The organism is Bacillus sp. J33 (assembly GCF_000518885.1).
GTDB lineage: Bacteria > Bacillota > Bacilli > Bacillales > Cytobacillaceae > Cytobacillus.
In genome coordinates, this window is sequence record NZ_JAEL01000022.1 from 1 (window position 1) to 57,671 (window position 57,671).

The following is a 57,671-nucleotide window of genomic DNA, read 5'->3' on the forward strand; positions in this document are numbered from 1 at the left end:
CATGCGAATTTAAAGTATAACCACGGAAGCCGCACATTTTGGGCTAAGGGATATTACGTGAGTACGGTGGGACTCAACCAGAAAACAGTAGCAAAATATATCCGCGAGCAGGAAGCTGAGGATAAATTACGCGACCATATGACAAAGAGGGAATACGTCGATCCATTTAAAGATAAGTGACAGGAGTGAACGGTTGACGGTCAATTTAGAGTCCCCTTTAGGGGATTGTCAGTAAAGTGCCCTTATAGGGCGAAATTAAAACCGCCCGTTTTACGGGCGGATACTTACTTTGGCATAGAAGTTTTCTGTGTAGTATGGCTGTGATTGGGCATTAAAGGCGACTCCCACTCCCAGGTATTCATAATCCGGGCGAAGAATATTTTTTCTATGTCCAATTGAGTTCATTAATCCTTCATGGGCAAAAATGCTGCTGAATTGTCCGGACGCAAGGTTTTCTCCGGCAACCATGAAAGCAACCTCATCTGCCTGCATGCGATCAAAAGGGGAGAGGCCCTGCAGGTTGGTATGATCAAAATAATTGTTCTCTGCCATATCGAGACTATGTTTGCGGGCTGTTTCCCTTACATGATCATCCCAGGTCAAAATCGAGACTCCATGATTAACTCTGTCTGCATTCGTCAAATCAAACAGCTGATATTCAAAGCCCTCCTTCAGAGTGCTGCTGGCCTCTGCATAAAACGATTGTTTCTGCTTCTCCAGAGATTTGCTGATAATTTGAATAGATGTAACTGTGTTATCCCTGTGCTTATCATAAAAAACCGTTACGAAATTCCCATCCAAATCAAATAAATCATAATCTCTCTTTTCTTCAAGCTGATAAAGGGTAAAACCTTTGCGCATTTTATCCAATGGCTGGCCCAGCTGCTCATTAACCGCTTCCTTTGGAGTGCCATATGCAATTTCCTTTGTTGAGGATATGAGATCCTGATTTGTATAGATCCCTGCAGCTTTATTGTTTTGATCATAGGCGACCATTACAAAGTTTTGATAATTCTCATGATAGGCATGCCATTCAGTGCCATATTCATTTAGTGTGGATCTTTTTGGTGCCCCCAGATGGCTTTCAACCTCAGCTTTGTCATCTCCAATTTCAATATTATGAACGGAGAATACTTGTTCATCAGGTGATTCCAAGACAGGCTTTTCTGCTTCTGCCGGTTTTTGATTTTCCTCGCCAGTAAGCTGTTCTAACTGCTGGGTAAGTGTATTTGCCCAGATATTTATTTTATTAAAAAATTCACTTAATGCTGCTGACACTTCAGGATTTTCCTTAAATGTCTGCCACTCTGTTTTAATACTATCTATAACAGTACCTGAATTCGAATTTTCCGCCATTTTTTCATCAGGCTGAGAAAAAGCGAATCCGAAAACTAACAGGATAAAAATGAACAAAAACTTCCTCAATTGTCACCATCCTCTCAAATATACCTTTTATTCAGATATCAAAGGTATACCCATTCATTATAAGTTTTAAAAATCCTCCTAGGCAAAAAATGTGGACTTTCCTTTTTTTACTACCCTCATCTGTCCGTTGCATAACCCTATGTTCACATCCGATTTCGACATTATCCGTTTTTAAAAGAAAAGTTTGGGTAACATAATATAAAAATGAAGAGATGCTGAGTTGATCTAAAGGGGGAAGAAAGTTGAAATTAACACCAGAACAGCGAATTGAGCTTCATGGTTTTAATAATCTGACCAAATCTCTAAGTTTTAATATGTATGATATTTGCTATACAAAAACAAGAGAAGAACGTGAAGCATACATTGATTATATCGATGAGCAATATAGTGCGGAGAGATTGACAAACATTTTAAAAAACGTATCGGATATCATTGGCGCACATGTTTTAAACGTAGCACAGCAGGACTATGTGCCTCAAGGAGCAAGTGTAACAGTGCTTGTTTCAGAAGGGCCGGTAGTGGAAGTGCCGGATGAATCCTATGATGAATCTCCGGGACCCCTGCCGGGAAATGTTGTTATGCAGCTGGATAAGAGCCACATTACCGTTCACACTTATCCGGAGTATCACCCTGATGAAGGCATAAGCACTTTCAGGGCAGATATCGATGTGTCAACATGCGGAGAAATTTCACCTCTGAAAGCTCTTAATTATTTGATCCATTCTTTTGATACGGACATCATGACCATTGATTACAGAGTTCGTGGATTTACAAGAGATAAAGATGGGAAAAAACTTTATATTGATCACGACATAAGCTCGATTCAGAATTATATTCCGGAGGAAGTGAAAGAGGATTTTGACATGATTGATGTAAATATTTATCAGGCACATACCTTCCACACAAAATGCAAAATCCGGGAATTTGATTTGGATAATTATTTATTCGGATATACCAAAGACAAGCTTGATCCGGAAGAAGCTGACGAAATTACCGAAAGGCTTACGACTGAAATGGATGAAATTTTTTACGGTAAGAATATTAATCCAGGTTCAATGTCAGAGTAGGAAAGCCCCCAAAATGGGGCTGTTTTCTTTTTGGTAGAATTAATGATAAAAGTTCCAGACAGATTATAAAATGATAAAAACCATTAAGGCGGTTTTAAAAGCAAACCGCAATTAAAATCTTCCATTTATCCATTTATATTGCCAAAAAGCAAAACTAAAACCAGGAAAGAGCACCTGGTTTTTTGTCATTATAGGAGGGGAGGGGAAGCAGTCTTAAACACGGTACCCTGATGGAAAGCATGTGCGTCTGCCGAATTCCTCCATCAGAATCGTTTTCATAATTACTTCATGATGACCTTTTTCATTTCATTCGCCCCCAAAACGTCTTCATAAACAATCAATACCTGTACAAAAACTAATCGGCGCCGTTATCGGGCTCTCAAATAAAAGCCAATATTCGCCTCAATATTTTGTTACTTCCAAAACTCCCACCATTTCTTAGCTGGTTCTTGTGAAGCAGCTGCATTCCGGAAAGACACAATCATATCCTGGAAGACTTCTTCTCTTTGTTTGACTTCATGCCAATATTGTTCCCGTTCTTTGTTGATTGTTTCGATGTAGATTTCGCGGTCTGTATTTAAGGTCTCAATTAAGGAGCTGATTTCAGTACTCGTTACCTCCGCAGAAGATGAAATGTAATGGATCATCGTTTTGAATTCTTCGGAAGAGGCCTCCGAGGATTCTGTCAGCTTGTTTGTTAATTGATGGATTTGGTCGGAAGTGCGTTTCGAACTCTTCGCAACCCTCTTGGAAAGGGTTCCGACCGCTTCGGAAGTATCTTCCGAAGCTTGCCGGATCTTCGAAGAAAGATCTTCAATTTCCGATTTGGTCTTTTCACTTGATTTATAAATCGAGTCTGATAGGCTTTTAACGGTATGCAGCGATCCTTTTGAAATCTCTTTTTTCACTTCTTCTAAAACTTCCTTTCGAATTCCATTGCGGATTTCATTTCTGACATCAGTGATCAAGCTATCCTTAAAAGTATCCATCAAGGCCATGAATTGCTCTGCATTCATGCCCGAGTGCTGTTCAGTATGTATTCCGGCATCCTGCTGGACTGGCGCCAGTGAGGATTCGGCTGGTTCGGAACCAGCTTCCGAAGAAATGTCCATATGTTTTTGCAATAAATCCCGAATCATTTCTTTGCTTAAATTTTTATCGCGCATTTGTTTTACTTTTTCAAGTAAATTTATTTCATGGTCTGTATAAAACCTTGCACCTTGTTTTGACCTTGGTATTAACAATATCCCATTTAAGTCTTTTTCCCATTGCCGCAGCGTCCCAGGCGGAACATTCAGCATTTTTGAAACCTCTTTAATTGTGTAAGCTTTCATATATTGAGTATCCATTTTACTCAGCCCTTTCATCTATTTGTTGTGTTCTGAATGTTTCGGAAGGTTGTTCCGAATCTAGCTAGTAAACGTATTCAGCAAGGGCTCCCCCTTTTTCCTGCCTCATGACAAAAGCTCTCAAAAGAAGATATTTTTCATCAGAAATAAACAAACCGGGTGTATTCTGACAAATTTCATTAAAGGTTCTTGCCTAATGGCCGCCTAATTTGTCATATCTATTAGGGTATGGCACAATGTATCTTGTAGTTTAGTAAACTAATAAAGTATTAAAAGCATGGAAAAAGGGAGTATGTAAATTGGGTAATAGGATTATTGCTGTATCTGTCGCAGCCGGGATTGGTTTGTCGCTGACTTTGGGAAGCATTCAACTTGGGAATGGCGAAGGATCGAAGGAAAGGGAGATACAATATACAGCAGTACCTCATGCTGAAGCAAAACATCTGCCGTTCAAAAAAGAAGAAATGAAACAGTCCGTTCTTCTTGATGTCCCTTTGTTTAATCAAATGGATAGTCCTCGCTTATATAATGGATGTGAGGTTACTAGCCTTGCAATGGTTATGAATTATGAAGGCATTGATGTAACGAAAAATGATTTGGCGAATGAAATAAGCCGTGTTCCGCTTCGATACAGCAGCGGAGGATACGGTAATCCGAATAAAGGATTTGTTGGAAACATGGAGGATGGTCCTGGATTGGGTGTTTACCAGGGGCCAATATTTGAACTCGCAAAAAAATATTTTCCTGAACGCGCAGAAAATCTGACCGGTAAACCATTTAACGTGCTTCTTCAAAAGGTGGCAAACGGGTCACCGGTATGGATCATCACAACAGCCAGTTTGTCGCCGGCAGCTTCTTTTGAAACCTGGAACACTCCAAACGGTCCTGTTGATGTCACGTTTCAAATGCATAGTGTAGCCATTACTGGCTATGATGAGAATAATGTTTATGTAAACGATCCGTACGGAACCAAAAATAAAAAGGTGCCTATGGAGCCTTTTATTAAAGCGTGGGAACTAATGGGCTCTCAGGCAGTTGTCATTAATTAAAATGCTCGAAATACCCTCTGTTTATTTTTTTAAACTAAATTCACAAAAGAGTTGTCTTTTTTTAATATGAAAATGATTAAATTATTATAAGGCAGCTCTTCTGTGCCAAAATGCAAGTATGAAATGACTGTGTATTCATTGTGTTTTTGATTAAATTCAATTGCCTTTTTGATTTAATAAAGCAATTATTTTAATCTTTTTCTTATTTAACAACAAAGCATAACTATTGGTAGGTCTTTCTCTGGTTTTAAGAATAATAGAGATACAAGTTTCTGCAGCTTCGCTTTTAATCCAAATCTAAAGCAGAGGGGCCTTTTATTTAGAATGATATTCTTTATACCAATCTACAAATCTAGATAGCCCCTTTTCGATTGAGGTGCTCGGATAAAACCCTGTATTTTTTTGAAGGTCGGTAATATCAGCATAGGTTTCTTTAACGTCTCCTGGCTGCATTGGAGCAAATTCTATTTTAGCTTTTTTCCCGATTAATGTTTCCAGTGTATGAATAAAATCCAATAATTTTACAGGCTTATTATTGCCAATATTATAAATTTTAAATGGGGCATAGCTTGAGCTTGGAACAGGATTTTCCCGATCCCATCTCCCATTATGTTTTGGCGGATGGTCAAGCAGCCTGACTATTCCATCTGTAATATCGTCTATATAAGTAAAATCCCTTCGCATATCCCCTTTATTAAATACCCTTATTGTTTTCTCTTCCATAATGTTCTTTGTAAAAGAGTAATAAGCCATATCAGGCCTTCCCCATGGACCGTATACTGTAAAGAATCTCAGCCCGGTGGTTGGAATATTAAAAAGATGGCTATACGTATGTGCCATTAATTCATTAGCCTTTTTACTGGCAGCATATAAACTGACAGGATGGTCAGTAGAATCATCAGCAGAGAATGGAATTTTGGCATTTGCTCCATAAACAGAACTCGATGAAGCATAAATCAAATGCTCTACACCAAAATGTCTGCATACTTCCAAAATGGTCATAAAGCCGACTATGTTTGATTCTGCATATGCATGTGGGTTTTGAAGGCTATACCGAACCCCTGCCTGAGCAGCTAAGTTTATGACAATTTTAATATTACAGCTCTTGAAAATTTCCATCAGACCTTCTCTATTTGTTAAATCCATTTTATAGAATTGAAAATGAGGTTTATTCTCCAGCAGCTTAAGTCGTTCATGTTTTAAACGGACATCATAATACTCATTCAGGTTATCCACACCAATCACACGATAACCCATGGCTAATAAACGCTTTGACAAATGAAAACCAATAAAGCCAGCCGCCCCCGTAACTAAAATGGTCATTTAAGTTCATCATCCTATCTTTTTTCAAAATTGTTCATCTGAATATGAACGGTCATGAAACGAAAATCCAGGCATCTATTAGATTGGATTTACAAAAATCCATCGGAAACCGATGCATGCCTTTGTATATGTATAATCGGAACGAATCAAGAGGTAAGTGCAAGAGCCTATAAATTATATACATAAATAGCCATTTTTCTCACAGCAATAAGGATTCACGATTTTAGGCCAGGTGCCAGGGATGGATATGGGAAATTTACCATTCGCCCAAGCTACTCAGGACAATTGCGCATATTTTATATGGGAAGGACCAGAGATTCTTCTGATTTTAATTGAAAGGAGAGATTTATTTGCCCATTGCCCTGCATTTAAATCTAAGAGTGGATCCAACTCAGTATATTCCTCAAATTAGGCAAGTTCCTGGATATGATTACATTCATTTGATCCGAAAGCCTCAATATATGGTTGATCGTTCTCTTTTAAACGAGAAGGTTCACTATTTAAATAAAATTTGTACTCCAAGTGACTATGCGGAAAAATACAAGATTTCCCTCATGCATGCTCATCACGCCCAGTTAGGGATATTGCTGCTTCCCTTCAAAGAGGATACAAATCTTCCGCTCGTAACCAGCATTCGCGGACGAGACGCAACATTGGCTAATCAGCCTGATGATTATTTGGATAATATTAAAATCCTTTTCGATCGGGGAGAGCTATTTTTACCTGTCTGTCATTACTTAGGGGAGAGAATAAGCTCATGGGGCTGCCCCGCAGAGAAGATCAAAGTGTTGTATGGAGGTGTTGATCTAGATCAATTCAAATACCGTTCACCTAATATGGAAGGCTCTCAAAACATTTTATCAATGGGAAGGTTTGTAGAGAAAAAAGGACATCATGTCTTAATGCAGGCCTTTCAAAAAATAAAAGACAAATTTCCGCAGGCTACACTAACTATCGTTGGAAGAGGGGAGCTTGAAGGACATCTTAATTCATTGGCGAACCAGCTGAATTTGGGAGACTCATTCCGGCTATTAAACTACCTCTATAAAGATAAAGTCCGGGATCAAATGGCAAGTGCAGATCTCTTTTGTGCAGCAAGCCTGCAAGCTTCAAATGGTGATGTGGAAGGAATTCCCAATACAATAAAAGAGGCGATGGCTACGGGTGTACCAGTCATCTCTACCTTTCATGCGGGAATTCCCGAATTAATTACACACAATGAAGATGGATTTCTCGTAAAGGAAAATAATGTTAACGAACTTGCAGAGGGACTTGAATTTATGCTGACTAATAGACATCTGTGGGAACGATTTACAATGGCAGCACGTAAAAAAATTGAGCAAAAATTTGATCAAAATCGTCAGCTTCGTCAGCAGGCTGAATTTTATGATGAGCTGTTTCATGGATGAATATCGTTTCCTGTGCAACAGCAGTAAAAGCAATTGAATGGCAGGCTGAATGACGCTTTAAAGGAAATGCAATCGTACTCGCCCTTATTGGATACAAGAGATAAACTTTTTAGGTCATCTATTCCTTCAAACCGTCATTCAGCTGCACAATATCTAGTACTCCTATTTTCTTATATTTTTTCACCATCTGTTCATATCCGAATATGAGTTAATAAATCAGAACCATGCAGAGCCTGTAATCAAGGCAATCTCTTGGTTTTTTTTATTCTATAGGACAAACAACCAAAGTATGGGTATACTGGTGAATTTGTCCTATACAAAGTGTCTAGTGGAACATAATTTATAAAGAGTGATGATTCTTTTAGGAGGAGTAATATGGAAAATAAAAATATTATCCCATGGGAAGTCGATGAGCTAGCTCACGAATTTTTTATACCTGACTATATAGGCGCTCTAGCTGAAGAAGTTCTTCGGTATTACGACTTTTCCGTTCAGAGTATGGAGGTAGTCACCACGAAGCCAGATAAAGGCGGAGCTATCTGGAAACTTGAAACAAGCTCTGGGCCAAAAAGTTTGAAATTACTGCATCGAAGGCCTAGCAGAAGCCTCTTTAGCCTTGGTGCCCAGGAATATCTAGTCAATGTGCAAAAGGCAAGGGTACCGCCAATAATCAGAACAAAGAACGGAGAGCAATATGTTGAGGCAGGAGGCAAGTTATGGTTCGTAGCGGAGTGGATAGAACCATTGGCACCGGTCACAAAAGACTTGGAAGGGGCTAAACAGCTGTGTAACGCTCTTGGAGAATTTCACCGCTTAAGCAAAGGATATACACCGCCGCCGAACGCTGAAATCGCTTCAAGGGTGTACAAATGGCCAAAAAGCTATGAAAAAGTGATAACCAAAATGGACTGGTTCAGAAACATTGCTAAAGCGTACGAAGAAATGCCAGCAAGTTCACATTTGCTGAATGTTGTGGATACATTTGAACAGCAGGCAAAAAAGAGTCTCGAAAGGTTAAATCAATCAAGCTATTGGGAACTTGCCAAAAGAGGAAATGAGCATTGGGGATTGGTTCATCAGGACTACGGGTGGTCAAATGGCCAAATGGGAGCCGATGGCATGTGGATTATTGATCTGGATGGTGTAGCATATGACCTGCCAATTCGTGATTTGAGAAAGCTGATCACCGGAACAATGGCAGATTTATATAGATGGGATGCTGCCTGGGTGAGAGAAATGATTATGGCTTATCACGAGGCAAATCCGATTTCGCAGGAACTATATGAAATCCTCATGATTGATTTATCTCTCCCAAATGAATTCTACAAGAATATTAAAGAGGTTGTGTATGAGCCTGAGATTTTTCTGGATGATACAACAACATCCTTAATCCAGACCATTGTGGATACCGACCAGTCAAAGTGGCCCGTGCTGGAAGAAATCCAAAATGATTGGAAGGGAGTCGAGTAAATTTGAAAGTGTTAATGATTTGTACAGAAAAGCTTCCGGTTCCGCCTGTGTTAGGTGGGGCCATTCAAACCTATATTTCCGGCAGTTTGCCTTATCTAAGCAAAGCGCATGACGTTACAGTTTTAGGAGTCAGTGATCCATCGCTTCCAGAGGAGGAAACAATTGACGGTACCCATTATGTCCGTATCCCGGGAAAAGTATTTGAAATATACCGGGATGAAGTGGTGCGTTATCTTCAATCCAACCAATTCGACCTAATTCATATCTTTAATCGACCACGATTAGTTTTACCCGTCAGACAGGCATCTCCTAATTCAAAAATTACATTGAGCATGCATAACGATATGTTTAAACCAGAAAAGATCGACCCAAATGAGGCAAAAGCTGCAGTGGAGGAAGTCTCAAAAATAGTAACCGTCAGTGATTATATCGGCAGTATCATCAGAAGCGAGTATCCTCAAGCCTCATCAAAAATTCGCACCATTTATTCAGGAGTTGATACGCACCGTTTTTTACCGGGGCATCACCCAAGGATGCAGAAAATCAGGAATGATATTCGCAGAGAGCACGGCTTAGAGAACAAGACAGTCATTTTATTTGCCGGCAGACTTTCAAACAACAAAGGAGTCGATCGGTTAATTAGGGCAATACCGGGACTTGCCAAAAAATTTAATAATATAGCTGTGGTTATCGTTGGAAGTAAATGGTTTAGCCAAAATGATATCTCCGATTATATAGCCTATGTAAGAGCTTTGGCGAACAGACTGCCAGTACCAGTGGTAACAACAGGGTTTGTTTCTCCGAGTGAGATTCAAAACTGGTTTGCCGCAGCTGATCTTTTTGTTTGTACTTCGATATGGCAGGAACCTTTGGCTCGGGTACATTATGAAGCAATGGCTGCTGGCCTGCCAATCGTGACTACCGCAAGAGGCGGAAATCCTGAGGTCATTATTCCGGGAGAAAACGGTTTAGTTGTTAATAACCCGGAAGATCCCGCAAACTTTGAAGAAAAGATTACAGCAATACTAGCAAATAAGTCATTAATGAGAAGAATGGGTGAAAAAGGACGAGAGCTCGCTGTTTCCATTTATCAGTATAATCGGGTAGCTTCCGAGATATTGGAAGTTTGGGAGCAAGCAAGCCAAATGTCAATCGATGCGGGTATTTTTGACGAGACAGAGGCTTCCTTGGCTACAGAGGTTTTACAGGAGCAAATAACTGGTGACCAACAAAGCATGGAGCCTGCTGAGAAACCATCTGATTACCCTCCATATTCCATTCATATATTCCCCCGTCGAAGATCACAAAGCCATATCCGCGGGAAAGCAATACGGCACAGAGACGATGAATGCTATTCTGTGATGAGAGGCCCGATTTGTCAGGATGACATGCCGACTTTGAATAGAAAGCGGCACAGTGAAGAGGAAACCTACTCCGTTATGAAAGGCCCATATGATTCAGATGAATTTTCAAGAATGAATCGAAAGCGGAGCAGGGGAGAGGAAGCATACTCCGTGATGAGAGGCCCATTTAGTCCAGACGACATACCTGCCATGAATAAAAAACGAAGGCGAGAAGAGGAAACCTACTCCGTAATGAGCGGCTCGATTTTGACCGGATGATGATATGCCTGACGAAAATAAAAATCGGAGCAAAGAAAAAGAGATCTATTCTGAGATGAGGGGCACATTTGGTTAAATTATGCTTCTAAATAAAAACCAGCACAGCGGCGGAGAAAACTATTCAAAGAAGAGACGCCCTGCTCTAATAATTGAATGCGAGCAACAGCACGGAATTAAAAAAATAACATAAGGGCTGCAAACCGTAATGTTTTTTCACGGTAAAAGTGCTGCATCAATAGATAAAAACCCCAGTTGAGGGGTTTTTGTCTTTTGATTTGAAAGATATTACAGACAAATAACACAAAAAGAACTCTTTTTAACAAGATAAATAGGCTTTTAACGTGACCAGCATTTGTCCCATCGCATAGATAAATATAAGGATAAAATAGGAGGCACACTATGAAAATTCGAAAGGCTATTATTCCTGCTGCAGGCCTGGGAACCCGCTTTCTGCCTGCCACTAAGGCCCAGCCAAAAGAAATGCTGCCTATTGTTGATAAACCAACAATTCAATATGTGGTAGAAGAAGCAGCGGCATCTGGAATAGAAGACATTGTAATCATTATTGGCAGAGGAGAAAAATCAATTGAAGATCACTTTGATAAATCGTATGAACTTGAAGACGTTCTTTTAAGAAAGAAACAGTTTGCCTTATTAGAAGAAATCCAGAAAATATCCAACATCGCAAATATCTATTATGTCCGTCAGAAAAAGACGGGGGGCTTAGGACATGCGGTGCTATGCGCTAAAAGAATTATTGGAAATGAACCTTTTGCAGTCCTTTTAGGAGATGACATTGTCAAGTCTGAAACGCCGTGCTTAAAGCAAATTATCGATGCTTATAATTACAGCAACTCCTCGGTAATTGGTGTTCAGACCGTTTCGGACACAGAAGTAAGCAAGTATGGAATCATCAATCCAAAAGGAACTATTATGGAGGGGAATTTGCTTTGTATTGATTCTTTGATAGAGAAGCCCTCATTAGAAGAGGCTCCATCAAGATACGCCATCATGGGCCGTTATGTCTTAAGACCGGAAATATTTGATATTCTCGAGAGGCTTCCGGCAGGCCATGGGAATGAATTGCAGCTGACTGATGCAATAAATGAATTAAATAAACAACAGGCAGTATATGCATTCAATTTCAAAGGGACTCGTTACGATATTGGGGGAAAAATGGGGTTTATTAAAGCAACAATTGACTTTGCGCTGCAAAGAGAAGACATTAGGGAACATGTTCTGACACACATAAAGGAAATTGAAAAGAAGGAATATTTTCAAGTTGCAGAAAGAGAGTATGATTAAGATGAATGTAGCGGTTTTGGGTACAGGTTATGTTGGACTGTCAACAGGTGTTTGTTTGTCAAAAATAGGCCATCATGTTGTGTGCATCGACACCGATGAACAAAAGATAAAGAATCTTACTAATGGAATATCACCAATTTATGAGCCTGGTCTGGAATCATTACTCAAGGAAAATATGAACGCTGGAAGATTGCAGTTTACAAGTTCTCACCAAGAAGGATTTGAGGATGCTGAGATCATAATAATTGCTGTTGGAACTCCGCAAAGGGACGATGGTGGAGCTGATTTAACCTACATTGAAAAAGCAGCAGAGGACATTTCATTCTATTTGCAAAAAGATGCTATTGTAGTGATAAAAAGCACCGTACCGGTGGGTACAAATGAATATGTGAAAAGCAGGATTTTAAATAAGTGCTGCAAGAGAGTTAATATTGATATTATTTCAAACCCTGAGTTTCTTAGGCAAGGATCCGCAATTGAAGATACATTGAAAGCAGACAGGATCATTATAGGCTATGAAAGCATGAGAGCGGCTAAAAAAGTCAAAGATATGTACAGTCCTTTAAATGTCCCTATTATACTTACAAGTATTAGAAGTGCGGAAATGATTAAATATGCCTCAAATTCCTTTTTGGCTACAAAAATCAGCTTTATTAATGAAATGGCAAATTTATGTGAAGCGGTGGGAGCGGATATTGAAGATGTGGCAATGGGGATGGGAAAAGATAAAAGGATTGGGGAATCCTTTCTTCGTCCCGGTATTGGATATGGAGGGTCTTGTTTTCCAAAAGATGTTAAAGCCTTGCTTCATACCGCTAACAAGAATGGAGTCCATTTTTCTTTGCTAAAGGAAACAATAGCTATTAATGATTCTCAAGCCTTATTACTCATAAAAAAAGCATTGAACCGTTTTGGGAATCTATCAGGAAAAAAGATTGCAATGTTAGGTTTGGCATTTAAGCCGGAGACAGATGACATGCGGGAAGCACCTTCTATTAAGATATCAAGCCTGCTAACAAAGCTTGGGGCAGAAGTAGCTGCCTTTGACCCTGCTGCAAATAATAATGCCAAAAAAGTATTGGGAGATATGATTACGTTTACAAGTTCAATTGATGAGACTGCAAGGAATGCAGATGCTGTCTTTATTGTTACAGAATGGAACGTGTTTAAAGAACTTGATGTCGCCAGCTTATTAAAAAAGATGAAGAATCCGATTATTTTCGATGGAAGAAACTGTTTAGATATAGATAGGATAAAAGAATGTCAGGTAATCGAATATTATCCAATTGGAAGACCCTCTATTTTAATTGGGAAAAATGAATAAACTGGTGTGCCTGATCCCCTTGTGTTGAATGGTTCAGGCACTTTTTGGCTGAATAAGCTTTCAGCATTGGGCAGGCTGCAACCAGCCGGCAACTACATAATCTTAACAGCCGTTATATAAGAGGATTAATAAATGCATGTATGGTATGATTCCCAAAAAATAATGTAACATTTGCAGAAAAAAATATGCATGAAATTTTTCTGCCAATTGCCTGGACAGACCCCCTTTTTATCCTGAAGTTTCCAAATTTCTAAACTTGTAAAATAGCCATTTTAAAAATGGGGGAACCACAAAAAAGATAAAAAACAATCGAAACAATTGATACCCTGTGACAATTGCTAAATTGGCATCAATTTCATGGGCGATAATCGCCATTTGATCCATTCCTCCAGGCGCGAGACTTAAAAAGCTAGTTGATGGAGAAAGATGGAAAAAATACATAATCAGCAAACTCAGCAAAAGGGAGCCCGCTATAAGGAGCAGCCCGCTTAATACAGCAAGCGAAATGGTTTTGGCTTTATGCTTAAGCTTTTCCGGCTTCATCATCAAGCCAATATGCGTTCCGATTAAAAGCTGTGATATATCCAGCATAGCAGCCGGAAGTTCCGGCCCGTTTATTCCTGCAATGACAAGGGCTGCTGTACCCATTATCGGACCTAGCAAGTAAGGGGTAGGAAGCTTTAGGCGCCTGCTTAATAAAATGCCGATATAAGAAACGAGGGCAAAGAGAAGGATATTTGGAAATAAATCTTTCCATAAGGGTTCTGCAGCCTGATAAGCAGTGCCAGAAGCTGTTTGAAACCATGGCCCAAAGATTAAGAATGGCACGATAAAGATAATCAGCGTCAGCCTTGCAACCTGCATAAAAGTAACAACAGTAAGATCAATTCCTTTTACTTCTTCAGCCAGCAGAATCATTTGCGAGAGCCCGCCAGGAATGCTGCCGATTAAAACAGTTGGATAGTCAACCCCCATTAATTTTGCGATTAAAAGGGCCGATAAAGCACTAAAGAGAACCATGCATACTGTAACGAGCAGAATAAAGGGCAGTTTTTGCAGGATTAGCATAACTGCATCCTTTGTAAAAGAAAGGCCAATGCTGTATCCCACTATTATAATTCCTGCATCACGCAGTTTCACAGGCCAATAAAAAGGGATTTTGCTTATCCGGCTGCCGACAAGGACTGCTGTCATCGCCCCGAGCAGAAAAGCAACCGGCAGATTCAGCAAGGAAAAAAGAAAAGCTCCACTGGAAGCTGTTAAAAAGGTGATTATCAAATTGTTTTTCACATTAAAACCCTTCTTTTTATGCAATATTTCATTAATCTAGTTTTACCATATATAAACAATCATTTAATTACAAGTTTTATACCTTAAGATTGAATCATACATTTACAAAAAGAGAGTTAATATCTGTCCTGGAAAGGGGGATTAGCCATGCCGGAAAAGTTAAGCCATATTGTTTTTGTCCTATCTTTTATTTGTCTTGGTTTATTTCTGATGCTGGGTTTTTCACCTCTATATGATATATATTTGGATAAAATCGGCCAGCGTCCATTTTCAATTCTCCTCATACTCACATTCAGCGTCTTTCTTCTGGGTCTTTACGGCCTGAAAAAAGTGGAAAATTGGCAGTCTGGTTTCCATGTTTTATTTTCCATTGTTCTTACACTTTTTCTTTCATCCGTCCTGGCGATTATCGTATTCTTCGGCAGGCTTTTTGGCTAAGATAAATAAGCTTGCACCTATATAGGTACAAGCTTAAAGGCAATATTGATTGAAGCGTCAGCCCATTTACCTTCCAGATTCCATCACCATTCTTGCCTGGAATCCGATACTGCTTCTTTCGATAGTGTAAAAATATGCAGCAGAGTCATCTATTATGACACCTTCCAAGTGTACAATTCCGCTGCTTGAAATAAGGTTTGTTCTTCCGATTCGCTGGCAGCCTGCACATAATCATTCAACTACAAGTGCTTTCTCTTTGAAATGGATTATTATTTCTATATAATGGCTTTATCATTTAAAGATGAAGGGAGAATAGGATGCCAGAAAATTTGAATGTACCAGAGATAAAATTAATCGCTCTTGATATGGACGGAACTTTATTAAATTCAGACGGAGAAATTCCTGATGAAAACCGACAGGCTATCCGAGAAGCGAAGGAAAAAGGAATTGAGGTAATCCTCAGTACAGGACGGTCCAGGCTGACAGCACGTGATCATGCGGATTCTCTTGAACTAAATTCTTACTTAATCACTGTGAATGGAAGTGAGATTTTTGGGCCGGAAGGGAAGTTAATTTCCCGAACTCCGGTTGACTCAAAGGTGATGGAATGGATGTGGAACTTATCCCAGACTCACAAAACCCACTTTTGGGCTACCAGCTGCGACCGGGTCTGGAGAAACGAAATGCCTGATAATATGCATGAACATGAATGGCTGAAATTCGGATTTGATATAACTGATGATGAAATCAGGGACATCATCCACAAGGAGCTCCAATCCAAGGGGAATTTGGAAATCACAAATTCCAGCTTAACCAATATTGAAGTCAATGCACTTGGCATCAATAAAGCAAAAGGGATTCAGCAGGTAACCGAGATTCTTGGCATCTCCATGGAAAATGTCATGGCAATGGGAGACAGCTTAAATGATATAGCCATGATTGAGGAATCAGGCTGGGGAGTGGCAATGGGAAATGCCCAGGACATTGTCAAAGAAACTGCCAATGCTGTGACTGCATCAAATGATGAAGCGGGCGTTGCCCAAGCGATCCGAAAGTGGGTCTTATAAGTCTGAAAAACCGGCAAAAATTGCCGGTTTTTCATTAATCAGCTGCAATCAAAATCTTTACGTCGAGTTCTACCGCTACATTTCCTTTAATAGCCCTGGAAATCATGCAGGATGCTTCTGCCTTTTGTGCCAGTTTTCGTGCAAGGGAAATGTCTCTTTCAGACACACCGGCACTTAAAAGGATTGTAGGGCAATGGATGATTTTCTTGTACGTAATCACCCCATTGGTTACATCCACAATCCCGACTGATTCCATTGAAAGATCTTTCTTTTCGAGCCTGCTCCGTTCCATCATAGCTGCAAGCGTAATAATATAGCATGTTGCTGCAGCACCGAGAAGCATTTCATCGGGATTTGTGCCGATCCCTGGACCATCCATTTCAGGGGGAATTGAAACCTTCGTTTTTAACTGGCCGGCTTCAATTTCTCCAACATCATTGCGAAGCCCTGGCCAATGTGCTTTTAAGTGAAAGTGGTGTTCAGCCATTATATAGTCCTCCAAGCTGTTTAAAATTTCTACTAACAACCATATAGAGACAGCGGAAGAAATGCAAGACTTTACAGATTTCATTTTTAGGGCTAAGATGAAATCAGCCAACTTAATAGCTTTACTGCTAGGGGTGTCCGATGCGCGGACTGAGAAAGAAACCGATCTGTTTTTTACCCTTCGGACCTGATCTGGATTATGCCAGCGTAGGAAAGTGGTATTTGTAAAATAGTACGTATAGTCTCTTACATGAATCAACCAGGTCCAAGAATGGATCTGGTTTTTATTTTGGCCGAACAATGAAGAAATGGCTAGGCTATAAAAAATGGTGCGATTCCAATGAATCTACCAGTTAGATTGTACTATATACATGAGGGAGCAGGAGTTAGGGCACAAGACAGCAAATGCATTTGCCGGAGATGGAGCAAGAGTAGTCTTTGAAATTATTGAGAGCACGACTCTTTAAAAAAAGATCACAGATGCGGCACAGGCTGCAGATCCCATTTTATTTTTCGCTTCTCCATGGACAAGGCGGTTATAGGCCAAAATATTGTTGTCGGCGGGCTTGTGAGGAAATAATAAGGAGGTATATGGATGAATATTCACGAGATTGGCAGTCTTTTAGAAAAGGTAAGGGCAGTAAATCCGCTGGTTCATAATATTACAAATGTCGTTGTCACCAATTTCACTGCAAATGGCCTTTTGGCAATCGGCGCTTCGCCAGTAATGGCATATGCACATGAAGAGGCAGCTGATATGGCCAAAATCTCAGGTGCATTAGTTCTGAACATGGGAACCTTGACTGAAAAAGAGGTACAAAGCATGCTAATCGCCGGAAAATCAGCTAATGAGCACGGAGTTCCGGTAATCCTTGATCCGGTTGGTGTGGGAGCAACTGCTTATCGGACGGATACTGCCAGAAGGCTTTTAGAAGAGTTAAATATTTCAATAATTAGAGGGAATGCGGCAGAGATCGCCAATGCAGCAGGCCAGCAATGGGAAATAAAAGGGGTGGACGCAGGTAAAAGCAATGGAGATACAGTTGCACTCGCCCAGGCAGCTGCAAGTGAACTTGGTACTATCACAGTCATCACAGGAAAACAGGATATCGTATCAGACGGAAATTTTACTTACAGTATAAACAATGGACACCCCTTTCTAACGAAGATAACAGGGGCCGGCTGTTTGCTGACTTCTGTGGCAGGGGCATTCTCAGCTGTGGAAAAAGATCTAATGAAGGCAGCTGTCTCCTCATTGGTTGTTTACGGTGTGGCTGCTGAAATGGCCGCCGAAGCTTCGAATAATCGAGGGCCGGGAACTTTCCAAATCGAGTTTTTGAACAGCTTATATAACATTACGGCTTCAGATGTTGAAGGCCGCGGTTCTTTTAAAAAAATCAGCGAATAGGAGGCTTCATATATATGAGAGTGACAAAAGCATTGACCATAGCTGGTTCAGACAGCGGAGGCGGGGCTGGCATACAGGCCGATTTAAAAACGTTCCAGGAACTTGGTGTTTATGGCATGTCTGCCTTAACCGCAGTTACCGCCCAAAATACAAGAGGCGTCCAGGGAGTTTTTCCAATGACAGCTGAGGCTGTGGTTGCACAAATCCGGTCTATAGGGGAAGACCTTAGGCCAGAAGCGATTAAGACAGGAATGCTTTTTAGTGCTGAAATTATCGAAAGAGTATCCCGTGAAATAATCCGTTATGACTGGGAAAATGTCGTCATTGATCCAGTCATGATCGCAAAAGGCGGAGCAAGCCTGCTTCAGAAAGAGGCGATTGATGCCATGAAGGAATTCCTAATTCCCCTTTCGATGGTGATCACCCCAAATATCCCGGAGGCTGAAGTACTAACAGGCCTTACGATCAAGTCAGATTCAGATAAAAAAGAAGCTGCAAGGAAACTGCACCGGATGGGGGCAAAGAACGTCATCATAAAAGGCGGCCATGACGAAGCAGAAGACATTGCTGCAGACCTATTATTTGATGGTGACAGTTTTATTGAGTTGAAGAGTGAGAGAATCCAGACGGCCAATACACACGGAACCGGCTGTACCTTTTCGGCTGCCATCACTGCGGGGCTGGCTGATGGTCTAGATGTGCCGGAAGCTGTCAAAAGAGCAAAGAAGTTTATCCAAGCAGCTATAAAAGACGACTTGCAGATCGGAAGCGGTCATGGACCGACCAATCATTGGGCCTATAATAGGCAGCAAAAGGAGAACTTTGCACATGGCAGTAAATTCTGAGGCGATAAGAAAGTTTTTGAGAGTTTATTTTATTATGGGGAGCGTAAATTGCCAAAAAGATCCCGAAGAGGTCCTTCTTGCAGCAATTAGAGGAGGCATCTCACTCTTTCAGTTCCGTGAAAAAGGCAATGCCTGTTTACAAGGGGAAGACAAGCTCCAGCTGGCAAAAAAGCTGCAAACAATCTGCAGGAATAACCAAATCCCTTTCATTGTAAATGATGATATAGAACTGGCATTAGAGATCGATGCGGATGGCGTCCATATTGGCCAGGAAGACGAATCTGCTGATATCGTACGCCAAAAAATCGGCAGCAAAATTCTTGGGGTCTCAGCACATAATTTGATTGAAGCAAGGAAAGCAATAGATGATGGTGCAGATTACCTTGGAATTGGGCCCATTTATCCGACTTCCACAAAGGAAGACGCAAAAGCCGTGCAAGGGCACAGCTTTTTAAAAGAATTGAGAGCCTTGGATATCCAAATTCCTCTGGTTGGAATAGGAGGCATTACCGCTGAAAATGCGGCTCCAATAATCGGGGCGGGTGCAGACGGCGTTTCTGTCATCACAGCAATCAGCCAGGCAGAATCTCCGGAAGAATCAGCCCGGCTGCTATCCATTGCTGTACTAAATGAACTAAATGAACTAAAAAATGTCCATTAAGCTGGGCATTTTTTAATGTTTATGATGACTGTACACCAAATTTATTAGCAAGGACATATGATTTTAGAGGTGAATTACCTGGTTCTTTAAGATATCATCAACTTCGGGCATTTTATCGTCAGCTCTGCGAAAAATAACATCATAAAAGCCATTTTATTATCAACTTCTTTAATATATCATCAACTATGCCTCATATATCATCAACTGCAAAATCAGCATTCTGCCTATGAGAAATTTGTATGCTTTCAACTAGATTGATGAATTCTTTAATTTCTTTTCAATTGTTTCCTCTCAATATCCTTATGTTCTTATTAAATGTTTGAAACCATCCAGTTTACCCCATCCTATGGAGGGCAGCTTTTTATCAAATAATAAAAAAGAGGGATGGGCTTTTGAAAAAATGGATGGAAATCGGCCTTTATATTCAAGGTGCGGTTTTAATGCTTATCGTGTATTACGGCTTTTTTACTGGTCTGGTCGCAGCGGAAACGAAAATAATTGAAATTGAAGGGAAGGTAACGGAGAAATATCATCGAGATTCAGTAGATAATTATTTAAGCAATTACCATATTCACCAGGAATATTGGATTCGGATGGAAGATGGGAAATCGGTTGAACTCACAGCCTCTCTTTATGAGGGTATCCAGCAGGGAGAAAACATAAAATTAGTACAGATGAATGCAGGAACCATGATTCTCAAGAAATAGGCACGCTATATAGCAAGCCTATTTTTATTTCCACCGCTTTCTTGTCAGAATTGTTTCTATATTTTACAATAGCTTTATTGCTGCCTGGCATCACAGGTGCGGGGGTGTATGGATGAAAGTTATGAAATGGCTATTTACGAACAAACAGACACTTTCGGAGTTTCTGGCGGTTAGCGTATTTTTACTGTTTCGGCACTCGTTTTTATCATGGCAATTTTGTTTCTGCCCAGATTGCTTGAAGCAGCAATTTCTTGGTTTCTCGGCGACAATGATCAGGTAATTTTACAAAAATATTATATTGGCATGTTCTTATTGGTGCCGATATTAGCGTTTATCGTCCAATTTACGATGCTTTAACCATGCAGAAGAATGATAAACATGTTAATCTGATAGTCTGTTAGATTTTCAGCATAAGGAGAAATTAATAACAATGAAACTTGTTTCCTGGAATGTAAATGGAATTAGAGCCTGCGTGAAAAAAGGCTTCATAGATTACTTTAAAGAGGTGGATGCGGATATTTTCTGTATCCAGGAATCCAAGCTGCAGGAGGGACAGATAGAGCTCATCCTCGAAGGGTACCACCAGTATTGGAACTATGCTATAAAAAAAGGATACTCCGGTACAGCTGTTTTCACGAAAAAAGAGCCGCTTACAGTTCGATATGGCTTAGGTGATAACGAAGCAGAGCCGGAAGGCAGAATTCTTACACTTGAATACGATGAATTTTATCTTGTAAATGTCTATACACCTAATTCTCAGCGTGATTTGGCACGGCTTCCTTACCGGCTCGAGTGGGAGGACAGAATCCGGGAGCATCTGCTGGAGCTTGACAAGGTCAAGCCGGTTATTTTGTGCGGAGATTTAAATGTAGCCCACCAGGATATTGATTTGAAAAATGCGAAGTCCAATCGAGGCAATTCTGGTTTTACAGATGAAGAACGCGGACAAATGACCGTACTCCTGAATTCCGGCTTTGTTGATTCATTCCGCTATAAATATCCACAAGCAGAGGGAGCCTATACGTGGTGGTCATATATGGCCAAGGTACGCGAGCGGAATATAGGCTGGCGGATTGATTACTTCCTAGTTTCCGATAGGATCAAAGATAAGATAATAGATGCCGGGATTCATTGTGATATTATGGGCAGCGACCATTGCCCGATTGTGCTTCAACTGGATATGTAAGAAATAGAGCCCCTGTTTAGCAGGGGTTTTTATTTTGGAAAATCTGGCAATACTTTTATTAATTATTCAAAAAGGAATGGTTAAAGTGAACAAAACAGAGATGCTCAAACTTTTTGTTCTTATTGAAAGAGTATATCCTGGTTTTCGTTTAAAAAATGATATAGTCCATTACTATTTTAAAAAATGCGAGGAAATGGACTATGAACAGGCAATGGCATCTATTAAGGATCATATCCGAAAAAGCCCCTATCCTCCGTCAATTAGCAGTATTGCGGCTAAAAGCTTTAGGAGTAATTCTTCATCATCTTCCGATCCCCGTGCCTGGCAAGAAGAATATATTCTTTCTTCTGATATTTCTTAAATTCATGCTCCGGAAATGCTATAATACATACGAATTAAAAATAGAAATAAAGGATGAGTTCGTAATATGCTAAAAACAACGATCGGAAAATTTAGATTTATGGGGTTCCTCGAAGGGGGTTCATTGCTACTCCTTTTATTTATTGCAATGCCGCTTAAATATGCTGCAGGAATTCCTGAGGCTGTAAGAGTGGTTGGCTCTCTGCACGGTTTTCTGTTTATAACCTATCTTTTCGTCATAGCCTACACTACATTTAAAATAAGATGGTCTCTAAAATGGGCTGCAAGCGCTGTAGCAGTCGCATTTATACCATTTGGCAATTTTATTTTAGACATTTTTTTGAAAAAATCCTCTTTAACAGATTAATAGAAGCAGTGGGAGCCTGCGATTATGCAGGCTTTTTAATTTCCAATTCTCTTACAAATCCATCTGGATTTTTGATAAAATATAAGAAAGATATAGGATTGGAGTAAGTAAATGGGAGATGAACTGCTATTATAATATGTTTTTATTTTTACAGGCATTTTAATATTTTTCGGGTCAGTGCACGATGGGTTTCGTGTCCAGAGGCAGAAAGGAATTATTTCGGAATCATGGGTAATGCCGCTTTTACTTTTTATGGGCTGGCTCGTCCAGCCGATGCTGTGGTTAAATATTTTTAAAATGGAGCCTATTATATACATTTTAATTCTTTCACTAGCCGCATTTATCTATCTTGCTGTACATATATATCGAAAAGGACGTGTATTTGTTATTCACGAAACTTCCAAAAACATTCTGCTTGAAAGAGTAAGAACCGAACTGAACCATTATTCGATTTCCTATAATGAAAAAGAAATAGCGGACAGCAAAAAAGTGATTTTTACTCTCCCTGATGAAGATGCAGTCATAAAAGTAAGCTGGCGAAGTGAGGAAAAGCAGTTTCAAACTTTCCGTTTAAGCTTCAAAAAATGGTGGAGAATTTACTATTATGAAGAAATCAAGGAGAATATTAAAGACTTTTTCAAAGAAGAAAGAGATGGAAAGGTATTTTGGAAACAGATATTGACCAATGCCGGGACCGGGGCGTTTATCTTAGGAACGATGATCTTTCTGTTTTTCACAATTAAGCCTTAAACATGGAATCCTGCAGCTAGAAATGCTGCAGGATTTTTGTTTTCCAGGATTGACAGGTTAATAAACTGCATAATCTAGCTCTTTATAGAATAAATATCAGGATGTAAGCGCTTTCTTATTTTATAAAAAGGAGGTTGATTATGTCTTTAACCAAAAAAATCCTTATCGGTATGGGCTTGGGTATTGCAGTTGGATTGATTTTTAATTTGGCTTTGCCAGGATGGTATGAGGCTGCTTCGACATATGTGCTGGCGCCATTAGGGAAAATTTTCGTCAACCTGATTAAAATGCTTGTCGTTCCTATCGTTATTGTTTCTTTGATCCTGGGGACTGCTGGAATTAGCGACCCGAAAAAACTTGGCCGGATTGGCGGCAAAACGATCTTATTTTTTCTTATAACAACGGCAATAGCACTTGTCTTAGCCCTCGGTGCCGGGATGCTGTTCCAGCCGGGAGCAGGTGAATTCCAGCTGGATGGCGCAAATTTTGAGGAAAAAGAAGCACCGCCGGTCATGGAAACACTTATTAATATCATTCCCGCTAACCCTTTTGGGGCCATGGTTCAGGAATCCATGCTTCAAATTATCGCATTTTCCATTATTATCGGATATGGATTAGCAAGACTGGGGGAAAAAGTGTCAGGTGTGCTTCATTTGATTGAACAAGCGAACGAAGTCCTCATGTATCTGGTGCAGGCGATTATGAAATTTGCCCCATACGGCGCTTTTGGCTTAATTGCCGTTGCTATAGGCGGACAGGGAATGGAAGCCATAATGGCTATGGGCAAATATATGTTCGCTGTCCTATTTGTTCTGCTGCTTCATCTTGTCATCACATACGGCTCCGCCATTTCTTTCCTTGGCAAAATGAACCCTATCCAATTTTTGAAAGAATTCTCTCCTGCCATGGTGGTAGCTTTCAGTACTTCAAGCAGCTCAGCCACGCTGCCAATTTCAATGAAAACAGCACAGAATAATCTCGGCGTCTCGAAAAGCGTGAGCAGTTTTGTTCAGCCGCTGGGAGCCACGATTAATATGGATGGAACTGCTATCATGCAAGGGGTTGCGACGATCTTCATTGCTCAGGTATACGGAATTGAATTAGGGCTGGGGCAATTGCTGACAGTTATTTTAACAGCTACCTTAGCAAGCATCGGAACGGCTGGCGTTCCAGGGGTAGGCTTAATCATGCTTTCCATGGTCCTCACATCTGTCGGACTCCCTGTTGAAGCGATTGCTCTAGTTCTGGGTGTGGATCGTCTCCTGGATATGTGCCGTACGGCCGTAAATATTACCGGTGATGCGGCATGTGCAATTATCGTTGACAGGGGCGAAAAATCTGCGGACGTGCCGAAAACAGCATAAAATTTCTGGAAAAGATTCTTTATTTTTGCTATAATTCTATTGAATTTAATAGAAAGGTTTTCTAGGGTTCCGCAGCACATTGCTGGACTGGTCCGAGAGAAAACTCATAGCTTTTGCAGCTATGCCACGGAAGGACAAAAGCCTGGGAGATACTGTTAATCAGATATCTCCCAGGCTTTTTCATTTTTTGAGCACTACTATTATAAGAAGGGAGCGGTTATTTTGCATTGGCTAAAAGTATTTATTGCCGCATTTTTTGAAGTATTTTGGGTTATCGGCTTAAAGCATGCAGACAGTCCTTTAACTTGGACAGGCACCATTTTAAGCATTGCTATAAGTTTTTATTTAATGATTATGGCAGGGAAAGTTCTCCCGGTCGGAACTGTTTATGCCGTATTTGTAGGGATGGGAACAGCTGGTACCGTCCTGTCCGAAATTATATTTTTCGATGAGCCTTTGAAATTTTCTAAAATAATTCTTGTACTTGTTTTATTAATAGGCGTGCTTGGCTTGAAGCTGGTGACAAATGAAGGAGAGGCTGAAGGAGGTGAGACTTCATGAGCTGGGTGTACCTCATTCTTGCAGGGCTGTTTGAAATGACAGGTGTAACTATGATCAACAGCTGGCATAAAAATCGCAATTGGCAATCGCTAGTGATGTTATTTGGAGGATTTGGAGCTAGCTTTTTATTTCTTGCATTAGCCATGAAGAGTCTGCCGATGGGAACCGCCTATGCAGTATGGACAGGCATAGGTGCTGCAGGCGGTGCAGTTCTTGGCATGATTTTTTATGGGGAGCCAAAGGATGCAAAACGAATATTCTTTATTGGAATGGTACTTAGCGCAGCTATCGGGCTTAAGCTAATTTCCTAGAAAAGAGGCCATGGAAATAATGGCCTCTTTCATTTGTCATATTGAATAAAACGAAACAAAAATATATCCAGTTCTTACCTTCCCTTACATTTCTTCATAAATTATAATGATACTAATAAATCATCAAAGGCAGGTATAAAATGACCAAATCATCAATCGTATTTACAGGAGGCGGCTCAGCAGGGCATGTCACCCCAAATATCGCCATTATAAATGAACTTTCAAAAGAAGAATGGGATATTCATTACATAGGTTCAAAAAAAGGAATAGAAAAAGAACTGATTACTGCCATGCATATACCTTATTACGGGATCAGCAGCGGAAAATTAAGGAGGTACATGGATAAAGAGAATGTGAAGGACATATTCCGTGTATTAAAAGGAATTCTGGAAGCAAGAGAGCTTCTGGGAAAGATAAAACCGAAACTTGTCTTTTCAAAAGGCGGCTTTGTTTCTGTTCCGGTTATTATTGCGGCAAATTCCTTAAAAATACCTATATATATACATGAAAGCGACTTGACTCCAGGTTTGGCGAATAAAATCTCACAGCGCTTTGCTACCAGGATATTTACGTCCTTTGAAGAAGCTGCAAAGCATTTTCCGGCTGATAAAACATCAGCGATCGGTTCGCCAATCAGGAGGGAGATTTTTTCAGGTGATAAAGAAAGCGGAAGAAAGCTGCTGGGGTTTACAGAAGAAAAACCCATTTTGACTGTAATGGGCGGCAGCCTTGGAGCTAAAAGAATAAACGAAACAATAAGGGAAGCTCTAAAGGAGCTTACTTCCACATACCAAGTCGTCCACCTGTGCGGAAAAGGGCAAATAGATAATAGATTAATAAACATTCCGGGCTACCGGCAATTTGAATATGTCAACGAAGAACTTCCTGATATTCTTGCTGCAACCGATACGATCGTGACAAGGGGAGGCTCCAATGCCATTTTTGAATTCCTGGCTTTAAAAATACCCATGCTAATCATCCCGCTGTCCAAAAAACAAAGCCGGGGCGATCAGATTTTAAATGCAGAAGCCTTTACAAAAAAAGGATACTCACTGATGCTGGAAGAAGAGCATTTAACCAAAAACAGCCTCATTCAATCACTCGAAAAGCTTGAATCAAGCAGAAGCAAAATCAGAAGTGCAATGGGAGCCTCAGCAATGAGCAACGCCCTTTCAGTCCTGATAAAAGAAATTCAAAAAATATAGACTAATACCAAAGAGATAAGCAAGCTTGAACGGGAGATTCCTAATGACTTTTCTGTAACAGAAGACCATACTTGATCATTCATTAATGGATGAAATTAACATCAAGCTTCCTAAAAAAATAGTTTAAAGCAGCATATTGGACTGAAAGGGATGATTAAATGTCTTACCAGGAGAATTGTCCATTTTGCAATCCTCAACATGATCGGCATCAGCATATCATTTTTGAGAACGAAACATGTTATTTCCTGCAGCATGACAAAGAACAGGATGTATTGGAGGGGAGCGGAGTTATTGTACCGAAAGCCCACCAAAGAGATGCCTTTCACTTAACACCTGAAGAATGGAACGATACATATGAACTATTGCAAAGAGCGAGAGAATATCTAGATCTCACATTTTCTCCCAACGGCTATACTTTAGGATGGAATGCAGGTGAAGCATCGAATCAAAGTATTCTTCATTGCCATCTGCATATCATACCGAGATATAATGATGAGCCGTATGCTGGTAAAGGGTTAAGACACTGGATAAAGCAGCCAGAGAACAAAAGAAAATGTAATAAAATAAGTCGGGAAGAAACACACAGCGGATAAATCTGTGTGTTTTTTTGCTCAAATCGTTTAAATGTTTTAATTAAACAAGGTGAGGATTGAACATAATGGAGAAAAAATATGCACTCATTACTGGCTGTTCAAGCGGCTTTGGAGCCTTAATGGCTATTGAATTAGCCAAAAACAGCTTTCATGTCTTAGCTACAATGAGAAGTACAAATAAAGCAGATTTATTAATGGAACTGGCTAACAGGGAAGGGGTGCAGAGTCATCTATCCATTCATGAATTGGATGTAACTTCTTCCCATTCAATAGAAAACCTGAAAGGTTTGCTGCAGCAGCTGCCTTCGGTCGATGTACTGATTAACAATGCAGGCTATGCTGGTGCAGGGTTTGCTGAGGAAGTTCCGCTGGATGAATACAGAGCCCAATTCGAAACAAATGTATTTGGAACGATTGCTGTAACCCAGGCGGTTCTGCCGTTTATGCGTGCACAAAGAAAAGGAACGATCATCAATATGAGTTCCATCAGCGGCAGGGCAGGGTTTCCAGGATTGTCTCCATATGCAGCCTCCAAATTCGCAATAGAAGGCTGGAGCGAATCGTTAAGGCTCGAAATGAAACCGTTTGGCGTTCATGTAGCCATGCTGGAACCTGGTTCATTTAAAACAAGTATTTGGTCAACCGGAAAAAAGATAACGGAAAAATCATTAAGAAAAGACTCGCCATATTATGTGTACATGACAAAGATTCAGGATTATCTTGATAAAAGCGAGCCAAATTATGAAGATCCAATTATTGTGGCAAAAAAAGCAGTCAGCATCGCCTTGAAGAAAAAGCCAACATTAAGATATCCAGTCGGAAAAGGGGTTAAAACGAGAATCAGCTTAAAAAATTTATTGAGCTGGAAAAGCTGGGAAAACATCATTTTAAAAAAATTATACAAAAACTATTTTATAAACAAGTAACCTGTAATGATTAGGCCCAATAAGAAAAAGGCAAAAGTTCCTGCAAGAAATGGATTCAAATGGATAAAAAAATTTGCCCGCTCTTCTTCATTCATATGTGTCACCATATTCAGCTTTGAATCGGCAATCACATTATTGGTCCACGCGTCACCCTGGGAAAAGCCAAACAAGCTCAGAGCGAAAAGGACAAAGCTGCTGTAGGCAATTGTATCAAGAAGAGGGAAGTGAAAAAAATAAGAAACTCCTCCTGCTAAAATGGCTTCAAATAGCAAGAATGTCATGCTCCATAGCAAAAACTTTTTTTGTCTAGACATTCTGGGCCTCCTTATTATTAGCTTTACTAATTAAACGGATGAACAGATTAAAAGTTTCAAAATTTTCCTTTTTTTATTCTCTTTTCTGAAGTTCCTATTCCCCTGATTAAATTTCAAATATCAAGAGAAAATAAAAAAACTACCAATAATCATCAGGGGGAGATGGAATGAAAAATGGGAAGAAATCATTAATCATATTACTTTCACTCATGACCCTGCTGTTTGTCTGGAATCAAACGAAAGCGCAAGTATCCGGGCCATCAACCATCCATTTGCGGTTAATGGAAACAACCGATTTGCATGGGAATATGATTGGATATGATTATAAAGATCAAAAAAAGACAGTCGAATTTGGGCTTTCCAGAACGGCAACCCTGATAAAACAGGCGAGGGAAGAGGTCGCCAATTCACTGCTTTTTGATAATGGGGATATATTGGAAGGAAATGCACTGGATGAATATGCGTATAGGAGCCATCCGCTGGACCTTGCAAATGTCCACCCGGTCTTTAAAGCAATGAACACTCTGCTTTACGATGCAGCTACAGTAGGCAACCATGAATTTAACTATGGGATTGATTTTATGGAGGAAAGTTTAAGGGGAGCAAACTTTCCCTACATAAATGCCAATATATATGTGGAAGACAGAAATCAATTTGAAGAAGATGACCTCAATTATTTCAATCCATACACCATCCTTGAAAAGGAAGTGACAGATACGGCTGGGGAGAAACACAAGCTGAACATAGGGGTGATCGGCTTCATAACTCCCATTGTCGCAGAGTGGAATAAGGAATATTTTCGAGGCAACCTTAAAGTGAAAAATATTAAAGAAACGGCTGAGCACTTCATACCGATAATGAAAAGCAAGGGAGCGGATATCATTGTGGCACTTGCTCATACTGGTCTGCAATCAGATAAGGGATTGGATGAGAAGAAAGGCAACTCTGTATATGCGCTTAGCAAGGTGAAAGGAATTGATGCCATCCTTTTTGGCCATAGCCACAGTGTTTTTCCTGTCAGGGATGAATTGCAGGAAGTTCCTGGGATTGACTTGAAATCGGGTACTATAAATGGAACGGCTGCGGTCCAGGCGGGATATTGGGGCAATCACCTTGGACTCATTGACTTAAAAATTGTTAAACAGAATGGAGAATTTAAGGTCAAAAGCAGCATCTCTTCCATTAGGCCAGTCTATCGGACCATCAATAAAAAAAGCAGGCCAGCCATTCCCCCAGACCCGATTATTGAACAAATTATTAGAAATGCCCATAAAGAAACATTGGAATTATTGAGAAATAAAAAATAGCCCCTTTCGTGAAACGAAGGGGCTTTTCCAATTAAAAATCTTTCTCTGTATCTCTTGTAGATGGGTCTGATATTCTGTTTGCAGATTCTGGGATCGCGTCATACACAGCAGGATCTACTTCATTGATTGATCCATCTGCCAGTGCATTGAATAAATCGTAAAGAGGAGCCTTGACTGTTTCTTTCAGCATACCAGCCTGTTTTTGGCCTAAAGTCTGGCTTTGGCCTTTAATTTCCATCAGCATAATGGCTGCATCATTTAATGCAAAGGCACCAAGTGCAGTACCTGGAAGATTGACATCAGGATATTTCTGGACTGCTCCATAATGAGAGAATCCCCTTTGCAATGTCTCGGAAGCAAGGGCATTTATCTGTTTGCCCAATTTAAGAACATCTTCGTCAACTTCATAGTGTTCTCCTGTAAATGGATCTGTATATGGGTCTGCCACTACTGCAGCCAGCTGCATCGGTACAGAGCGATTATCTTCATCGGAGACCGCATTGAATCCGCGGTGATGGACATCAACAAACACATCAGGCTTTAATTCCTGGAAGACGCTTGTTACTGTTCTTGCTTCAGCTGTTACATAAAATCCGCCGAAGTTACTATTATTAGTGGTTCTATCATTTAGAAAAGCGGCTACTTCTTCTTTATCCTGGTCTTCAACTCTAAAATTCAAATTCGGATTGTAGTCGCGATTTTGGTCGTATCCCGGAATTCCGTAAACGATACGCCCATTATTATTCTGAGCTCTTTCGCTTCCATCGCTGTTATAGTACCATGGAGCATTAGTTCCTTCCGGAAGGTCAATGTTCTCCGGCAGCCAGGTTTGATGAGTATACCTTGTTGGATACCATTTTCCTTCATACTGGTTGTCTGCCCCCTCAGGATTGATGCGAGGCATAATCCAAATAGACACCTTGTCCAGCATATCATTTACCTCTTTCGATCCGGAAGATAATTTTTGAATGATATCAATAGCAGCTTCTGTACCGATTTGTTCGTTCCCATGAATTTGCGTCGTGATAAGTACCCGTTTTTTATTGGGATCGGCATCACCGAATTTCACAACATATAATGGCTCGCCTTTATCCTCTTCAGTTTGGTAGCCATCAGGAGACTGGTTGGAGTAGCCGGCAATTTCCAGCTTCATTTTGCCTTTAGATGAGGCTTCAAGCTTTTGAAGTTTCTGGTACAGCTCTTCATTTGACATATAGCTGGATAAAGAAATATTTTGTTCATTTTCAATGTAAGGTCCATTCGGGTTTGATTGCGGGTCTGCAAAGACAGTTGATGATGAGATCATTGTAAGTGCCAGTGCTGCAGGAATTACTGCTTTAGAAATTTTCTTCATTCTACATCCTCCTAAATTTTAAATTTAATATGTACACCGAAAATTTCGTGTTGCTCAATAAATAGTTTAATAGATGAAAGGGTTAAAGTTAACTGAAAATATTTTATTTTAAAAAAAAACGATTCAAAAGATATAGAAGAGAAAGGTTTTATCTATGTAAAAGGAACCGGATCTTATAGGATATTATTACCAAGATAGCCGATGCAAAAAAGGCGCCCGGACTTCTGGACGCCTTTTCCTTAAGAAATTGCAAATTCTTCGTTTTTTAAGTCTGTAATAAACATATGGCCAGGGGAGTGAGTAATCATGATTTCCGGTTTCACATGCATGGCGACTGCCTGAGGTGTAACTCCGCATGCCCAAAAAACAGGGACCTCACTTTCTTTAATGGTGACAGTATCTCCAAAATCAGGCTGATTGATATCTTTTATCCCGATGGCTTCCGGATTGCCAATATGAACTGGTGCGCCATGGACGGAAGGGAAGCGGCTTGTCACCTGTACCGCTCTGATCGCATCCTTTTCTGACATCGGCCTCATGCTGACAACCATCGGCCCCTCAAATCGGCCTGATTTCACAGATTCTATATTGGTTTTATACATGGGTACGTTACGATTTTCCTCAATATGCCGAATGGGAATATGATGATTAAGCAATGCTTCCTCAAAGGTAAAACTGCACCCAGAAGAAATCCAACTAAATCATCTCGCCAATAAGAGCTGATGTCTGTTAGCTCTTCAGCCAGTTCACCGTTTCGGTAAATCCTGTACTTTGGGATATCCGTCCGAAGGTCAGCATCTGGAGCTGACAAAGGGGGGATAGGCGATCCTGGTTCAGTGACATCAATAATCGGACATGATTTAGGATTTCTTTGGCAAAAAAGCAGAAATTCAAAGGCCATTTCCTTTGGAAGTATGGCCAGGTTCGCCTGAATATAGCCATTTGCCATTCCGGCAGTAGGCTTGTCCCAGGCTTGGCTGCGAATTAATTTACGTGCTTCAGCAGGACTCAACAGAGAAGGAGCATTCATGAAAATTTCCCCTTTCACTCTTATTTAAATAGCTGTGGAATGCCATTTATTAAAGAATATACACCCATGTATGACATGGCAATAACGATAACTATACCAAAGAGTGTCATCCAAAGCGGATGCTTATAATCGCCGACAATTTTTGTTTTGTATGCTGCAACAAGCATGACACCCAATGCAATCGGCAAAATTAATCCATTTAGTGAACCAACTAATACGAGTATTTTTACTGGTTTGCCGATGATGACAAATACAAGAGTGGATATAGCGATAAACGCAACAATAAGCCATTTATGGTATTTTTCCAGTGTAGGGCTGAACGTACGGATGAACGAAACAGACGTATAAGCTGCGCCAACCACGGATGTAACAGCAGCGGCCCACATAACAACCCCGAAAATTTTATAGCCTATGTTGCCCGCTGCCAATTGGAAAACGGAAGCAGGCGGGTTGGAAGGATCAAGTGCAAGCCCCTGGGAAACCACACCCAAAGCAGCTAAGAATAGGAAGATTCGCATAATGGAAGCGATCCCGATTGCACTAATGGAGCTTTTGGTTACTTCAGGAAGGGCTTCTTTTCCTTTTACACCCGCGTCTATCAAACGATGTCCGCCAGCGAAAGTAATATAACCGCCAACTGTTCCGCCTACTAAAGTAATAATAGCTAGAATATCAATTTTATCGGGAACAAAGGTTTTGGCGACAGCTTCGCCAACCGGGGGCTGGGCCGTGAACATAACATATATGGTAAGGCCAATCATGACAAAGCCTAATATTTGAGTAAAGCGGTCCATCAGTCTTCCAGCTTCTTTTACAATAAAGATTCCTATTGCCAGAATTCCGCTCAGCAAAGCTCCCATTTCAGGAGAGATGCCGAAAATAACATTGGTTCCCAAACCCGCACCTGCAATATTTCCAATATTAAAAGCCAAACCGCCCATTACAATCAGGGCAGCCAGGAAATAGCCAAGCCCAGGCAAGATATCGTTTGCAATATCCTGTGCCCGCTTCTCGGAAACCGCAATAATCCGCCAAATATTCATTTGTGCTCCAATATCAATAATAATCGATACTAATATAACAAAGCCGAAGCTAGCCAGGAGCGTTTCAGTAAATACAGTTGTTTGTGTCAGGAACCCGGGCCCGATGGCTGATGTAGCCATCAGGAACGCGGCACCCAGCAAAAGACTTGCATTTGATTGCTTTTTCACTCATTTTCCCCCTGTTTTGTTTAATTTTAAAGTGTCTCGGATAAAAATTTAAGAAACATGGCCCCAATACCGCCTTTTGTTTGTGAAAAAGGCGATCCAAGGAAATGAAATTTAGGGTTATCGCCAACTTTGCAAAAAATATCATCAACTTTGCCTATATATCGTCAACTAAGCATTTTTATCATCAGCTTTTGCCAAATTTCATCAACTCAGGCCAAAATATCATCAACTTCCCATAAAGGACTTGTTCATCTCAAAAAATCACTAATTTTTGCTACCTTAATCCCTGCATCCTTCAGAGCAGTTGGGATATATTTAGCAAATTCAAGTGCGCTTTCACCGTCCCCGTGAATGCATATTGTGTTGGCTTCTATAGAAACTTCCGTACCTTGAATAGAAGTCACTTTACCTTCCTTAACCATTCGGATCACTTGGTTGACCGCAGCAGTATGATCTGTGATGAGCGCATTGCTTTCCCTCCTTGAAGTCAGCGTGCCATCCTCCTGGTATGTGCGGTCGGAAAAAACTTCATGGGCAGAGCGGAGACCAAGCTTTTTGCCGGCTTTGACTAGTTCACTTCCAGCGAGTCCGAATAAAATTAATTCAGGATCCACTTTGTAAACTGCCTCGGCAATTGCCTCTGAAAGGGAGGCGCTTTTGGAGGCCATATTAAACAATGCTCCATGAGGCTTCACATGCTGAAGCTGTCCGCCCTCTGATTTAACAAAAGCATGCAAAGCGCCGATTTGATAAACCACAAGATCATAAGCTTCCTGGGGTGTAATGCTCATTTCCCGCCGGCCAAAGCCTGAAAGGTCCTGTAAACCAGGATGAACGCCGATGCCAACATTCTTTTTCAAAGCCATCTGTACCGTTTTCCTCATTGTTGCAGGGTCTCCAGCGTGGAAGCCGCACGCAATATTGGCAGAAGTGATATAATCCAGGATTTCCTCATCCCGTCCCATCTTATATGCTCCAAAGCTTTCACCCATATCACAATTAATATCCACAATATGCATTGAAATTCCTCCTATCTGGTTTTCAAATGTATTCCTTGTTTTAATTCCTTCAGTTTCCATTCCCTGTTGAGATATAACCGCTGAGCCTCTTCATGCGAAATCTCTGTAAACCTTAAGGTATCACCTGGCTTGGCCTGCGCAAGCAGCGGAAGATCGACATAAGCCACTTGACCGATTTTAGGATAGCCTCCTGTTGTTTGCCTATCGGCGAGCAAAACGATTGGATTGCCATCCGGCGGAACTTGAATGGATCCGAAATTGACTGCTTCGGAAATTAATTCCGCCGGCTCTTTCAATGAAAGGAAAGGGCCCTTTAGCCTGTAACCCATTCTGTCTGACTGGGGAGTTACTTTAAAAGAAGCTTCAAAAAGGCTTGACCGGCTGTCCTTTGAAAATAATTCATATTGCCGGCCTTTCACGATCCGGATGACTGTATTGGACTCGAAAGCAGGGATGAGCTCTGCCGTGATAGACCAATCATTCTCTATAAAGGATTCATGCTCTAAATGATGAGATAAATAGTCCATCATTTTTCCCGATAATTCTGATGCTGCATCCAATTCAAGCAGGTCCCCAGCTTTTATTGCCCGTCCATTATAGCCCCCAATGCCAGCTCGAAGGTAGGTTGATTTGCTTTTCATGACTTCTGGGACGGAAATTCCGCCAGCTACAGCCAAATACGCCCGGCATCCTTGCCGGCAATGCCCGAATTTGAGTTCACTTCCTTTTTTTACAAAGACCGACCTCCAAGAGCGGACGGGCTTGCCATTTATTTCAGGACTTAAATCCCCGCCGCAAATTGAGATTAGGGCGTCTTTTTCGAAAGTGACCGTTGGCCCCAGCATCGTTATTTCCAAAGCAGGTTCATTTCCATCGTTTCCTGTCAGCAGATTCGCTACTCGATGAGAAAGAGGATCCATGCAACCGCTGGCAATCACTCCAAACTTTTGGAACCCGGTTCTTCCCAAATCCTGTATGCTGGAAAGGAGGCCCGGCTTTTCAATTTTCAGCATGACTCCGGTTCCTCCCGCTTCTCGTATTCTTCAAGGCTAATAGGTTTAAATTTAATTTTATCTCCAGCTTTTAACAGAGTAGGGGACTCATCATACGGACGAAATAGTTTAGCAGGAGTGCGCCCGATCAGCTGCCAGCCCCCTGGTGTTTCAATCGGATAAATCCCCGTCTGCATCCCGGCAATCCCAACAGTGCGCTCCGGTATTTTCAGTCTCGGAGATTTCCTCCGGGGTGCAGCTATTTTCTCAGACATGCCGCCAATAAAAGGGAATCCTGGTGCAAAGCCAATCATATACACCAAATAGTCACCTGAGGAATGAATTTGAATTACCTCCTCAGGTGTTATCCCATTATGCTTTGCTACAAACTCAAGGTCAGGACCATATTCACCGCCGTAGCATACCGGGATTTCCACTACTCTTGATTCTGGAGAATAGCTCACTTCAAGATCTTCCAGAAAGTTCTTAATTAACGAACAAACATAATCATAAGGAAGTAAACCATCTGAAATCTGATAGATTAGCAGAGGTTCATAAAAAATAGTGACTGTTGTATAGGCAGGTATATATTCAATCATCCAATCCGGAGGCAGATTTTCAAGTGCTGCTGTTAAGGTTTGGACCCTTTGATGGGATTCCTGGCTAATTTCATGCCCAAGTTCAATAAGAACAGCATTGTCTCCCAAAGGGTGTAATCGATATTCCAACTATTTCACCTCTTTCATAAAAAATTATTACTGTAATAATAATTTCTTCTTGTTCCTATTTGAAAACTGAAATCTAATTCTTTTGATAAGGGGGTGCCAACCCTGATTTACAGCCTTTCACATTAGAACAAGTCCAGTGTTTTCCAATATGCAGAATCTTAGGAAAGCTAAATATATTATTCTATAATAGACTGAAAATTCTTTTTGTGCAAATTATCCGGATAAACGGAAGACTAAAAAGGATGGGAGTATATCTTTTTACTTTACTGCATGGGATCTTTTTGAATCAGATTTTGAAAACTAACCATGAAAAAAGGTGCAAACCAGCCGGTTCACACCTTTTTCCAGATTCAGAAACAGGAACTCTATTGCATCAAGCCGAAGCGGAGAAGTATGGGCCTATGCTGCACTTGCATTCCCGCTGACCTTCTTGCAAAAGTTCCTTTTTTTGCAATGCCAAATGAATACCGTGAAGTCGCTGTAAACCTGATCATGGCTTCAGTCCCTCCTTTTGGGTTTGGCTTTGCATTACTGTCTTTTCCACGATTTTAGAAAAATAAAACATTTTGGCAATAACAAAAGCGCCTACAAAAATATAGAAATTAATGATAAGATAAAGTGATAGCTAAATAGAAATCCGTATGCCTACGGTAGAGGTTCTAGCTACCCTCTTTAAAAAACTAAGGAAAACAGGTCTGCTTTCTTAGTAGTCCTGTTTTTCTATTAAAAGGAGAATTTTCTAATGAAAAATGATAAAGCGCTTGTTGTGTTCAGCGGAGGCCAGGATAGCACCACTTGCTTATTCTGGGCAAAAGAACGTTTTGCAGAAGTAGAAGCAGTAACTTTTAATTATAACCAGCGACACAAGCTTGAGATTGAATGTGCCCGGAAAATCGCAAATGAATTGGGAGTCAAGCACCATATTCTTGATATGTCTTTATTGAATCAGCTGGCTCCAAACGCCTTAACCCGTGATGATATCGAAGTGAAGGAGGGAGGAGAAGGAGAACTTCCATCCACATTTGTACCGGGGAGAAATCTATTATTCCTATCTTTTGCAGGGGTGCTGGCAGGCCAGATAAATGCCAAGCATATCGTTACAGGTGTCTGTGAAACAGATTTCAGCGGATATCCCGATTGCAGGGACGTCTTTATAAAATCACTAAATGTTACATTAAACCTTTCGATGGATGGGCAGTTCGTCATTCATACGCCATTAATGTGGCTTAATAAGGCTGAAACTTGGAAACTGGCAGACAAGCTGAATGCCCTTGAATACGTGCGTGAAAAAACCCTTACCTGCTATAACGGAATTCCTGCTGACGGCTGCGGTGAATGCCCGGCATGCCATTTAAGGAGAAAAGGGCTTGAAGAATACCTTCAGAAGAAAGGGGAGCATTAAGCCATGTACGGATTCAGAATAGTAGATAAACTTCAAAAAATCGATAAGGACATTAAACGGGATCAGCTAAAGTACCACCACAAACGCGTATTGGTCAGCAAGGAATTTACATTTGATTCCGCCCACCATTTGCACTGTTATGAAGGAAAATGCAAAAACCTCCATGGCCACACATACAAGGTCATCTTTGGTATTAGCGGATTTGTGGATGATAAAGGATTGATGATCGATTTTGGCGATATTAAAGAAATCTGGAAAAATGAAATTGAGATTTACCTGGACCATAAATATTTGAATGAAACACTGCCCCCTATGAATACGACAGCAGAGAACATGGTTGTCTGGATTTTTGAGAAAATGGCGGAATCTATTCAAAATAGGAAAGATCAATATATTGGCGCAAGAGTTGAATTTGTCCGTCTTTATGAAACTCCTACAAGCTATGCAGAAGCGAGAAGGGAGTGGATGGAGGTTGAGTAAGATCCCAGTTCTTGAAATTTTCGGCCCGACGATTCAGGGGGAAGGAATGGTGATCGGCCAGAAAACGATGTTTGTCCGCACGGCAGGCTGTGATTATTCCTGCAGCTGGTGCGATTCTTCCTTTACATGGGATGGAAGCGCAAAAGATAGCATCCGCCAAATGGAGCCGGACGAGATTTGGAAAGAATTAAAGAAATTAGGCAGCGAGGGGTTCTCTTTCGTGACAATCTCAGGAGGCAATCCCGCTCTTTTAAAAAACCTTAATGAGCTTATTGCATTGCTGAAAGCAGAAAGGATAAAAATTTGTCTTGAAACCCAGGGAAGCCGCTGGCAGGATTGGTTTTTAGAAGTCGACGAACTGACTATTTCTCCTAAGCCTCCAAGTTCGGGAATGAACACAGATTTTGGAATCCTTGATATGATCCTCGAAAATCTGCAAAAAAGAAACGATGCTGAAAAGAATGTTTCCCTAAAAGTCGTCATCTTTAATGATAAAGACTATGAGTACGCTAAAAATGTTTATGAGCGATACCCCGGCATTCCATTTTATTTGCAAGTAGGAAATGATGATACAGCTTCAGCGGATGACCAGGAGCTTATTCAAAAGCTGCTCGCCAAATACAATTGGCTTATTGAAAAAACCATGAAAGACCACGATTTAAAAGATGTAAAAGTTCTTCCCCAGCTCCATACTTATATTTGGGGCAATAAGAGAGGCGTATAGTAGCTTGCTAGACCCGTACCTATTTTCGTGCGGGTTTTTCTAATTGGCAGCGTTTTACAGAAAAATTTGCTTGTCTTCAAGAATTATATGTTATTATAACGTTTGAACTTAGCATTATATACCAGTTCGAAATCTAATAGTTAGGGAGAGTTAGATGACTGATCAAACCATTATTCGATTTGATAGCGTTACAAAAAGGTATGATAATGACGAGCCAGTTTTGAATAATGTAAGTTTTGAAATTGAACGGGGGAAATTTTATACGCTTTTGGGTCCATCTGGCTGCGGCAAAACCACCATTCTCAGGCTGATTGCTGGTTTCATTGAACCTTCTGAAGGCGAAATCTATTTCAATGGGAAAATGATTAACCATGTGCCGGCTAATAAACGGCAGGTGAACACCGTCTTTCAGGATTATGCTCTCTTTCCCCATCTGAATGTTTTCGAAAATATTGCTTTTGGCTTGAAAATTAAAAAGATGAAGAAAGCCGAGATTGAGAATAAAGTGAAGGAAGCATTGCGCTTTGTCAATCTTGAAGGCTATGAAAATCGTGAAATTAAAGAGATGTCGGGCGGCCAGCGCCAGCGTGTGGCGATTGCAAGGGCCATTGTCAATGAACCAGAAGTCATTTTGCTTGATGAACCGTTATCTGCCCTGGACTTAAAGCTCAGAACCGAAATGCAGTACGAACTCAGGGAATTGCAGCAGAGACTTGGCATTACTTTTATATTTGTCACACACGACCAGGAAGAAGCACTGGCCATGTCGGATGAGATTTTCGTACTGAATAATGGCATTATTGAACAAAGCGGCACCCCTACAGATATTTACGATGAACCAATCAACCGTTTTGTTGCTGATTTTATCGGAGAATCGAATATAGTAAGCGGAACCATGATCCAGGATTATCGCGTTCAGTTTGCCGGCAAAACCTTTGAGTGTGTGGACGGTGGTTTTGAAACAAATGAAGAAGTCGAAATCGTTATCCGGCCAGAAGATTTAGCCATAACGGCACCTGATAACGGCAAACTCCAGGTAAAAGTGGATTCACAGCTGTTCAGGGGAGTCCACTACGAAATCTGCTGCTGCGACAACGATGGAAATGAGTGGCTGGTCCACTCGACCAAAAAGGCTGTTGTAGGGGATTCGATTGGCCTTCACTTTGACCCTGAAGCCATCCATGTTATGAGGCATGGGGAAACTGAAGATGAATTTGATAAGCGGCTTGAAGCTTATGAAGAGGGAAGCCATGAGGAATAATTCAAGGAACCTCTATTTGATACCATATGTTTTATGGATTGTGCTTTTTGTCATCACACCTTTGCTGCTTGTCCTATATTATTCCTTTTTTGATATAGAAGGGCAATTTACGTTTAAAAACTATAAGAAATTTTTTACGCCCGTCTATTTAAAAATGACATTAAGTTCGTTCTGGTATGCGTTTTTAATTACATTTTTTTCTTTGGTAATTGCCTACCCGACAGCATATTTGCTGACGAAAACAAAACATAAGCAGCTTTGGCTTCTATTAATCATACTGCCATCCTGGATTAACCTGCTCCTGAAGGCATACGCTTTTCTTGGCATATTTGGTACATATGGTGCAGCCAACAGCTTTTTGGAGGCAATGGGCATAGGAAGCAAGCAGATCCTTTTTACTGATTTCAGCTTCGTTTTTGTATCGGTTTATATCTTTTTGCCTTTTATGATATTGCCGATCTTCAATTCATTAGATGAGTTAAATCCAACACTTGTGGATGCTTCTAAAGATCTTGGGGGGTCCTCCTGGATAACGTTCAGGCGTGTTGTTTTTCCTTTAACTCTTGATGGCGTTAAAGCCGGTTGCCAGATCGTCTTTATTCCCGCCTTGTCGTTGTTCATGCTGACAAGGCTCATTGCTGGAAACCGGGTAATCACATTGGGGACAGCAATAGAACAGCATTTCCTTGTGACGCAGGACTGGGGAATGGGGTCGACGATAGCGGTATTCCTTATCATTGCAATGATCCTTATTATGGTCCTGACAGGCAGAAGAAAGCGGGGGATACTATAATGAAAAAAAACAGGAAACTGCCGGCAATTTATTTGGCTATTGTATTTGCGATCCTGTATGCCCCGATATTTTACTTGATCTATTATTCGTTCAACAGCGGCGGAACCATGTACCAGTTCGAAGGATTCACACTTGAATGGTATCGGGAGCTGTTTGATGATACAAGGCTTTTAATCATTGTTCTGAATACTGTTATTGTTGCATTACTATCTGCAGCTATTTCGACTATCATTGGAGTTGCAGGGGCGCTTGCCATAGCATATGCGAGAAAAAGAAGAGTGAAAACTACGCTGCTTTCACTGAATAATGTGCTGATTGTCAGCCCTGACGTCATAATTGGGGCCTCCTTTTTAATTCTTTTTACAATGATTGGCCTGAATCTGGGATTCATATCTGTTTTGCTGGCCCATATAGCTTTTAGCGTCCCAATTGTTGTATTGATGGTTTTGCCAAAGATAGAAGAGATGAGCCAGTCCATGATCTATGCTGCGATGGATCTCGGGGCAAGCAGGTGGGATGTTTTGTCAAAAGTCATTCTGCCTTATATTACTCCTGGCATTTTTACAGGCTTTTTCATGGCGTTGACATACTCGCTGGACGATTTTGCTGTAACTTTCTTTGTGACAGGAAACGGTTTTACAACCCTGTCAGTAGAAATTTACTCATTGGCAAGAAGGGGAGTTTCCTTAAATATCAATGCTTTATCTACACTGCTGTTTCTTTTCACCATTTTGCTTGTAGCAGGCTATTATGTCATCACCAAGCGAAATGGAAAGGCGAATGGGATGGGGGTAAGGCAATGAAAAAGCTCGTTCAAGCGCTCGCCGCAGTTTTAGCTGTTTCATTAGCCCTGCTGTACATTGTATCCCGTCTGAATTCTTCTCAGGGTTTAACTAGCGGCAGCACGCTGACCATTTTTAACTGGGGCGATTATATTGACGCTGAGCTCGTGGAACAATTTGAGCAAGAGACAGGCATTAAAGTGATTTATGAAACCTTTGATTCAAACGAAGCCATGATGACCAAAATTGAACAGGGCGGGACCGCTTATGATATTGCCGTTCCTTCCGAATATGCCATCGAAAAGATGAAGGAGGAAGGGCTTCTTTTGCCGGTAGACCATTCAAAAATTCCTAACTTAAAATATATTGACTCCCGTTTCATGGATTTGCCTTTTGATCCGGACAATGAATATTCCATCCCCTATTTCTGGGGTACTGTCGGAATTTTATATAACACAGATATTCTGGGTGACAAAAAAATCACAAGCTGGAATGACTTGTGGGATCATGAACTGAAGAATCAAATCCTTCTTATTGATGGGGCCCGTGAAGTAATGGGAATGGGGCTGAATAGTCTTCATTACTCACTGAATGATAAAAACAAAGATCACCTGGTTGAAGCGAAAACTAAACTTGATAAGCTCACACCAAATATTAAGGCTATTGTCGGAGACGAAATCCGGATGCTGATGGAAAATGATGAAGCAGGCATCGGAGTGGTTTGGTCCGGTACAGCGCAGGAACTCATGTGGGAAAAAGATAATCTTGAATATGTTGTACCTAGGGAAGGATCTAACCTTTGGTTTGACAATATGGTGATCCCTAAAACGGCTAAGAATCCAGCTGCAGCACATCGGTTTATAAATTTTATGCTTGATCCGGAGGTTGCTGCTCAAAATACCGAATATGTAGGATACTCCACGCCAAATAAAGAGGCGCTGAAATATATGGAAGAAGAAATCATCAGTGATGAGCGATTTTATCCTGATGAAGACATGACTGCACGCCTTGAGGTATATGAGAACTTAGGGAAAAAAATGCTTGCTTATTATAATGAACTGTTTCTTGAATTTAAAATGCATAAGAAATAATTATTTTGACTGCCAGGACATGTATCTGGCAGTTTTTTGCTGAAAAGATTTTTTGAACTCTGGGAATGCTAGCAAAAAGGAGTGAGGATAATGAAAATAGTCTATAGCTTTCTGTTATTGATTTTTTCATTTTCAGTTACTGGAGCTGAGGCAGGAGCCTCTTCACAAAAACCGGAGCTGGCAATTGTCATCGATGACCTTGGCAACAATATGAAGGGTACGTCTGAAATGATGGAATTTTCCTGTAAGCTTAACCGTAGCTGTCATGCCTTTCATGCCAACTACTAAGCAAGATGCCGAGATGGCGGTGAAAAATGGCCATGAGGTTATTATTCATATGCCAATGGAACCGAAAAGAGGGAAGAAGAGCTGGCTGGGACCGGGTGCCATTACAACCGATTTGAGCAATGAAGAAATCCGCAAAAGAGTGGAGGCTGCTATTAAAGAAGTGCCGCACGCTGTCGGGATGAATCACCATATGGGCTCAAGGGCAACTGAGAATGAACGCGTCATGAGAATCGTTCTGGAAGTCTGCAAGGAGCATGGGCTTTTTTATCTGGACAGCAAAACAACTGGTAAGAGTGTAGCAGGGAAATTAGCCAAAGAAATAGGAGTTCCATATGTGGAGAATAATATATTTTTCGACGATATTTACACAACTTCCCATATAACCAAACAGGCGGATAGGCTAGCCGAAAAGCTTGTTAAAAATGAAAGGATCATAGCCATTGGCCATGTAGGCATCACAGGAACGAAAATGGTATCCGTCCTGAAAGAATATATCCCTGTCTATAAACAAAAAGCCGAGATTGTACCACTATCTGAACTAATCCCTGGCTACGAATTCATTGACAAAGGAATTTAAAAAATAAGGACTCTTTTCGTAAGTTTGTTGTTTTTTGAAGGCAAACTTAGTTTATCGAACTGAGTTGATTGCAGCGGAGCACACTTGACTCCTCCTCAGAAGAGAGGGAAGAGGGAGACCCCACAGGCGAAGCCAAGGAGGCACTCATTCCTCCCCGCGGAGATCAATTGTCCCGTGCTGAAATCAACGGGCAAAGTTTATAAACTAAAACAACAATCTATGAGAAAAGAGCCAAAAATAAAGCTGCAAACCAGTGCGGTTTGCAGCTTTTATGGTGTGCAATAATGCAGTTCAGTGGTGGCATAGGTATCCAAGGGGGCCGCCCACATTCCGGTCTGGTTAGTCTACGCAACGAAGCGAAGTTAGAAGAGGTGGGCGGCCGTGAATATAGTATATGCAAACAGAGCAAAACGATGCAAAAAACCTTCCTGAACGCTGGCATGACATGCTTTAATTATTAATTAATAAGTTTTTCCCGTACAGCTTCAGCGGATCAGCTGAAACTTTTAATAATTAAGCAAAACCAGGAAGAGCCCTTTATTAAAACCTTTTTTGAAGATTTATTATTATTTTATATAATATAGTTTACATAAAAATATTATGATAAACAAAAAAGAAAATACCTTTCCTGTATTCGACAAGCTTCCGGATTTTGCAATTTATATAAAAAAAGTCTTTTGACCTATTCTCCTTATGTCCATTGTTTTTAAATCTTCATCCACGAATATAGTTGCAGGAAATTAAGCATAATTTAAATCCTTTTTATTCGGATGATAGGAATATTAGCTGGTTTTTTCGGTATCTGTCTAAATATGACAATTTATTTTGCTAGTAAATCTTATAATGGGCTGGCATATAAAAAAATTGGAGGTGCTGGTTATTGTCAATGAAGAAGAAGTGGAAAAGCGGTCTAGTTGTCTTTACAGCAATTTCCGGATTGAGTTTCACAACGGTATATCCTTCCTTTAGTACTCCAACGGCAGCTTTTCAGCAAGAGGGGGAGCCTTTACCCGCTGAAGAGCCGGCATCCATCGTACAGGTTGAACTGCCAAATAAGGAGACTTTGGAAAAATTGCAAGAATTGGGTATCGACTTGACTCACCGAGTACATGTACATGATGGAGTAATTGAGGCGGATGTTGTGGTAACACCTACCGAAATCGCACAATTAAAAGCACAGGGAATAAAAGTGAAAGATACGTTAATCAATGAAAAGCAATGGAAGGAGAGAACTGACCAGCGAAGACAGGCTCTTCAGCTGGAGAGTTCTATAACTGCAGCAGAGGATCAATTAGAAATCCTGAGGGCAAACCATTTTACTAATCAATCAGGCACATTTTTATACATTGAAGCAAAGTCCAGTGCAGGGGAGGCATCGAGCACTGCTTTGACAGCATACTGGGCAGAGGATGGGGTTGATAAATCCGCCACACTTGAAAGGGTTTCAGATATGGGTGAATATTTATATCATTCTCTGCTTTTACCGGTTGATCAGATCCCCGAGCAGGTGAAAGTGGACAGCAATCTCGGCGCAACGGCAAGTTTATCTGTAACAGAATGGCTTGGCGAGGAGAAACCAGGCAATCCGAAAAAACATTATGTTAAAGACTTTATTGACCATTATATGGATCCGACTGAACTTTATGAGCGGGCTGAAAAATTGGCAGAGGAATTTCCTGAATTGGTTGAAATTATCGAAATGCCAAATAAAACAAACGGTTACAGGAGGCACGCACAAGCTGTCATCGGAAGTCATACGGATAATAGCTTGGTAGTTACATCAAAGGCTTGGGGGCATGAAGGCGGCAATGATATTTCAGTAGAAATCAAAAATGCCGGGAATAGCAACTCTCCTCTTAATGTAACAATTGAAGAGGATCATATTATGGTTCAGCCGGCTACAGATGGCGCGGGTAACATTATAAGTGCTGCCAGAGATGTTGCTGCTGCCATTAATGCCGGAGCAGGAAATCTGGTGACAGCTAGTACATACAGAGGAGACAGCGGAAATGGAATTGTCAAACCTGCCGCAGCGCAGTTAACAGATAACCTTAAGGCACCGGATAACATTTCAAGAGAACCCTTTACTGTAAAAGCAATTAGAATCGGAAAGCATCGCGATGGCTCAAAACCTGGTGTCCTTGGATATGCACAGGAACATGCCCGTGAATGGGTAACACCTCTTGTTACGATAGAAACAGCAGAGCGTTTGCTAAGAAACTATGCACATGATGGGGAAACAAAAAAATTGGTAGATAATCTTGATATCTTCTTAGTACCATCTGTAAATCCGGATGGAGCCCACTATAGTTTCTATGACTACAATATGCAAAGAAAAAACATGACGAACCATTGCGGACCAACATCATCAGATCCTGCATATCGAAATAACTGGGGCGTCGACTTGAACCGCAACCACTCAGTTGGTTCAGCTTTCGACGGATATATTGGTGCGAGTACTACAAACTGCAGGAGTACAACTTATGCGGGACCAGAAGAAACCTCAGAGCCAGAGGCAAAAAATTTAGTTTGGCTTGCAGACCAAAATCCGAATATCAAATTTGCGATGAACATCCACAGCTACGGCGGATACTTCATGTGGTCACCTGGAGCATATGATGCTGATCGTACGACATTGCCTAGGCCATCTGCTGGTGAAGAATCCTTTTATTGGGCAGCATCCGGCCACATTTTAAACCAGATCCAGGATCACCGCGGTACTGTCATATTGCCAAGCCGTACAGGTCCGATTCCTGATGTATTGTACTCTGCAGCCGGCAACTCTGCTGATTATTTATGGTATGAAAAAGGCATCTACGCTTGGAACTTCGAAGTGGGCGCTGATCTATGGGATGCAGAAGCAAACAGATGGAGAGCAGTCGGTTTCCAGCCAGACTTTGAAGAAGGCCATGAAGAAGCAATGGAGTTTGCCAACGGGCTAATCGGATTGATCGAGGTTGCCTATAATCATTCCAAAGATAAACAGCCTCCGTCTACAAAAGCTGTTCCAGGAAAAGGCATCTTTAATGGCCCAGTAGAAGTAGAATTCCAAACAAGCGAACCCGCCACAATCTACTACACAGTTGATGGCAGCAAGCCAACCTTTGAATCTAATAAATTGCAGCTTAGCGGCACCCGTGAACCTGCCGAAATGCTTAGAATCGATCAAACCACTACCATCAACTGGTTCTCAGCAGACACAGCCGGAAACATAGAAAAAAATTATAACCCAATTGAAAAAGGGAACAACTACAATACTGCCAAAATAACAATTAAATAATGCTAAAAGGCCCCAGCCAAGGATCATTTCCAGCTGGGGCCTTTCGTTTTTGCCAAAAAAGACTCACTTTGAATAGCAGAAGATACAAATACCGGTATAACTTGGGCATTGACCGGTATTTTATCGGCCTAAATGACTATTTTACCGGCCATTCAACAAACAGGTGAAAACCGGCCACATTCAGGGCCGGTCTCTTTTAAGCAATTATCATATCAGTCTTTAATTCTCCAACAATCTCCTGAACCTCAGAACCTTCCAGTGTTTCTTTTTCAAGTAGGGCATCTACAAGGTTTTCGAACTGTCGCTGGTGGTTTGCAATTAACAATTCACATCTTTCCAAAGCTTTGCGGAATAAATCCTGCATCTTTGCTTCCTTCTGACCTTTGTTAAACGTAAGCTCGAATCCGTTGTCCAGCAGGCCTGTATCAACCATTTGCTCAATTATATGCTTTGCTTGTTTGACGTCTCCGCTGACCCCGATGCTATGCTCGCCAAGGATCAATCTTTCGGCTACACCGCCTGCCAGAATCATAGCAACCTGATCAAGCAATTCACTTGTTGTAGACAGGTGAAGTTCCTTTTGAATTGGAGCTACATATCCAAGGGCTTCACCACGAGGAATAATGGTTGCCTTACGCACAGAACCCGGTTTTGTTAATGCAGCTACCAGTGCATGGCCTGCTTCATGGATGGCAACACGCTGCTTCGTTCCAGAATCCTGAAGAGCACGGGTAGTTGTTCCAAGAATCGTGCGGTCAAGCGCATAATCTAAATCTTCCTTTGAAATAATTTCCTGGCCATTCCGAACAGCTCTTCGGCTTGCAGTTTCAAATAAGGAATGAAGGTCTGCGCCAGAGAAACCAGAAGTACTCTCAGCCAAATCACCAAGGGTTGTCATGACATCTTCAGCAAGCAGCCGGTTTCTTGTATGAATATTGATAATCTCTCTTCGGCCCTTTGTGTCTGGAAGCGGAACATTGAAGGAGAAGTCAATGCGTCCTGGACGAAGGAATGCTTCATCCAGCATATCTTTCCGGTTTGTTGCAGCGATAAACAAAATGCCCTCATTTGTATGTCCGCCATCAAGCTGGACAAGCAATTCTGTTAATGTTTTTTCGCTTTCTTCTCCGCCATGCTGCTTGCGACGGCCTGCAAGTGCATCCACTTCATCAATAAAGACAACAGCAGGTGCATGCTTTCTCGCATTCTGGAAAAGGTTCCTTACACGGGAAGCACCCACTCCGACAAACAGTTCATTAAACCCAGATCCGCTGGTGGAGAAGAACGTTGCGCCAAGTTCCTTGGCAATTGCCTGTGCCAGCAGTGTTTTTCCTGTTCCCGGAGGTCCGTATAAAAGAATTCCTTTCGGCGGCTTAATGCCCATTTTCAGAGAGCGTTCAGGCTCCTTTAAAATAGAAAGGGTCTGCATAATTTCCTCTTTCATTTCTTCCTGGATACCGCCGACATCATCAAGTGAAATGGAAGGAAGAGGCTTAGGCTTTGAGACACTTTGCTTCATTGTATTTGTAGCACCCATTCCGCCTTTTCCGGATTTGTATAGGTATATTCCAATAGCAATTAATAATAGGATAAACCCGCCAAGAATCCAAGGCGTATAAGGTCCTGTAGTTGCAAAAGTATATTGTATATTATAGGTTTCTACTAATTTATCTACCATTTCACTATTTGGAGGCACATGTGAAATATACTCTCCATCAGGGGCAGTAATCAGCAGTTTACCGTTTTTATATTCCTGTATTGCAACAGTTTTTCCATCCTGGGAGGCAATAAGCTTTTCCACAGTAGAAAATGGGACTGTCACATCCTTTTTTCCTGCTTGAACGGTCCAAATAACCGCTGCCAAAATCACCGTGACCGCCAATAAAAGCAAAACAATCGTTGAAGGTTTCTGTAAACGTGATTTCAACTAATTCCCTCCTTATAGAAGAACATAACTACATTATAAGGAAAAAGGAATGTTATTTATAGGCTTTTACACTTTTTAAACGTTGTAAATTATGGAAAAATAATAAATTAACCGCGAAACTGTATTATAACAAGTTTGAAAAGAGACATAATTGTGAAAAAAGTGTGACAAAAATGAAGGATATTCGCTCCTCCCAATCCAGGTTCCCCTCTCTGCGTCTCAATTATTTTTCCGTAAATTCATATGATTGGAAGTTAAAAGGAAAATCATTAATAATAGAACTTATGACTATATAAATCGAAAAAGGGGCAGAGGATGAAACAGCAGGACTTTACGAAAGGGAATATATTTAAACAGCTTTTATTATTTTCAGCTCCGATTATGCTGACCAATTTGCTGCAGGTCTCCTATCAATTCATTGACAGCCTTTGGGTGGGCAACTTGCTTGGAGCAAAGGCTCTGGGTGCCATCGCGGTGTCTGGGACCGTTATTTTTACTGTCCTTTCATTCATAATCGGCATAAACAATGCAACTTTAACCATTTTGTCGCAGCAGAAGGGAGGCGACAATGAAGAAGGCCTAAAGAGATATTTAAATGCGTTTGTTGTCATTTTAGCCATCATGTCTGTAGGTCTAGGCTTGGCTGGATTTCTATTTGCGGAAAAAGTATTAATCCTCATGGGAACTCCAACGGGAATGATTTCAGACGCGGCCTCTTATTTGCAAATTAATTTTCTCGGCATTCTGTTTTTATTTGGCTACAATTTTATCGGCACTGTGCTTCGGGCATTGGGGGACAGTAAAACACCCTTATACTTTGTGATGATTGCGGTTATTTTAAATACGATATTAGATCCGATTTTTATCTGGACATTTCAGCTTGGGATCGAAGGGGCAGCCTACGCAACTATTGTTTCACAGGGAGTTGCGTTTCTCACAGGCTTGGCGCTTATTCTCCGCAAAAATCTGGCTCCTTTCACCATGCCTTCATGGCCGCAGAAGGAGGAGGCTGCTTTACTATTTAAACTCGGCATTCCTTCTGGTCTTCAAATGACTGTAATTTCAGCAGGTGTAATGGCCATTATGAGTGTGGTTACGTCTTTTGGAGGAGACGTAGTTGCCGGGTTTGGGGCAGCACAGCGGATTGATAGCATTATTATGCTTCCCGCAATGGCCTTGGGGACAGCCGTGAACAGTATGGCCGGCCAAAATATTGGCGGGAATGAATGGGGACGCGTTCACAAAATTGCTCTTTACGGTGTCATTTATAATCTTGCCTTTATGCTCATAATCGCCTTAGTAATTGTTTTATTTGCTGAATATGGCGTCACCCTGTTTATACAGGATAAAGCAGCACTGGAATACGGAGCGGAATATCTAAAAATGATTGCATTCTTTTATCCCTTGCTGGGAATTAATTTTATTTTAAATGGGATTGTCAGGGCAGCAGGAGCAATGTTCCAGGTGCTCATACTCAACATTATTTCTTTCTGGGTACTCCGCTATCCTCTGACCTTTCTCTTTTCATCATTTATGGGAGAGAATGGGATCGCTTTAGGTATGGGCGTCAGCTTTTCCATCAGCAGTGTGATTGCTTTTCTTTATTACCGGTATGGAAAATGGAATGAGCAAAAGCTTTTTAAAGAAGAGAAATAATGCTTTCCATCGGCAAAAATATAATTTATACTAATAACGACCTATTTTAATAACGCTGCCACAAGGGGAGCATTTTGCTGAGAGTGAACAGACCTCTGTTCTGACCCTTTGAACCTGTTAGATAATGCTAGCGCAGGAATGTGGAATAAAAGGCAGAAGGCACCCTTCTGCCTGCTTGTTCTCCCTTGGGGTATCGTCATACTATGAAGGGGGATTTTTTTATGAAAAAATTGAGTTTGGCAGCCATGATTGAAGCTTCCTTTTTCGCAGCTTTTGCCATCATTTTAGATTTTTTGCCATCCATTAAATTATCACCATCGATTTCAATTTCGGCGGCCATGATTCCTATTTTCATCCTGGCATTTAGATGGGGCTTTAAAGTCAGTTTTATTGCAGGCCTATTATGGGGGATCCTGCAGATTGCAATGGGTGATGCCTGGATTGCTACACCATTGCAAGCCTTTATAGAATATTTTGTTGCTTTTGCTTTTATCGGCTTTGCCGGTTTGTTTTATCGTCCTATTCAGCATCAATTGCGCAATGGCAAAAAGAAAAACGCCATGGGATGGATTGTATTAGCTGTTTTTGCCGGAAGCTTTGCACGTTATTTCTGGCATTTCATTGCCGGGGTGCTTTTTTTCGGAAGCTATGCACCGGAAGGTATGTCACCGGTACTCTTTTCCTTCCTTGCAAATGGCGCAACCATGATAGGTGCAGCCGTTTTTTGTTCAATCCTGGCAGTATTTTTAATATCCTCTGCACCAAGGTTAATCCTTAGAAAAACAGATAAAGCCTTTACTTCTGATAAACTGGCTTCTTAAACATCAAACCTCTTTGGGCAAAAAACCAAAGAGGTTTTTTTATAAAAAGGGCAATTACTCGCAAAAATTGGGTATATTACTCAAATAAGGGAGTGATTGCTTTGTCAAATACAATGCAGGGAAGCATTATTTCAGGTGTATATGATGCAGAAGCAAGTGCCTTTGAAATCCATAAAGTTAAAAACTTTAGCACCCAGTCCGTTTTAAACAAAAGCCAATGTGAGAATTTGTATAATTATTTATCTCTGCATGAGGATGATGAAGACGGACAAATAATTACACTATATGATCAAATGCCTCTAATGCTTACAAGACAGGAAATATGCAGTTTAAAGAAGGATTTGGAAAACATAAAAAAACTATATCAATAAACCAGACGTTTTGCTGAATGCAAGACGTTTTTTTCTTTCCCTTAGGATGTGGCGAGGTATTGAGACCCCATATTCCAAAACCTCCGGAACGCAGTAGAAACATGATAAAAGAAAGTGCTTAATGGGATTCAACACAGTAAATAACTAATCTTCAAAAAAAATTGACAAATTTGTGACAAAAAAGTTTGACAAATTTGTGAACAAAGATAGAATATTTAGTAAAAGGGGATGTGTTAGTATGTATGAAAGACAGAAGAGGATCTTGAGATTATTTAGGAACATTACTGGAGCTGGCTTGTTTATTGGATTAGTCGTGTTTCTTTCAAGCTTTTTTGTAAGCGGTATCACAGGCCAATACATTTTATCAATTGGTTTAAGCATCATGGTTTCATCCATGCTGATTTTTGGATTCGGATTTTTTATTAATGTGATGGAAGAGATGACAGAGGGAAGCAAAGGAATAAGGCATTACAAATAAAAACCGGCCTCCAATGATAGGAGACCGGTTTTCTTCTAATGATTAATGGGCAGCATGCCCAGCCGTCAAAACCCAAATGGAACCTGCAACTACAACGATAACCATAAAGACGGCATAAATCATATTGATTAAATTTGTTTTTCCATCTTCGCCTTCCCTTAAGTGCATGAACATGAACAGCTGCATGCCAGCCTGAACAACGGCCAGTGAGCCGATAATCCACATAATTACTTTAAAAGACAGATTTGTTTTTAAAGCAATGCCTGCTGCTGCAAATGTGAGTACAAGGGAGGCAGCAAATCCAATGACATGGCTAATCGGGAAGCTTTTTGAATGCTTTTCCATTTAAGCCACCAATCCTTTCAAATACACAAATGTGAAAATAAAGATCCAAACTACATCAAGGAAGTGCCAATATAAACCGATAATGAACGTTTTTCTGGCTGTAGCGTGGGTAAGGCCCCTTTTCAGCAATTGAATAATAACCATAATTGCCCAGCCAATCCCTAACGTTACGTGGGCACCATGTGTTCCTAATAGCACAAACAAGCTTGAAAGAAAAGCGCTTGTCTGCATTGTTGCACCTTCATGTGTGTAATGGATGAATTCATTAACCTCCATGAACAGGAAGCCCGCACCAAGGGAAAGGGTAATCACAAGCCATGTAATTAGCCCTTTTAGATTATTGCGGCGCATTTCAAAGATCGCGATTCCCATTGTAAAACTGCTTGTTAAAAGAAGGACCGTTTGAATCATGACGTCCTTGATCACAAAAATATCTTTATGTGTCGGACCTCCTGCAAAACGTTCGTATAAAACGCCATACACTCCGAACAGTGTGGCAAATAGAACGATTTCGGCGCCGAGGAAAACCCAGAAGCCTAGGATATTCATTCTGTCCTGCTCGGTTTGATATTCAAGCGGCAAAGACGTATCCACTTTAGCTGACATGATCATGCACCTCTCCTTCCGTTTTTCTCCAAGCATTTTCTATTCTGTGAATTTCATCTTTTTTAACATGGTAGCCATCGTTATAATCGAATGAACGAATGATTAACCCTGCAAAAATGCCAATAGCAGCAACAGCAGCGGCAATATGCCATTCAAATACTAGGAGGAATCCTGCAATGCCAAAGATTACACCCATATATATCGGCAGCCAGGAATTGCTTGGCATATGAATCTCTTCAATTTCGCTGTCATAAAGCGTTAAGCCCTCATTGTTTTTCTTCATGTGCCAGAAAGGATCCAATGATTTAACTTCCGGCAGTTTTGCAAAGTTATAGAATTGGACTGGAGATGCTGTTGACCATTCAAGAGTTCTTGCATCCCATGGATCACTTGAAATGTTTCTGTCCGCATAGCGGATGCTCCAGTAAATGTTGTAGCAGAAAACTGCAAATCCAGCTGCCAATATAATAGAACCTATGGCGGAAAGCATGAATAACGGTGCAAAGCCTGATTCTGCAGAGTATGTGTATGCACGTCGAACTGCACCATTCAAGCCAAGGAAGAACATTGGCATAAAGGTTACATTAAAACCAATTACGAATAGCCAGAAATGCCATTTTCCGATTTTTTCGTTTAGCATAAAGCCGAACATTTTTGGCCACCAGTAGTAAAGGCCGGCAAATACCGCAAATACAACTCCTGGAATCAATACGTAATGGAAGTGGGCAACCAGGAATAATGTGTTATGGTACTGGTAATCCGCTGCACCCATTGCTAGCATAACGCCTGTAACACCGCCAATAACGAAGCATGGTACAAACGCCAGTGCCCAAAGCATGGCGGAAGTAATTTTGATGCGGCCTTTACGCATTGTGAACAGCCAGTTAAACATTTTAACTCCAGTAGGTATGGCAATTGCCATCGTTGTAATGGAGAAGAAAGAGTTAACAGCTGGGCCGGATCCCATTGTATAGAAATGGTGAACCCAAACCACCATACTTAAAAGTGCAATTCCAAGGATGGAAAATACCATCGATTTGTATCCAAACAATGATTTTCTTGAGAAAGTCGCAATAACCTCTGAGAAAATCCCGAAGGCAGGAAGGGCAACAATGTACACTTCAGGGTGTCCCCATAGCCAGAACAGGTTAGCCCAAAGCATATCCATGCCTCCGCCAGATACTGTAAAGAAGTGTGTTCCGTATAGACGGTCAAATGTCATCAATGCTAATGCAACTGTAAAAATAGGGAAAGCAGCCACAATTAGAATCGATGTAACAAAAGTAGTCCAAGTGAACATCGGCATTTTCATCAATGTCATGCCTTTTGTTCTCATTTTTAAAATCGTGACAATAAAGTTAATCCCTGTCATCAACGTACCTATACCAGCAATCTGCAGGGCAACTGCATAATAGTTATTTCCGATGCCGGGACTGAATTCCTTTCCGGCAAGAGGGAAGTAGGAAGTCCATCCTGCATCAGGAGATCCGCCTATTACAAACGAGATATTAAATAGCATCGCACCGCTGAAAAACAGCCAGAAGCTTAATGCGTTCAACTGCGGGAACGCAACATCACGTGCACCAATTTGCAGCGGAATTACCACGTTCATTAAACCAATCAGGAACGGCATTGCCATGAATAGGATCATAATGACTCCGTGGGTTGTAAAAATTTCATTATAGTGCTGTGAATCAAGAAATCCCATTTCAGGGCGTGCTGTTTGTGCTTTCATCAGCAAGCCATCCATTCCGCCGCGGAAAAACATCAGTACGGCAGAAATGATATACATAATTCCGATTTTTTTATGATCAACCGTTGTAAACCATTCTGTCCAAAGGTATTTCCATTTTTTCAGATAGGTGATTCCCGCTACTGCACCGATCATAGTTAAAAGAATTGCAATCTGTGAACCTAGTATTAGGGGATCTCCAGTTATAAAAAATTCATCCCATTTAATGCCCATGATGTCCACCTCCATGGTTATCTTCGCTTTCCTCATGGTCATTATGGCCATGATCTTCAATCACATTAGCATCATTGTTTTTGTAATTATCTTCTTCTTCAAACGTTTTGCCCTGATATCCATGGCCTCTGTATAGCTCAGGATTTGTGTAGGCCTTTGAATTCGGATCTGCATGGTTAACCCATTCCAAATGCGTGTTTGAATACGTAAGTCTTCCCAAGTGGGTAGGCTTTAGCAAGTCTTCATACTCAGCTTCTGTTAGCTTAGGCGCTGTCTTCTTAACGTCTTCAACCCATTGGTCAAATTCCTCATCTGTTTGAGCAAGTACTTCAAACTTCATATCCGCATAGCCGCGGCCATTAAAGTTTGTGTTTTGGCCTTCATAAGATCCAGGGTTATCCGCAACCAGGTACATTTCTGTTTCCATTTTTGGCATCGTGTACTTCTGTCCTCCAAGAGCAGGCACCCAGAAGGATTGCATTGTACTGGCGGATGTCATTTTAAACAAGACAGGCGTATCTTCAGGAATATTGACATAGTTAACAGTCTCAATGCCTTGCTCTGGATAGCTGAAAATCCATTTCCAGTCTGCAGAGGTAACATGTATCGTAATAGGTTCTTTTTCTTCATAGCCTTTAGGTGTTTCTTCAAGAGCATAAAGGGTTTTTACTGTCGGGATCGTTAAGGCAATAACAATTAAAATAGGGATCCCGGTCCAAATAATTTCAAGTAGCGTGCTGCCATGTTCTTCGGGCGGTTCATAGTCCAAATTTTCAGGGCGCTCACGATATTTCCAAACGATGTAGCCGAATAATCCAAATACAACTACAACCACAAGAAGCATCCAGATAAGGGACCAGTTTATTAATTCTGTTATGCTTCGTGCAACTGGGCCTTGTGGTTCAAACACAACCATATTGCATCCGCTCAGCACGAGTGGTAGCACTAAGGCTGTTAATAAGAGCACAAATTTCTTCATCAGAGTTTCATCTCCTTTTTAATCAGAAAGCTATTGTAAAATAATTCACATATAATGTGCGGTTTTTCACAAATTTGTCAAAAAAATATATAGCAGAAAAACCTGAACACACTTTTAACCTAAAATAAACATATTTATCACTGTGTAAATGATAATAACATGGCGAAAAAGAAAAAGTTGTGACAAAAGTTAGAAGGAAAAAAATGTTATCCTGACTATATCTAAATATTATTGCATAAATGCTTATGGAGCAGGGATTTTGCTAGGAAAAAGGATTTTTGAACAAATTATGAACTTTAAAAAGGCGGATATGGGATTTTAATTTTTAATAGGCTCATCAACTTCATAAAGGAAAAATCAAATTTTTTTGAAATTCGCTCAGGGAGAAGCAGTTGAACAAAATCATGCAGTCTGGTTTTTATCTTTTATGAATAAGCACTATTAAAAAGCTTTAGGGAAGGCGCGCTTTATAAAGTTAATAAAAGCCTTTTTATTGTAAAATACAGAATAGTGCAGTAACATGAATTAAAAAATGGAATGGCAGGGTGGAGGAAATGATTGACTTACGAAGCGATACAGTCACAAAACCTACAGAGGAAATGAGGAAGGCAGCATATGCTGCTGAAGTGGGAGACGATATTTATGGAGAGGATCCAACCGTAAATAAATTGGAAGAAACCGCTGCAGAGATCCTTGGGAAAGAAGCTGCCTTATTTGTTACCAGCGGGACGCAGGGGAATCAAATTGCTATATTGACGCATAGCCGCCCAGGAAATGAAATTATACTCGAGGCTGAAAGCCATATATTTTATTATGAGTCCGGGGCTGCTTCCGCATTCGGGGGAGTTCAAACAAGGACGATAAAAGGTGCAAGAGGTGCTATGGACCCTTATGATGTGAAAAATGCCATAAGAGGGGAAGACCAGCACTTTCCTGAAACTGGTTTGATTTGCCTTGAAAACACACATAACCGGGCCGGAGGTGCTGTTGTATCTATCGAAAATATGAAGGCAATACAAAAAGTTGCAAAAGAACATCAAATCCCTGTACATATTGATGGTGCCAGACTGTTTAATGCCGCTGCGGCATTAAACCAGCCAGCTGCAGAGCTTGCCGAACATTGTGATACTGTTCAAGTATGTTTATCCAAAGGATTGGGTGCCCCTGTCGGCTCCATTCTTGCAGGAAGCAGGGAATTTATCTCTTCAGCCAGAAAGTGGCGAAAAAGGCTTGGCGGGGGCCTGCGCCAGTCAGGAATAATAGCTGCTCCTGGATTGGTAGCTTTAACTCAGATGAGAGAACGCCTATATGAAGATCATGAAAACGCCAAATATCTGGCCGAGAAACTGAGTAGCATTGATGGTCTGCAGATAGTGAATCAAGTTGATACAAATATTATAGTAGCTGATGTTAAAGGACTTCATATAGATTCAGCCCAATTTGTTGAAAAATTAATGAAAGAAGGGGTTCTTGCCGGCACATTTGGTTCCTCTTATGTCCGATTTGTAACACATTATGATGTTTCACGAAAAGAAATTGATACTGCCATCGCAGCAATCCAAATTACTGCCGGATAAATAACTTTCTCTCCTCTGGTTATGTTTGTTTTACTTATTCTTGGATGAAATTAAATTTTAAAAAACGCATGTTGAAGCATGCGTTTTTTTACGTCCTTAAAGCCTCCTTTGCCAAACAGGGGCAAAATAGTGGTGGGTATTATGGAAATGGCTTTGATTCCAAATGCTGTGAAAAGGGGATCCATGGTGTATAGGCTGAAACCATGGACCGTAGGCTATCTGTGGAAAACCATAATAATGGGCGCCATTCATGCCTGTTACAATATATTGTCTCAAACTATCCCTCCTAACATGCTTACCAATAAATTATGCTGAAAAAAATGAAGTTCCCATAATATTTTCTCTATATTTCCATCTATACTTTCTTCTTAAATCCGCATGATAAAAAGGTAAAAAATTTTTCAAAAGGAGACAAACTGAAAATGAAAATGCTTTTAAAGAAAC

The 57,671-nt window shown here is 40.8% G+C and carries 55 protein-coding genes, 2 pseudogenes and 4 riboswitches; of the genes and pseudogenes, 39 read left to right on the top strand and 18 right to left on the bottom strand.

The features are described 5' to 3' along the window. A partial coding sequence (locus L634_RS0109080; RefSeq protein ID WP_026582176.1) for a transposase occupies positions 1–180 on the top strand: 180 nt, incomplete at its 5' end. 90 nt (positions 181–270) lie between these two features. Here the strand turns inward: L634_RS0109080 and L634_RS0109085 are convergent. Continuing rightward, positions 271–1,425 carry a CAP domain-containing protein gene (locus L634_RS0109085; protein WP_026582177.1) on the bottom strand — a complete coding sequence of 385 codons (1,155 nt, stop codon included), beginning with the start codon at positions 1,423–1,425 and terminating at the stop codon, positions 271–273. A gap of 242 nt (positions 1,426–1,667) precedes the next feature. Here L634_RS0109085 and speD point away from each other — a divergent pair, with 242 nt between their 5' ends. Further along, the gene (speD, locus tag L634_RS0109090) at positions 1,668–2,492 is read left to right on the top strand and encodes an adenosylmethionine decarboxylase (protein WP_026582178.1); all 825 of its coding nucleotides are present in this window, start codon (positions 1,668–1,670) and stop codon (positions 2,490–2,492) included. Between the two features lie 413 nt (positions 2,493–2,905). On the opposite strand, the gene L634_RS0109095 is transcribed toward speD, so the two are convergent. Next, positions 2,906–3,841 (bottom strand): MerR family transcriptional regulator, encoded by a 936-nt coding sequence (locus L634_RS0109095; RefSeq protein WP_026582179.1) that lies wholly within the window; start codon positions 3,839–3,841, stop codon positions 2,906–2,908. Between the two features lie 299 nt (positions 3,842–4,140). On the opposite strand from L634_RS0109095, the gene L634_RS0109100 reads away from it, so the two are divergent. Next, a complete protein-coding gene (locus L634_RS0109100) occupies positions 4,141–4,890 on the top strand; it encodes a C39 family peptidase (protein WP_026582180.1) in 750 nt (249 codons plus the stop codon). Between the two features lie 315 nt (positions 4,891–5,205). Here L634_RS0109100 and L634_RS0109105 read toward each other — a convergent pair whose 3' ends face one another. After that, a complete protein-coding gene (locus L634_RS0109105) occupies positions 5,206–6,213 on the bottom strand; it encodes an NAD-dependent epimerase (protein ID WP_026582181.1) in 1,008 nt (335 codons plus the stop codon). 350 nt (positions 6,214–6,563) lie between these two features. Between L634_RS0109105 and L634_RS0109110 the strand changes: the two genes are divergently transcribed. The 5 genes from L634_RS0109110 (at position 6,564) to L634_RS0109130 (ending at position 13,343) form a co-directional block, all read left to right on the top strand. After that, a complete protein-coding gene (locus tag L634_RS0109110) occupies positions 6,564–7,622 on the top strand; it encodes a glycosyltransferase (protein ID WP_034262361.1) in 1,059 nt (352 codons plus the stop codon). Between the two features lie 375 nt (positions 7,623–7,997). Continuing rightward, positions 7,998–9,092: a CotS family spore coat protein gene (locus tag L634_RS0109115; RefSeq protein ID WP_026582183.1), complete on the top strand. Its 1,095-nt coding sequence runs from the start codon at positions 7,998–8,000 to the stop codon at positions 9,090–9,092. 2 nt (positions 9,093–9,094) lie between these two features. Next, the gene (locus L634_RS30890) at positions 9,095–10,714 is read left to right on the top strand and encodes a glycosyltransferase family 4 protein (protein WP_084028874.1); all 1,620 of its coding nucleotides are present in this window, start codon (positions 9,095–9,097) and stop codon (positions 10,712–10,714) included. Positions 10,715–11,113: 399 nt separating this feature from the next. Further along, the gene (gene galU, locus L634_RS0109125) at positions 11,114–12,019 is read left to right on the top strand and encodes a UTP--glucose-1-phosphate uridylyltransferase GalU (RefSeq protein ID WP_026582184.1); all 906 of its coding nucleotides are present in this window, start codon (positions 11,114–11,116) and stop codon (positions 12,017–12,019) included. A 1-nt stretch (position 12,020) separates the two neighbouring features. After that, on the top strand, positions 12,021–13,343 hold the full coding sequence (locus tag L634_RS0109130) for a UDP-glucose dehydrogenase family protein (RefSeq protein ID WP_034262374.1): 1,323 nt from the start codon (positions 12,021–12,023) through the stop codon (positions 13,341–13,343). Positions 13,344–13,571: 228 nt separating this feature from the next. Here L634_RS0109130 and L634_RS0109135 read toward each other — a convergent pair whose 3' ends face one another. After that, positions 13,572–14,633, bottom strand: a complete 1,062-nt coding sequence (locus L634_RS0109135) for an AbrB family transcriptional regulator (protein WP_026582186.1) — start codon at positions 14,631–14,633, stop codon at positions 13,572–13,574. Positions 14,634–14,780: 147 nt separating this feature from the next. On the opposite strand from L634_RS0109135, the gene L634_RS0109140 reads away from it, so the two are divergent. Further along, entirely contained in the window at positions 14,781–15,071 is a 291-nt protein-coding gene (locus L634_RS0109140; RefSeq protein WP_026582187.1) for a hypothetical protein, read from the top strand. 317 nt (positions 15,072–15,388) lie between these two features. Further along, positions 15,389–16,138 (top strand): Cof-type HAD-IIB family hydrolase, encoded by a 750-nt coding sequence (locus L634_RS0109145; RefSeq protein ID WP_026582188.1) that lies wholly within the window; start codon positions 15,389–15,391, stop codon positions 16,136–16,138. Positions 16,139–16,172: 34 nt separating this feature from the next. Here L634_RS0109145 and L634_RS0109150 read toward each other — a convergent pair whose 3' ends face one another. Continuing rightward, positions 16,173–16,625 carry an OsmC family protein gene (locus L634_RS0109150; protein ID WP_026582189.1) on the bottom strand — a complete coding sequence of 151 codons (453 nt, stop codon included), beginning with the start codon at positions 16,623–16,625 and terminating at the stop codon, positions 16,173–16,175. Positions 16,626–16,744: 119 nt separating this feature from the next. Continuing rightward, a riboswitch (TPP riboswitch) is annotated at positions 16,745–16,855 on the top strand. A 364-nt stretch (positions 16,856–17,219) separates the two neighbouring features. Here L634_RS0109150 and thiM point away from each other — a divergent pair. From thiM to L634_RS0109220, 14 genes are all read left to right on the top strand, one after another. Then, entirely contained in the window at positions 17,220–18,032 is an 813-nt protein-coding gene (thiM, locus tag L634_RS0109155; protein ID WP_026582190.1) for a hydroxyethylthiazole kinase, read from the top strand. Positions 18,033–18,046: 14 nt separating this feature from the next. Beyond that, complete coding sequence (gene thiD / locus L634_RS0109160) at positions 18,047–18,877, top strand: bifunctional hydroxymethylpyrimidine kinase/phosphomethylpyrimidine kinase (protein WP_026582191.1); 831 nt, start codon at positions 18,047–18,049, stop codon at positions 18,875–18,877. Further along, the gene (gene thiE, locus L634_RS0109165; protein ID WP_026582192.1) at positions 18,861–19,538 is read left to right on the top strand and encodes a thiamine phosphate synthase; all 678 of its coding nucleotides are present in this window, start codon (positions 18,861–18,863) and stop codon (positions 19,536–19,538) included. The genes thiD and thiE overlap by 17 nt, the downstream gene beginning before the upstream one ends. 392 nt (positions 19,539–19,930) lie before the next feature. Further along, the gene (locus tag L634_RS0109170; RefSeq protein WP_026582193.1) at positions 19,931–20,245 is read left to right on the top strand and encodes a hypothetical protein; all 315 of its coding nucleotides are present in this window, start codon (positions 19,931–19,933) and stop codon (positions 20,243–20,245) included. Between the two features lie 430 nt (positions 20,246–20,675). Beyond that, positions 20,676–21,431 carry an exodeoxyribonuclease III gene (locus L634_RS0109175; protein WP_026582194.1) on the top strand — a complete coding sequence of 252 codons (756 nt, stop codon included), beginning with the start codon at positions 20,676–20,678 and terminating at the stop codon, positions 21,429–21,431. Between the two features lie 34 nt (positions 21,432–21,465). After that, positions 21,466–21,792, top strand: coding sequence for a hypothetical protein (locus L634_RS0109180; protein WP_232233737.1), 327 nt, complete (start codon positions 21,466–21,468; stop codon positions 21,790–21,792). 66 nt (positions 21,793–21,858) lie between these two features. After that, positions 21,859–22,158: a DUF3817 domain-containing protein gene (locus tag L634_RS0109185; RefSeq protein WP_026582196.1), complete on the top strand. Its 300-nt coding sequence runs from the start codon at positions 21,859–21,861 to the stop codon at positions 22,156–22,158. Between the two features lie 234 nt (positions 22,159–22,392). After that, positions 22,393–22,908, top strand: coding sequence for a hypothetical protein (locus L634_RS0109190; protein ID WP_026582197.1), 516 nt, complete (start codon positions 22,393–22,395; stop codon positions 22,906–22,908). A 140-nt stretch (positions 22,909–23,048) separates the two neighbouring features. Continuing rightward, the gene (locus tag L634_RS0109195) at positions 23,049–24,272 is read left to right on the top strand and encodes a dicarboxylate/amino acid:cation symporter (protein WP_026582198.1); all 1,224 of its coding nucleotides are present in this window, start codon (positions 23,049–23,051) and stop codon (positions 24,270–24,272) included. 50 nt (positions 24,273–24,322) lie between these two features. Then, a riboswitch (guanidine-I (ykkC/yxkD leader) is annotated at positions 24,323–24,423 on the top strand. A gap of 71 nt (positions 24,424–24,494) precedes the next feature. Continuing rightward, positions 24,495–24,833 (top strand): DMT family transporter, encoded by a 339-nt coding sequence (locus L634_RS0109200; protein WP_026582199.1) that lies wholly within the window; start codon positions 24,495–24,497, stop codon positions 24,831–24,833. Then, positions 24,830–25,144 (top strand): DMT family transporter, encoded by a 315-nt coding sequence (locus tag L634_RS0109205; protein ID WP_026582200.1) that lies wholly within the window; start codon positions 24,830–24,832, stop codon positions 25,142–25,144. Before L634_RS0109200 ends, L634_RS0109205 begins: the two co-directional genes overlap by 4 nt. A gap of 140 nt (positions 25,145–25,284) precedes the next feature. Continuing rightward, positions 25,285–26,349 (top strand): undecaprenyldiphospho-muramoylpentapeptide beta-N-acetylglucosaminyltransferase, encoded by a 1,065-nt coding sequence (locus L634_RS0109210; RefSeq protein ID WP_026582201.1) that lies wholly within the window; start codon positions 25,285–25,287, stop codon positions 26,347–26,349. A 158-nt stretch (positions 26,350–26,507) separates the two neighbouring features. Further along, entirely contained in the window at positions 26,508–26,942 is a 435-nt protein-coding gene (locus L634_RS0109215; protein ID WP_026582202.1) for an HIT family protein, read from the top strand. 65 nt (positions 26,943–27,007) lie between these two features. Next, positions 27,008–27,868, top strand: a complete 861-nt coding sequence (locus L634_RS0109220; protein ID WP_026582203.1) for an SDR family oxidoreductase — start codon at positions 27,008–27,010, stop codon at positions 27,866–27,868. Here the strand turns inward: L634_RS0109220 and L634_RS34265 are convergent. Then, positions 27,850–28,182 (bottom strand): hypothetical protein, encoded by a 333-nt coding sequence (locus L634_RS34265; RefSeq protein ID WP_232233738.1) that lies wholly within the window; start codon positions 28,180–28,182, stop codon positions 27,850–27,852. The two genes, L634_RS0109220 and L634_RS34265, sit on opposite strands and share 19 nt — an antisense overlap. Positions 28,183–28,349: 167 nt before the next feature. Here L634_RS34265 and L634_RS0109230 point away from each other — a divergent pair, with 167 nt between their 5' ends. Continuing rightward, the gene (locus L634_RS0109230; protein WP_026582204.1) at positions 28,350–29,489 is read left to right on the top strand and encodes a metallophosphoesterase; all 1,140 of its coding nucleotides are present in this window, start codon (positions 28,350–28,352) and stop codon (positions 29,487–29,489) included. A gap of 31 nt (positions 29,490–29,520) precedes the next feature. Here L634_RS0109230 and L634_RS0109235 read toward each other — a convergent pair whose 3' ends face one another. From L634_RS0109235 to pxpB, 6 genes and pseudogenes are all read right to left on the bottom strand, one after another. Then, the gene (locus L634_RS0109235; protein WP_026582205.1) at positions 29,521–30,843 is read right to left on the bottom strand and encodes a M14 family zinc carboxypeptidase; all 1,323 of its coding nucleotides are present in this window, start codon (positions 30,841–30,843) and stop codon (positions 29,521–29,523) included. A gap of 239 nt (positions 30,844–31,082) precedes the next feature. Continuing rightward, a pseudogene (locus tag L634_RS30900) lies at positions 31,083–31,873 on the bottom strand (putative hydro-lyase). 20 nt (positions 31,874–31,893) lie between these two features. Continuing rightward, positions 31,894–33,036 carry an NRAMP family divalent metal transporter gene (locus L634_RS0109245; protein WP_232233739.1) on the bottom strand — a complete coding sequence of 381 codons (1,143 nt, stop codon included), beginning with the start codon at positions 33,034–33,036 and terminating at the stop codon, positions 31,894–31,896. 296 nt (positions 33,037–33,332) lie between these two features. Beyond that, the gene (locus L634_RS0109250; RefSeq protein ID WP_026582207.1) at positions 33,333–34,103 is read right to left on the bottom strand and encodes a LamB/YcsF family protein; all 771 of its coding nucleotides are present in this window, start codon (positions 34,101–34,103) and stop codon (positions 33,333–33,335) included. 11 nt (positions 34,104–34,114) lie between these two features. Then, positions 34,115–35,116, bottom strand: a complete 1,002-nt coding sequence (locus L634_RS0109255; protein WP_026582208.1) for a biotin-dependent carboxyltransferase family protein — start codon at positions 35,114–35,116, stop codon at positions 34,115–34,117. Next, positions 35,110–35,823 carry a 5-oxoprolinase subunit PxpB gene (gene pxpB, locus L634_RS0109260; protein ID WP_026582209.1) on the bottom strand — a complete coding sequence of 238 codons (714 nt, stop codon included), beginning with the start codon at positions 35,821–35,823 and terminating at the stop codon, positions 35,110–35,112. Before pxpB ends, L634_RS0109255 begins: the two co-directional genes overlap by 7 nt. 647 nt (positions 35,824–36,470) lie before the next feature. Then, positions 36,471–36,513, top strand: a riboswitch (PreQ1 riboswitch). A 52-nt stretch (positions 36,514–36,565) separates the two neighbouring features. Between pxpB and queC the strand changes: the two genes are divergently transcribed. The 9 genes and pseudogenes from queC to L634_RS30910 all read left to right on the top strand — a co-directional run bounded on the left by queC (position 36,566) and on the right by L634_RS30910 (position 46,501). Next, positions 36,566–37,225, top strand: coding sequence for a 7-cyano-7-deazaguanine synthase QueC (gene queC / locus L634_RS0109270; RefSeq protein WP_026582210.1), 660 nt, complete (start codon positions 36,566–36,568; stop codon positions 37,223–37,225). A gap of 3 nt (positions 37,226–37,228) precedes the next feature. Continuing rightward, positions 37,229–37,705: a 6-carboxytetrahydropterin synthase QueD gene (gene queD, locus L634_RS0109275; RefSeq protein WP_026582211.1), complete on the top strand. Its 477-nt coding sequence runs from the start codon at positions 37,229–37,231 to the stop codon at positions 37,703–37,705. Next, a complete protein-coding gene (queE, locus tag L634_RS0109280; RefSeq protein ID WP_026582212.1) occupies positions 37,698–38,429 on the top strand; it encodes a 7-carboxy-7-deazaguanine synthase QueE in 732 nt (243 codons plus the stop codon). Before queD ends, queE begins: the two co-directional genes overlap by 8 nt. Before the next feature lie 154 nt (positions 38,430–38,583). Beyond that, positions 38,584–39,690: an ABC transporter ATP-binding protein gene (locus L634_RS0109285; RefSeq protein ID WP_026582213.1), complete on the top strand. Its 1,107-nt coding sequence runs from the start codon at positions 38,584–38,586 to the stop codon at positions 39,688–39,690. Then, complete coding sequence (locus L634_RS0109290; protein WP_026582214.1) at positions 39,680–40,483, top strand: ABC transporter permease; 804 nt, start codon at positions 39,680–39,682, stop codon at positions 40,481–40,483. Before L634_RS0109285 ends, L634_RS0109290 begins: the two co-directional genes overlap by 11 nt. Then, positions 40,483–41,286 carry an ABC transporter permease gene (locus L634_RS0109295; RefSeq protein ID WP_026582215.1) on the top strand — a complete coding sequence of 268 codons (804 nt, stop codon included), beginning with the start codon at positions 40,483–40,485 and terminating at the stop codon, positions 41,284–41,286. Before L634_RS0109290 ends, L634_RS0109295 begins: the two co-directional genes overlap by 1 nt. Beyond that, positions 41,283–42,356 carry an ABC transporter substrate-binding protein gene (locus tag L634_RS0109300; protein ID WP_026582216.1) on the top strand — a complete coding sequence of 358 codons (1,074 nt, stop codon included), beginning with the start codon at positions 41,283–41,285 and terminating at the stop codon, positions 42,354–42,356. Before L634_RS0109295 ends, L634_RS0109300 begins: the two co-directional genes overlap by 4 nt. Before the next feature lie 90 nt (positions 42,357–42,446). Next, positions 42,447–43,221 (top strand): annotated as a pseudogene (locus L634_RS30905) (divergent polysaccharide deacetylase family protein). Positions 43,222–44,107: 886 nt separating this feature from the next. Next, a complete protein-coding gene (locus L634_RS30910; RefSeq protein ID WP_232233740.1) occupies positions 44,108–46,501 on the top strand; it encodes a M14 family metallopeptidase in 2,394 nt (797 codons plus the stop codon). Between the two features lie 196 nt (positions 46,502–46,697). Here L634_RS30910 and L634_RS0109325 read toward each other — a convergent pair whose 3' ends face one another. Continuing rightward, a complete protein-coding gene (locus L634_RS0109325; RefSeq protein ID WP_026582218.1) occupies positions 46,698–48,428 on the bottom strand; it encodes an AAA family ATPase in 1,731 nt (576 codons plus the stop codon). 315 nt (positions 48,429–48,743) lie between these two features. On the opposite strand from L634_RS0109325, the gene L634_RS0109330 reads away from it, so the two are divergent. The 4 genes from L634_RS0109330 to L634_RS0109345 all read left to right on the top strand — a co-directional run bounded on the left by L634_RS0109330 (position 48,744) and on the right by L634_RS0109345 (position 51,754). Then, positions 48,744–50,084 (top strand): MATE family efflux transporter, encoded by a 1,341-nt coding sequence (locus L634_RS0109330; RefSeq protein ID WP_026582219.1) that lies wholly within the window; start codon positions 48,744–48,746, stop codon positions 50,082–50,084. 53 nt (positions 50,085–50,137) lie between these two features. Beyond that, positions 50,138–50,240, top strand: a riboswitch (TPP riboswitch). A 65-nt stretch (positions 50,241–50,305) separates the two neighbouring features. Beyond that, positions 50,306–50,905, top strand: a complete 600-nt coding sequence (gene thiT, locus L634_RS0109335; protein WP_026582220.1) for an energy-coupled thiamine transporter ThiT — start codon at positions 50,306–50,308, stop codon at positions 50,903–50,905. 92 nt (positions 50,906–50,997) lie between these two features. Next, the gene (locus tag L634_RS0109340) at positions 50,998–51,276 is read left to right on the top strand and encodes a hypothetical protein (RefSeq protein ID WP_332249043.1); all 279 of its coding nucleotides are present in this window, start codon (positions 50,998–51,000) and stop codon (positions 51,274–51,276) included. A 238-nt stretch (positions 51,277–51,514) separates the two neighbouring features. Continuing rightward, on the top strand, positions 51,515–51,754 hold the full coding sequence (locus L634_RS0109345; RefSeq protein ID WP_026582222.1) for a hypothetical protein: 240 nt from the start codon (positions 51,515–51,517) through the stop codon (positions 51,752–51,754). Positions 51,755–51,796: 42 nt separating this feature from the next. On the opposite strand, the gene qoxD is transcribed toward L634_RS0109345, so the two are convergent. Genes qoxD through qoxA form a run of 4 tightly spaced genes read right to left on the bottom strand, consistent with a single transcriptional unit; the run spans position 51,797 to position 55,650 of the window. Further along, positions 51,797–52,099: a cytochrome aa3 quinol oxidase subunit IV gene (gene qoxD, locus L634_RS0109350; protein ID WP_026582223.1), complete on the bottom strand. Its 303-nt coding sequence runs from the start codon at positions 52,097–52,099 to the stop codon at positions 51,797–51,799. Next, on the bottom strand, positions 52,100–52,705 hold the full coding sequence (qoxC, locus tag L634_RS0109355) for a cytochrome aa3 quinol oxidase subunit III (RefSeq protein ID WP_026582224.1): 606 nt from the start codon (positions 52,703–52,705) through the stop codon (positions 52,100–52,102). It abuts the gene before it with no gap. Then, a complete protein-coding gene (gene qoxB / locus L634_RS0109360) occupies positions 52,695–54,671 on the bottom strand; it encodes a cytochrome aa3 quinol oxidase subunit I (protein WP_026582225.1) in 1,977 nt (658 codons plus the stop codon). The genes qoxC and qoxB overlap by 11 nt, the downstream gene beginning before the upstream one ends. Then, positions 54,661–55,650 carry a cytochrome aa3 quinol oxidase subunit II gene (qoxA, locus tag L634_RS0109365; RefSeq protein WP_026582226.1) on the bottom strand — a complete coding sequence of 330 codons (990 nt, stop codon included), beginning with the start codon at positions 55,648–55,650 and terminating at the stop codon, positions 54,661–54,663. The genes qoxB and qoxA overlap by 11 nt, the downstream gene beginning before the upstream one ends. A 554-nt stretch (positions 55,651–56,204) precedes the next feature. Here qoxA and ltaE point away from each other — a divergent pair. Continuing rightward, positions 56,205–57,227 (top strand): low-specificity L-threonine aldolase, encoded by a 1,023-nt coding sequence (ltaE, locus tag L634_RS0109370; RefSeq protein ID WP_026582227.1) that lies wholly within the window; start codon positions 56,205–56,207, stop codon positions 57,225–57,227. Between the two features lie 96 nt (positions 57,228–57,323). On the opposite strand, the gene L634_RS0109375 is transcribed toward ltaE, so the two are convergent. Then, positions 57,324–57,503, bottom strand: coding sequence for a hypothetical protein (locus tag L634_RS0109375; RefSeq protein WP_026582228.1), 180 nt, complete (start codon positions 57,501–57,503; stop codon positions 57,324–57,326). Positions 57,504–57,671 lie beyond the last annotated feature (168 nt).

Coding starts and splice junctions, on each gene's coding strand:
- L634_RS0109095 (WP_026582179.1), bottom strand. CDS start 3,841: ATGGATACTCAATATATGAAAGCTTACACAATTAAAGAGGTTTCAAAA.
- L634_RS0109105 (WP_026582181.1), bottom strand. CDS start 6,213: ATGACCATTTTAGTTACGGGGGCGGCTGGCTTTATTGGTTTTCATTTG.
- L634_RS0109115 (WP_026582183.1), top strand. CDS start 7,998: ATGGAAAATAAAAATATTATCCCATGGGAAGTCGATGAGCTAGCTCAC.
- galU (WP_026582184.1), top strand. CDS start 11,114: ATGAAAATTCGAAAGGCTATTATTCCTGCTGCAGGCCTGGGAACCCGC.
- L634_RS0109130 (WP_034262374.1), top strand. CDS start 12,021: ATGAATGTAGCGGTTTTGGGTACAGGTTATGTTGGACTGTCAACAGGT.
- L634_RS0109140 (WP_026582187.1), top strand. CDS start 14,781: ATGCCGGAAAAGTTAAGCCATATTGTTTTTGTCCTATCTTTTATTTGT.
- L634_RS0109145 (WP_026582188.1), top strand. CDS start 15,389: ATGCCAGAAAATTTGAATGTACCAGAGATAAAATTAATCGCTCTTGAT.
- L634_RS0109150 (WP_026582189.1), bottom strand. CDS start 16,625: ATGGCTGAACACCACTTTCACTTAAAAGCACATTGGCCAGGGCTTCGC.
- thiM (WP_026582190.1), top strand. CDS start 17,220: ATGAATATTCACGAGATTGGCAGTCTTTTAGAAAAGGTAAGGGCAGTA.
- thiD (WP_026582191.1), top strand. CDS start 18,047: ATGAGAGTGACAAAAGCATTGACCATAGCTGGTTCAGACAGCGGAGGC.
- thiE (WP_026582192.1), top strand. CDS start 18,861: ATGGCAGTAAATTCTGAGGCGATAAGAAAGTTTTTGAGAGTTTATTTT.
- L634_RS0109175 (WP_026582194.1), top strand. CDS start 20,676: ATGAAACTTGTTTCCTGGAATGTAAATGGAATTAGAGCCTGCGTGAAA.
- L634_RS0109185 (WP_026582196.1), top strand. CDS start 21,859: ATGCTAAAAACAACGATCGGAAAATTTAGATTTATGGGGTTCCTCGAA.
- L634_RS0109190 (WP_026582197.1), top strand. CDS start 22,393: ATGCCGCTTTTACTTTTTATGGGCTGGCTCGTCCAGCCGATGCTGTGG.
- L634_RS0109195 (WP_026582198.1), top strand. CDS start 23,049: ATGTCTTTAACCAAAAAAATCCTTATCGGTATGGGCTTGGGTATTGCA.
- L634_RS0109205 (WP_026582200.1), top strand. CDS start 24,830: ATGAGCTGGGTGTACCTCATTCTTGCAGGGCTGTTTGAAATGACAGGT.
- L634_RS0109210 (WP_026582201.1), top strand. CDS start 25,285: ATGACCAAATCATCAATCGTATTTACAGGAGGCGGCTCAGCAGGGCAT.
- L634_RS0109215 (WP_026582202.1), top strand. CDS start 26,508: ATGTCTTACCAGGAGAATTGTCCATTTTGCAATCCTCAACATGATCGG.
- L634_RS0109220 (WP_026582203.1), top strand. CDS start 27,008: ATGGAGAAAAAATATGCACTCATTACTGGCTGTTCAAGCGGCTTTGGA.
- L634_RS34265 (WP_232233738.1), bottom strand. CDS start 28,182: ATGTCTAGACAAAAAAAGTTTTTGCTATGGAGCATGACATTCTTGCTA.
- L634_RS0109230 (WP_026582204.1), top strand. CDS start 28,350: ATGAAAAATGGGAAGAAATCATTAATCATATTACTTTCACTCATGACC.
- L634_RS0109235 (WP_026582205.1), bottom strand. CDS start 30,843: ATGAAGAAAATTTCTAAAGCAGTAATTCCTGCAGCACTGGCACTTACA.
- L634_RS0109245 (WP_232233739.1), bottom strand. CDS start 33,036: ATGGCTACATCAGCCATCGGGCCCGGGTTCCTGACACAAACAACTGTA.
- L634_RS0109250 (WP_026582207.1), bottom strand. CDS start 34,103: ATGCATATTGTGGATATTAATTGTGATATGGGTGAAAGCTTTGGAGCA.
- L634_RS0109255 (WP_026582208.1), bottom strand. CDS start 35,116: ATGCTGAAAATTGAAAAGCCGGGCCTCCTTTCCAGCATACAGGATTTG.
- queC (WP_026582210.1), top strand. CDS start 36,566: ATGAAAAATGATAAAGCGCTTGTTGTGTTCAGCGGAGGCCAGGATAGC.
- queD (WP_026582211.1), top strand. CDS start 37,229: ATGTACGGATTCAGAATAGTAGATAAACTTCAAAAAATCGATAAGGAC.
- L634_RS0109285 (WP_026582213.1), top strand. CDS start 38,584: ATGACTGATCAAACCATTATTCGATTTGATAGCGTTACAAAAAGGTAT.
- L634_RS0109290 (WP_026582214.1), top strand. CDS start 39,680: ATGAGGAATAATTCAAGGAACCTCTATTTGATACCATATGTTTTATGG.
- L634_RS0109295 (WP_026582215.1), top strand. CDS start 40,483: ATGAAAAAAAACAGGAAACTGCCGGCAATTTATTTGGCTATTGTATTT.
- L634_RS0109300 (WP_026582216.1), top strand. CDS start 41,283: ATGAAAAAGCTCGTTCAAGCGCTCGCCGCAGTTTTAGCTGTTTCATTA.
- L634_RS30910 (WP_232233740.1), top strand. CDS start 44,108: ATGAAGAAGAAGTGGAAAAGCGGTCTAGTTGTCTTTACAGCAATTTCC.
- L634_RS0109330 (WP_026582219.1), top strand. CDS start 48,744: ATGAAACAGCAGGACTTTACGAAAGGGAATATATTTAAACAGCTTTTA.
- thiT (WP_026582220.1), top strand. CDS start 50,306: ATGAAAAAATTGAGTTTGGCAGCCATGATTGAAGCTTCCTTTTTCGCA.
- L634_RS0109345 (WP_026582222.1), top strand. CDS start 51,515: ATGTATGAAAGACAGAAGAGGATCTTGAGATTATTTAGGAACATTACT.
- qoxD (WP_026582223.1), bottom strand. CDS start 52,099: ATGGAAAAGCATTCAAAAAGCTTCCCGATTAGCCATGTCATTGGATTT.
- qoxC (WP_026582224.1), bottom strand. CDS start 52,705: ATGTCAGCTAAAGTGGATACGTCTTTGCCGCTTGAATATCAAACCGAG.
- qoxB (WP_026582225.1), bottom strand. CDS start 54,671: ATGGGCATTAAATGGGATGAATTTTTTATAACTGGAGATCCCCTAATA.
- qoxA (WP_026582226.1), bottom strand. CDS start 55,650: ATGAAGAAATTTGTGCTCTTATTAACAGCCTTAGTGCTACCACTCGTG.
- ltaE (WP_026582227.1), top strand. CDS start 56,205: ATGATTGACTTACGAAGCGATACAGTCACAAAACCTACAGAGGAAATG.